The sequence below is a fragment of the Clostridium coskatii genome (assembly GCF_001675205.1).
In the GTDB taxonomy this organism is placed as follows: Bacteria; Bacillota; Clostridia; order Clostridiales; family Clostridiaceae; genus Clostridium_B; species Clostridium_B ljungdahlii.
Genome location: NZ_LROR01000020.1, coordinates 1 through 42,064, shown reverse-complemented (window position 1 = coordinate 42,064; position 42,064 = coordinate 1). Strand labels below are relative to the sequence as shown.

38 protein-coding genes, 1 tRNA gene and 1 pseudogene are annotated in these 42,064 nt (G+C 31.6%); 5 read left to right on the top strand and 35 right to left on the bottom strand.

Annotation, left to right across the window (positions count from 1 at the left end):
- Positions 1 to 228: 228 nt before the first annotated feature.
- Positions 229 to 948 carry a hypothetical protein gene (locus CLCOS_RS01130; RefSeq protein WP_063602335.1) on the bottom strand — a complete coding sequence of 240 codons (720 nt, stop codon included), beginning with the start codon at positions 946 to 948 and terminating at the stop codon, positions 229 to 231.
- Between the two features lie 375 nt (positions 949 to 1,323).
- Between CLCOS_RS01130 and CLCOS_RS23135 the strand changes: the two are divergent.
- The 3 genes and pseudogenes from CLCOS_RS23135 to istB all read left to right on the top strand — a co-directional run.
- Positions 1,324 to 1,529: pseudogene (locus CLCOS_RS23135) on the top strand (IS256 family transposase); the annotation flags it as partial.
- Between the two features lie 291 nt (positions 1,530 to 1,820).
- Complete coding sequence (istA, locus tag CLCOS_RS01120; RefSeq protein WP_082853625.1) at positions 1,821 to 3,293, top strand: IS21 family transposase; 1,473 nt, start codon at positions 1,821 to 1,823, stop codon at positions 3,291 to 3,293.
- Between the two features lie 96 nt (positions 3,294 to 3,389).
- Positions 3,390 to 4,061 (top strand): IS21-like element helper ATPase IstB, encoded by a 672-nt coding sequence (istB, locus tag CLCOS_RS01115; RefSeq protein ID WP_275507153.1) that lies wholly within the window; start codon positions 3,390 to 3,392, stop codon positions 4,059 to 4,061.
- A gap of 1,140 nt (positions 4,062 to 5,201) precedes the next feature.
- Here istB and CLCOS_RS01110 read toward each other — a convergent pair.
- The 23 genes from CLCOS_RS01110 to CLCOS_RS01005 form a co-directional block, all read right to left on the bottom strand.
- Entirely contained in the window at positions 5,202 to 6,368 is a 1,167-nt protein-coding gene (locus CLCOS_RS01110; protein WP_063602332.1) for a MalY/PatB family protein, read from the bottom strand.
- 43 nt (positions 6,369 to 6,411) lie between these two features.
- Positions 6,412 to 7,251 (bottom strand): transporter substrate-binding domain-containing protein, encoded by an 840-nt coding sequence (locus CLCOS_RS01105; RefSeq protein ID WP_063602331.1) that lies wholly within the window; start codon positions 7,249 to 7,251, stop codon positions 6,412 to 6,414.
- Positions 7,252 to 7,269: 18 nt separating this feature from the next.
- Positions 7,270 to 7,935 (bottom strand): amino acid ABC transporter permease, encoded by a 666-nt coding sequence (locus CLCOS_RS01100; protein WP_013239408.1) that lies wholly within the window; start codon positions 7,933 to 7,935, stop codon positions 7,270 to 7,272.
- Positions 7,936 to 8,691: an amino acid ABC transporter ATP-binding protein gene (locus tag CLCOS_RS01095; protein ID WP_063602330.1), complete on the bottom strand. Its 756-nt coding sequence runs from the start codon at positions 8,689 to 8,691 to the stop codon at positions 7,936 to 7,938. It lies immediately after the preceding gene.
- Positions 8,692 to 8,714: 23 nt separating this feature from the next.
- Positions 8,715 to 8,864, bottom strand: a complete 150-nt coding sequence (locus tag CLCOS_RS22215; RefSeq protein WP_192847941.1) for a hypothetical protein — start codon at positions 8,862 to 8,864, stop codon at positions 8,715 to 8,717.
- A 19-nt stretch (positions 8,865 to 8,883) separates the two neighbouring features.
- Entirely contained in the window at positions 8,884 to 9,483 is a 600-nt protein-coding gene (locus CLCOS_RS01090) for a mandelate racemase/muconate lactonizing enzyme family protein (RefSeq protein WP_343217884.1), read from the bottom strand.
- 2 nt (positions 9,484 to 9,485) lie between these two features.
- Entirely contained in the window at positions 9,486 to 9,656 is a 171-nt protein-coding gene (locus CLCOS_RS21265; protein WP_153042893.1) for an ATP-binding cassette domain-containing protein, read from the bottom strand.
- 439 nt (positions 9,657 to 10,095) lie between these two features.
- Positions 10,096 to 10,192 (bottom strand) — tRNA-Sec (locus CLCOS_RS21675).
- A 168-nt stretch (positions 10,193 to 10,360) separates the two neighbouring features.
- Positions 10,361 to 12,268: a selenocysteine-specific translation elongation factor gene (selB, locus tag CLCOS_RS01085; RefSeq protein WP_063602329.1), complete on the bottom strand. Its 1,908-nt coding sequence runs from the start codon at positions 12,266 to 12,268 to the stop codon at positions 10,361 to 10,363.
- 19 nt (positions 12,269 to 12,287) lie between these two features.
- Positions 12,288 to 13,673, bottom strand: a complete 1,386-nt coding sequence (selA, locus tag CLCOS_RS01080) for an L-seryl-tRNA(Sec) selenium transferase (protein WP_063602328.1) — start codon at positions 13,671 to 13,673, stop codon at positions 12,288 to 12,290.
- 216 nt (positions 13,674 to 13,889) lie between these two features.
- Positions 13,890 to 14,924, bottom strand: coding sequence for a selenide, water dikinase SelD (gene selD / locus CLCOS_RS01075; RefSeq protein ID WP_082853624.1), 1,035 nt, complete (start codon positions 14,922 to 14,924; stop codon positions 13,890 to 13,892).
- 165 nt (positions 14,925 to 15,089) lie between these two features.
- The gene (locus tag CLCOS_RS01070) at positions 15,090 to 16,244 is read right to left on the bottom strand and encodes an aminotransferase class V-fold PLP-dependent enzyme (protein WP_063602326.1); all 1,155 of its coding nucleotides are present in this window, start codon (positions 16,242 to 16,244) and stop codon (positions 15,090 to 15,092) included.
- Between the two features lie 96 nt (positions 16,245 to 16,340).
- The gene (locus tag CLCOS_RS01065) at positions 16,341 to 17,231 is read right to left on the bottom strand and encodes a selenium metabolism-associated LysR family transcriptional regulator (RefSeq protein WP_013239418.1); all 891 of its coding nucleotides are present in this window, start codon (positions 17,229 to 17,231) and stop codon (positions 16,341 to 16,343) included.
- Between the two features lie 125 nt (positions 17,232 to 17,356).
- Positions 17,357 to 17,947, bottom strand: a complete 591-nt coding sequence (locus tag CLCOS_RS01060) for a DUF3841 domain-containing protein (protein ID WP_013239419.1) — start codon at positions 17,945 to 17,947, stop codon at positions 17,357 to 17,359.
- Entirely contained in the window at positions 17,923 to 18,483 is a 561-nt protein-coding gene (locus CLCOS_RS01055) for a DUF3841 domain-containing protein (RefSeq protein ID WP_013239420.1), read from the bottom strand. Before CLCOS_RS01055 ends, CLCOS_RS01060 begins: the two co-directional genes overlap by 25 nt.
- 322 nt (positions 18,484 to 18,805) lie before the next feature.
- The gene (gene grdD, locus CLCOS_RS01050) at positions 18,806 to 19,960 is read right to left on the bottom strand and encodes a glycine/sarcosine/betaine reductase complex component C subunit alpha (protein WP_063602325.1); all 1,155 of its coding nucleotides are present in this window, start codon (positions 19,958 to 19,960) and stop codon (positions 18,806 to 18,808) included.
- 88 nt (positions 19,961 to 20,048) lie between these two features.
- Positions 20,049 to 21,584, bottom strand: coding sequence for a glycine/sarcosine/betaine reductase complex component C subunit beta (gene grdC, locus CLCOS_RS01045; RefSeq protein WP_013239422.1), 1,536 nt, complete (start codon positions 21,582 to 21,584; stop codon positions 20,049 to 20,051).
- A 102-nt stretch (positions 21,585 to 21,686) separates the two neighbouring features.
- Positions 21,687 to 22,163 carry a glycine/sarcosine/betaine reductase complex selenoprotein A gene (gene grdA / locus CLCOS_RS01040; RefSeq protein ID WP_082853623.1) on the bottom strand — a complete coding sequence of 159 codons (477 nt, stop codon included), beginning with the start codon at positions 22,161 to 22,163 and terminating at the stop codon, positions 21,687 to 21,689.
- A 21-nt stretch (positions 22,164 to 22,184) separates the two neighbouring features.
- Positions 22,185 to 22,508, bottom strand: coding sequence for a thioredoxin TrxA (trxA, locus tag CLCOS_RS01030; protein ID WP_013239424.1), 324 nt, complete (start codon positions 22,506 to 22,508; stop codon positions 22,185 to 22,187).
- 14 nt (positions 22,509 to 22,522) lie between these two features.
- A complete protein-coding gene (gene trxB, locus CLCOS_RS01025; protein WP_063602323.1) occupies positions 22,523 to 23,470 on the bottom strand; it encodes a thioredoxin-disulfide reductase in 948 nt (315 codons plus the stop codon).
- Between the two features lie 95 nt (positions 23,471 to 23,565).
- Positions 23,566 to 25,056 carry a glycine betaine uptake BCCT transporter gene (locus CLCOS_RS01020; protein WP_063602322.1) on the bottom strand — a complete coding sequence of 497 codons (1,491 nt, stop codon included), beginning with the start codon at positions 25,054 to 25,056 and terminating at the stop codon, positions 23,566 to 23,568.
- 109 nt (positions 25,057 to 25,165) lie between these two features.
- The gene (gene grdH, locus CLCOS_RS01010) at positions 25,166 to 26,479 is read right to left on the bottom strand and encodes a betaine reductase selenoprotein B (protein ID WP_013239427.1); all 1,314 of its coding nucleotides are present in this window, start codon (positions 26,477 to 26,479) and stop codon (positions 25,166 to 25,168) included.
- Positions 26,480 to 26,493: 14 nt separating this feature from the next.
- Positions 26,494 to 27,819 carry a glycine/sarcosine/betaine reductase component B subunit gene (locus CLCOS_RS01005; RefSeq protein WP_013239428.1) on the bottom strand — a complete coding sequence of 442 codons (1,326 nt, stop codon included), beginning with the start codon at positions 27,817 to 27,819 and terminating at the stop codon, positions 26,494 to 26,496.
- 577 nt (positions 27,820 to 28,396) lie between these two features.
- On the opposite strand from CLCOS_RS01005, the gene CLCOS_RS01000 reads away from it, so the two are divergent.
- Positions 28,397 to 29,050, top strand: coding sequence for a TetR/AcrR family transcriptional regulator (locus CLCOS_RS01000; protein WP_013239429.1), 654 nt, complete (start codon positions 28,397 to 28,399; stop codon positions 29,048 to 29,050).
- A 400-nt stretch (positions 29,051 to 29,450) separates the two neighbouring features.
- The gene (locus tag CLCOS_RS00995; RefSeq protein WP_013239430.1) at positions 29,451 to 30,497 is read left to right on the top strand and encodes a permease; all 1,047 of its coding nucleotides are present in this window, start codon (positions 29,451 to 29,453) and stop codon (positions 30,495 to 30,497) included.
- Between the two features lie 202 nt (positions 30,498 to 30,699).
- On the opposite strand, the gene CLCOS_RS22695 is transcribed toward CLCOS_RS00995, so the two are convergent.
- The 11 genes from CLCOS_RS22695 to CLCOS_RS00945 form a co-directional block, all read right to left on the bottom strand.
- Complete coding sequence (locus CLCOS_RS22695; protein WP_242867020.1) at positions 30,700 to 30,822, bottom strand: AAA family ATPase; 123 nt, start codon at positions 30,820 to 30,822, stop codon at positions 30,700 to 30,702.
- Between the two features lie 445 nt (positions 30,823 to 31,267).
- Positions 31,268 to 31,771, bottom strand: coding sequence for a hypothetical protein (locus CLCOS_RS00990; RefSeq protein ID WP_063602321.1), 504 nt, complete (start codon positions 31,769 to 31,771; stop codon positions 31,268 to 31,270).
- 118 nt (positions 31,772 to 31,889) lie between these two features.
- The gene (locus tag CLCOS_RS00985) at positions 31,890 to 32,813 is read right to left on the bottom strand and encodes a DUF1177 domain-containing protein (RefSeq protein WP_063602320.1); all 924 of its coding nucleotides are present in this window, start codon (positions 32,811 to 32,813) and stop codon (positions 31,890 to 31,892) included.
- Positions 32,814 to 32,833: 20 nt separating this feature from the next.
- Complete coding sequence (locus CLCOS_RS00980; RefSeq protein WP_063602319.1) at positions 32,834 to 34,384, bottom strand: hydantoinase/oxoprolinase N-terminal domain-containing protein; 1,551 nt, start codon at positions 34,382 to 34,384, stop codon at positions 32,834 to 32,836.
- A 1-nt stretch (position 34,385) separates the two neighbouring features.
- Positions 34,386 to 35,486, bottom strand: a complete 1,101-nt coding sequence (locus tag CLCOS_RS00975; protein ID WP_063602318.1) for a DUF917 domain-containing protein — start codon at positions 35,484 to 35,486, stop codon at positions 34,386 to 34,388.
- A 4-nt stretch (positions 35,487 to 35,490) separates the two neighbouring features.
- Entirely contained in the window at positions 35,491 to 35,775 is a 285-nt protein-coding gene (locus CLCOS_RS00970; RefSeq protein ID WP_063602317.1) for a DUF6092 family protein, read from the bottom strand.
- Positions 35,768 to 36,310 (bottom strand): nitroreductase family protein, encoded by a 543-nt coding sequence (locus CLCOS_RS00965; RefSeq protein ID WP_013239437.1) that lies wholly within the window; start codon positions 36,308 to 36,310, stop codon positions 35,768 to 35,770. Before CLCOS_RS00965 ends, CLCOS_RS00970 begins: the two co-directional genes overlap by 8 nt.
- A gap of 107 nt (positions 36,311 to 36,417) precedes the next feature.
- Positions 36,418 to 37,740, bottom strand: coding sequence for a purine-cytosine permease family protein (locus tag CLCOS_RS00960; protein ID WP_063602316.1), 1,323 nt, complete (start codon positions 37,738 to 37,740; stop codon positions 36,418 to 36,420).
- Between the two features lie 22 nt (positions 37,741 to 37,762).
- The gene (locus CLCOS_RS00955; protein ID WP_063602315.1) at positions 37,763 to 38,584 is read right to left on the bottom strand and encodes a nitrilase-related carbon-nitrogen hydrolase; all 822 of its coding nucleotides are present in this window, start codon (positions 38,582 to 38,584) and stop codon (positions 37,763 to 37,765) included.
- A gap of 212 nt (positions 38,585 to 38,796) precedes the next feature.
- The gene (locus CLCOS_RS00950; protein WP_063602314.1) at positions 38,797 to 40,440 is read right to left on the bottom strand and encodes a PucR family transcriptional regulator; all 1,644 of its coding nucleotides are present in this window, start codon (positions 40,438 to 40,440) and stop codon (positions 38,797 to 38,799) included.
- 600 nt (positions 40,441 to 41,040) lie between these two features.
- On the bottom strand, positions 41,041 to 41,646 hold the full coding sequence (locus CLCOS_RS00945) for a lactate utilization protein (RefSeq protein WP_065080040.1): 606 nt from the start codon (positions 41,644 to 41,646) through the stop codon (positions 41,041 to 41,043).
- Between the last annotated feature and the right edge of the window lie 418 nt (positions 41,647 to 42,064).

Here is a 42,064-nt window from a genome sequence, read left to right as displayed (position 1 = left end):
TGTACATCCATTTAAAATCTCCTATTAAAGTTTTTCAAGTTAACTTTAAAAACTTTAAAACTTATTTTAGAAGATTATCTCACATTTTTTAAACACTTTCTATCCAATTTCTTATTTGACGCTTACTTCGTTATTAAAGCTAAAATCCTTAACGTGGGATTTATCGGTTTTATTAGTTTAATACCACATGTCAAATTATATACATGTACTTTAAGCTTGTTAAATCATTCATTTTCTTATATTAACCTTCGAAGGTACACATATAGTCCCTTCAGGTAGATTTAAATGTCCATTATTATCTAAGCGATATTCCTTACCATCTATTGTAAATACTGAATCTTTTGTAAATCCAAACCCAAGCTTTAACCAGTTTTCTGTATTATAGCCTTTTCTAAGATTTTCAATTTCTTCATTCGTATACATCCACCCACTATTATCTAAAAACAATTTTTCTGAATATCCTTTAATTTCACAAAATTTGCCTGATTCAATTCCTAAGCTTTGTAGTCTAGCTCCAACATCTTTACTATTAGGCATAAAAATTCTTATTAAATCAACAATTTTATCTATTGGCTTTCCACTTGATAAAACATCTATTAACTCATTAGTTTTTGTTATATCATTAAACTCATCTTCACTAAACAAATGTGTAATATCTTGATTAGGATACAATTCGTATAAAAGCAATTTGGAATGATTATTTTTAACTGATATTTCAGCATTTCCATGCATTAAAGTTTTAGCAATATAATAACCATCTTTTATATCAATAATATTATCTTTAAACGATAGTTGTTTTAATGGTGTAGTAACTAATCTACTTACACTCTTTGTTACATTAGCACTTGATGATGCATTACTTATTTTAGGTATATAATTATTGAATTCATTCATTTTTAAATTAACATTTTTATATATATTTCTATCAAATCCTATTTTTGAAAACATTTAAACTCCTCCTTACTAAATACTTTATAGTAATATTCGTCATTGATTAAATTATCTTTAATTAATGACATAAAAACATTTTAATGTAAACTTAATAAATAAATGTAAATAAATCGAAAGATTCTGTTTTGTTACTTAACTACAATACAATTGATGATTCTATTAAATATACTCAAGAAATTTCAAAAAATTGTATGCTTAATGGGGATAATGATGAAAACTGGTATAAAATTTATCTTCTTATTGCTACACAAACACTATCTATTCAAACTTTTAAGGGTAAACATTTAACTGCTACAGTATTTTCTAATGATGGGACAAAAATATTTCAAGGTACATATGGGCAATCATGTAAAAGAGGACAAAAATTTAATATATCAAGGATCTATGCAAAGCTGGCTGAAAAATTAGGACACCATAGCCCCTACATTCAAATTTTTACCAGAAGTCAAAAAAGTAATGTCACATACCGCAGATGAAACAGTCAAAGAAGCGTATTTCCAAGTGATACTGCACTCCTCAAGGCACCTCTTGCAACATTTGAAGCAACTAAGAAATGGACGTCAGTCCTCAGAAACTAGAGTAAAGTTTATGGTAACCTATCCATAATGTATGATGGTAGTTTCCAAGTAACATCGTTCATATTCACTTTGCAAGTAGCTACGTCGTATAAATTCCATTTTACATATTACTTTACAGTCTTTTAACACCTTTAAATCAATTTCTAAATATCTCAGCTTAAGTGTTAGTAGTAAGATAAAATTACCCAAAAAAGTGCAAGAAAATTCCCCACTTGGATAGAAAAAAAGTTTCCTTTGTAGTTAAATTAAATAAATACTGCAAAGGAGATGAAATAAATGCTGGGGGTAGGAATGCATACAACAATAGAAACATTATTTAAAAAAGGATATAACAAAACACAGATAGCAAATATTTTAGGAATAGACAGAAAAACAGTCAGGACAGTACTTCAAAAACTTGAAAAATGCAGTGTAATAGAAAGGAAACAAAGTGTATCCATACTTGATCCGCACAAAGAATACATAAACATACAGGTATCGAAAGAACTAACAGCAAAGCGAATATTTCAGGATCTTTGTGATGGGTATAACTATACTGGAAGTTATGATACTGTAAAGAGATATGTTGCAAAAATTAGAGAAAAACCGTCAAAAGCATATATGGTTCTAACAAGTTTACCTGGTGAAGAAGCTCAGGTAGATTTCGGATATATAGGAACAATAAAAGTAAATAACAGGCATAAAAAGGCTTGGATATTTGTTATGGTTTTAAGTTATTCAAGATATATGTATGTTCAAATCGTATTTGACCAATCCGTTAAAACTTTTATTGAATGTCATAAAAATGGATTTAAGTATTTTGGGGGAGTTCCTGAAACAGTAAAAATAGATAACTTAAAAGCAGGTGTACTTGAAAATGATTTTTATGAACCTGTTATCCAGAAAAATTATGCTGCCTTTGCCGCACATTATGGGTTCTGGGCACAGCCCTGTAGGGTCAGGACTCCAACTGATAAGGGTAAAGTAGAATCAAATGTTGACTATGTCAAAAATAACTGCTTTAAAGGTAGAGAATTTAAAAACTATGGGGAAGCAAAAAAGTTTTTATCCAGATGGCTTGATACTATTGCAAATGTAAGAAAACATGGTACTACGCATAAAGTTCCCCTCGAAATTTTCCAAACTGTAGAAAAAGAAAAATTAACAAGCCTTCCAAATGAAGAGTATATCATGTCTAAATCTAAAACTTGTATAGTTAACACGAATTGTCACATAACTTATTGTGGAAATTACTATTCAGTACCTTACGCTTACATTGGTCAAGAAGTTAACGTAATTGAGATAAATAACTTAATAAAAATCTTCTATAAAGAAAAAGAAATAGCCCTCCATACCATCTGCAGTGATAAGAAGGGCACGTTCATAACTAATAATGAACATTATCCTCATAGTAAGAATATAACAAGTTCAGAAATATTGTCAAGACAGAGAAATGAAATGACTGAAATAGGCAGAAATGCATTAAAGTTCTTTGATGAATTTATTAAAGTATCTAACAATAAAAAATATGATTATAGATCTATAACTGGGATATTGTCCTTAAGAAACAAATATTCCAGTGAAGTAATAGATAAAGCTTGTGCAAGGGCATATAATTATGGAGTTTTCACCTATAGAGTTATAAAAAAAATATGTGAAAAAGGAATAATAGATTTACCTCTATATGACAACCAAACTTATATTAATCAAAATACCACAGAAGTAACTAGAAATATTTCAGAATATAACAAATTAGTTGGATTAGGAGAATTGAGAGATGAATGATATATTAGGTTCCAAATTAAAGAATCTCAAACTTTCTGGTATAGTTAGACATTAGATTTCAGGAATGAAGAAGCCTTAAAAAACAACTTGTCATACATGGAATTTTTTGAAATGCTTATAAATGATGAAGTTATAAACAGACAGAATAATGGGAATAAAAACAGAATTAGAAAAGCCAAATTCTCACAGCATAAGACACTGGAGGAATATAATTTTAGTTACCAGCCTACTGTAAACAAAAGATTTATATATAACCTGGCTGCCTGTGAATTTGTTCGTAAAAATGAAAATATAGCATTTATAGGTCCTCCGGGAACAGGTAAAACCCATTTAGCAATAGCCTTAGGTATTAAGGCTATCGCCCAGGGATATAAAGTACTATTTACAACTGTGAATGAAATGCTGGAGGATCTATATATATCAAGGGCAGATAATTCTTTTGGTCAAAGGCTGAAATACTATGTTAACTGTGATCTTCTCATACTGGATGAATTAGGACTTAAACGGCTTAATCAAAATAGTATAGATGATTTTTACGAGATAATATCCAGAAGATATGAAAAAGGCTCTATTATAGTAACTACAAATAAGGTATTTGAGGAATGGGCAAGAATATTTTACGACCCTGTTTTAGCTACAGCAATTTTAGACAGGTTTGTCCATCACTGTCACTTTGTTGTTATAAAAGGAGAAAGCTACAGAATGAAACAAAGGGAGGGTACTATAAAAAATTTAAGTAAGGAAAATAATAAAATTTCATCTAAATAATTAATATTTTTTACACTTTTTCGGTGGGGAAAAAAGTTTCCCTTTTTTGAGGAATTTTTATTGACAATAACACAACCTATATTTTCTTTGTTTATCGTAGTTCTTAAAAATCTATTAGTAAACTAGCAATCACATATACTTTCTTTTGATGTTTCATCTTCTAGATACTTTAAATTCATTCTTTCGTACCAATATAGGGCTTAATTATACATTTAAAATTACTAGTTTCACCTATACATTGCAATACAAATAGTTGCATATAATATTTCAATATAATGAACAAGAAAAATAATTAGCATAAACCATAAAAGTATCCTGTAAGATTAGACACAACCTCTTTTAATGTGTCCATCCTACAGGATACAGTTTAAATAGTTCTAAACTGTTTTTAATAATTAAACTATGGAGGAAAAACTGCTTTCACAGTTATATTCTAACCATATCACCTAGCCGGTATAACTTTTTCAATATTGAACATATTATCAAGTACCTGCCAGTTTTTTGGGAGCGGCTTTGCTAAAACCCAGTAGCTAACACCTCGAAGTCCATACTCATTTACAAGTTTATATTTGGCCTCTAACTTCTTGTATCTTCATTAATTGGAGCAACGGTCATAGGTTGGCCACCTAACCAGATTAATAAACATCATCAACAAATGGCCTGGTTACTGAGTTTATGAATATAATAACATACCACAAAATAAGCTACAAAGGAGTAAAATCTATTTTGAACTCGACACTTACATCATATCTCTGGCATGCTTCCTTCTAGGTAGACATATGATTATTTAAAAAGCCCTTTGTTTCTAAATTTTACTTTTTATAATAAACATTCTATGAAATACTTTAAAAACTAATAATATTTTAGTATTTAAAACAACTTAAAGCCTTTACTTACAAAGGTTCCAAGTTGTTTCATTAAGATTACTTTTTATTTTATGTTTACTTCTTAAGAAAGTCGCTTAGATATTTTCTAACATTTCTACATTGCTAAAAGCTTTATTTAGCTCCAGAGGAAAGTATACGGAGAACTATTCAATAATGTTTGAAGGAAGGTTGCCTTAATTAATCCTTTCAGCATAAAAGTAGGCACAAATAAATTTGTATACATTCAATCCTATATAAGATTATAGTGGCATTATCAATGGCATATGTCCTCTATTCCTTGTATAAGTTGTTCAACAGCTTTAATTATATTTTCTTTTGACGTAGCAATATTCATTCTTACATACTGATTGAAACGTTCCCCTCCAAACCATACTCCAAAATCTAAAGCAAGTTTGCATCTTTCTTTAATAAAACTTTCCAGTTCATTGCCCTCTATGTACTTACCCAGATTAATCCAGAGCAAGTAAGTTCCCTCTAAAGGAGATACTTCAGCAAGAGGAAGTTCCTCATGAAGCTTTTTCTTAATATATAAATAATTTTCTTCAATTTGATGCAATACTGCTTCTAACCATGCTCTTCCCTTTTCATAGGCACTTTGTACTGCAATATATCCAAAGGCATTTCCATCTGGAATACGGATACATTGTACAAAAGTATCAAAGGCTTTTCGAATTTGAGAATCTGGTATAATAACAAAAGAATTTTTACATGAAGCAAGATTAAAAGTTTTCGTTCCAGCTGTAAGTGTAACAAGCATAGAGTCATAATCTCCTAGTGTAGCCACCGGGATATGCTTATTTTCATCTATTACAATATCCTGATGAATTTCATCTGAAATTACCTTTACATCATGTTTTTTGCAGATATTCATGAGACTTTTAAGTTCATTCTTTTTCCAAACCCTGCCTACAGGATTGTGTGGTGAACAAAGTATAAATAGCTTTACATGGTTTTCTATGATTTTATCTTCAAAGTCTTTAAAATCAATAGTGTAATTTCCACCTTCATTAATTAAATCGCTTTCTATCAGATTTCTGCCGTTATTCTTTACAGCATCTAAAAATGGATAATATACAGGTGTTAAAACAATAATAGAATCCTTCTTCTCTGTAAGTAACTGTATGAACCAATTAATAGCAGGAACAACACCTGGAGAATAGCGAAGCCATTCCTTCTTAACTGTGTATCCGTGATAAGTTTGCTCCCAATTTATAAAAGCCTGCTTATACTTCTCAGGTTGTTTATAATACCCCAAAACACCAAAATCTAAATACTCTTTAAGTTTTTCAACAACACAGTCAGCTACTTTGAAATCCATATCTGCAACCCATAGTGGCATTAGATCTGAAGCTCCAAACATAGCCTCCAATCCATCCCACTTTTTACTATCGGTTTGTTTTCTTTCAACATACTTTAACAAGTTACAACACTTCCTCATCATTAATCTTTACTATCATGTAGAATTAATTAGCTATTTTAGCATCCTTCGGTTTCTCACTAAAGTCCTGTCCATACCACTTTTGATAAATCTTTGATAATGTACCGTCCTTCTTCATTTCTTGAATAGCCTTCGTAACAACCTTGTTTAATTTTTCTGAATTGGCATTACCTTTTACGAATGGGTATGCTTTTGCTCCAACTGTAACATTTTCTTCAACCATTCTTGCATCAAGAAGTCCATTTTTAATTTTATATGCCGCTTCACCTGCAGAGTAAATCATAGCATCAACTTTTCCTTGACGAAAAGCTTCAAATAATAAATCAGAACTATCATATGTAACTAATTTGATCTTAATTCCTTGTTCTTTAGCAATTTGTTTAAATAGGTTTCCACCATTTGAACCTGATGAAAATCCACAAGTCATACCAGATATATCCTTCAATTTTTTAATATTAGTCTTATCTGAATGTACAACTAATTTTTCTGGAATATATGCATATGGTTCTGAAAAATCATACTTAGCTTTACGTTTAGCATTAATTGTAATGGTATTTCCTACTGTATCTGCTTTACCAGAATCCAAGTATCCAAATAGAGTATCAAAATCACCAGTTACAAATTGAACTTTAATACCAGTTTTAGCAGAAATAGCATTCCAAATATCCACTTCATGTCCCTTATGTACACCATTTTCTACATATGAATTAGGTACCGAAGATGAACCAGATGCTACAATAATTTTTGTAGGTTCTTTAGCTTCTTCTTTCTTTTGTGAATCATTTTTTGTACTTCCACATGCAGTCATACCAAAAATCATGCAAGCACATACTGCAAGTGAAAATATTTTCTTAATACTTTTCATATTTTTCCCCCTCATTTTTTAACAAAATTTTTGAATTCTTTTCTCTACTAATCTTTGAATTTTTTCTACAAAAATTACAATTACTAGATAAATTAAAGTTACACATAAATATGCTTCAAAAAAGCGCAGGGTTAATGCAGCTTCCGTTTTTGCCTTTGCCATTATATCTGCAAGACCTACTGTAAATCCTAATGCAGACCCTTTAATGATGCCGATAAATTGATTTCCAAGAGAAGGTAGTGCTACAACAAATGCTTGTGGTAAAACAACCCGCATCATTGTCTGATATTTTGTCATACTCATTGAATAACAAGCTTCTAGTTGTCCTACTTCCACAGATTCTAAAGCTGCTCTTAAAGTTTCTGCCATAAAAGAAGCTGTATTTAATGTAAGAGCAATTACAGTTGCTTGGAATGCTGTCATAGATTTTAGTGCTGGAATTACACAAGGAAGACCAAAATACAACATAAATAGTTGTGCTACAAGTGGTGTTGCTCTAAAAAACGTAATATATACACCAAATAATTGGTATAATCCCCATACTTTATAATATCTTATAATTGATATTACAACAGATAACAATAATGTAAATATTAATGATACTAGAGATATTTCAATTGTTAATTTTAATGATGGTAAAACAATTGGAAACAGATTAATAAACCATTGAAAATCAAAATTCATTTATTTATCCCCCATACTATTTGCTGTCATTGTATTTACAAATTTTCTAATTCTCTCATTTGTACAATTTTCAAATATTTCTTTAGGAGTTCCCATTCCTGCAATATAACCATCCTCTAAAAAAATCATTTTATCAGCAACCTCTTTTGCAAACTTCATTTCATGAGTTACAATCAGCATTGTTTTGTTATGCTCTGCTGCCAATTGTTTAATCACAGTTAACACTTCTCCAACTAATTCAGGATCTAAAGAAGATGTAGGTTCATCAAATAAAATCACATTTGCATTCACAGCCATTGCTCTTGCAATTCCTATTCTTTGTTGTTGCCCACCAGACATTTCTTTGGGATATGCATCCCTTTTTTCTAAAAGTCCTACTTTTTTAAGTAAAGCAACAGCTGTCTCTTCAGCTTCCTTTTTGCTTTTCTTTTGTACCGTTACCATAGGTTCCATAATATTTTGGATAGCAGTTTTATTTTTCAATAAATTATAATTTTGAAAAACCATGGATGTTTTTTGCCTTAATCTATAAACATCTTTTTTAGAAGCAGTTTTAGCATCCACAGTAAAACCATCAATTGTAATTTTACCTTCTGTAGGCTTTACTAAAAAATTAAGACAACGAAGAAATGTGGACTTACCTGTACCTGATGGGCCAATCAATACTATGACCTCACCTTTTCCTATCTCAATATTAATATCTTTTAAAATAACAGATTGTCCAAATTGCATTTTTAAATGTTCAATCTTAATCATCTTGCTGTATCCCCTAACTTTCTCTATATTTCTAATTGTTCACATATTCCATTTTCTTCAAACCAGTCAAAATATTCTAAAATTAACTCTTTTGTTAGCTTCCATGCCATTATTGTCTCATTATGTATTAATTTTTGTGATTTGAAGGATTTCAAGAATTGCTTAAAAATCAATAGCTATAAAGAATATCTATTACTTTATTGTAACTAAACTACTATTTTTAAATACATAATCAGACCATTCGTTTCCAATACCCGGCAAATCAGGTACTTCAAAGTATCCATTTTTAGGTTGGTAATCATAAACGCATAATTGCTTATTGTATTGATGTAAATTATATACATGATGTTCATGAATTGTAAAATTAGGAATAACTGCTTCTAAATGCAAGGCTACTGCAGTAGATAATGGGCTTGCACAAACATGCATCTGAACGCCTACATCATAAATATGTGCTAAATCACATATTTTTTTCCCTTCTGTAATCCCCCCACAATTTCCCAAGTCTGGCTGTATTAATTGAATTGAATTATTCTCAAAATATGGAGCATATCCCCACCTTGTATATATACGTTCACCTTGTGCAATAGGAATATTCAATTTATCACATACAAACTTATTCATTTTAGGGTTTGGTGTACATGGTTCTTCAAAAAATAATATTCCATATTCTTTTGCAAGTGACCCAATTTGAACAGCTACTTGTGCATCAATATATGAATGATTTTCCATAATTATATCTACATTCGATCCTACTGCTTCTCTCACTGCTTTTAAACGATTAATTACCATATTTACATATTTCGGAGATTGAAATCTTGTTGAATACATCTTAATAATGTAGATTTTCCTGCACCGCTTCTTCCAACTAACCCAAAGATTTCTCCATCATTAATAGTTAATGAGATTTTGTCTAAAACATTCAATTTTCCATAATTTTTGCTAAGGTTCTCTATAACTATCAATTTTACTCCTCCATTCTACACAAAAAAATAATAATATAAGTATTCCATGAAATATTATTATGCTAAAATTATATTATGAAAACCATATCATTTGCATTGGCTTTTAATCTTTCAACAATAACTGACTTGATTATACAGCCTTGCTATTATTACGTCAAATTTGAAAAAATTATAAATATTAACACTTCTATACTAATATTTTATACTTGTCCAATTTTTGGAAAACAAAAAAACTAATTTCTTCTTGACATAACAGGTAATTGTAATATTTAACCATATAACACTTTATAATAGATTTTTAATTATTACTAATCAAATTCAACATAATTTTAGTAAATTGCTGTATACACGTTGAATTAAAAAAGTTTTAAATTTCTACTAAATAAAAAGACATCTAGTAAACTTTACAAATTTACTAGATGTCTTGATATTCTATTAATGGCGGGAATATGTGGGAATCGAACCCACCCGTCATGGTCTTAGCACGACAGAACGGTTTTGAAGACCGCCAGGAACACCAGAACCTATCTACTCCCATATTTAATTACATAAAATATTATAAGATGTACCATTTATTATGTCAACATTTTTCGTCTATTTTCTTATCACTTTATGTGATTAATTATATTACATTTTATGATACAGCTATAATATAATTAAACTGTTTACTAAATCAAAGTAGCTTTTTTTATAATTCTTTAGTATTAACAAAGCACCCTCTTATCTCCTAATCTTTTAGTTAACTTTATACTGTCAAAATGTCCTGCTAGTGCCTCAGCATATTTTCTGCTTGTATTTAACTCATCTCTTAGTTCTGCTAAAGTCATACTTCCATTATTAGTTATAATATTTATAACTAATTCTTTAACCTTTCTGTAATCTTCTAACAAAAAGAAACAATCCTCTGATACTTTTACTAAAATACCTTCATCAACTATAGAATCAAATACCATCCTAAAGTTTTTAGTATCCTTCTCTTTTGTCTCAAGTTCATTATATTTAGGAGGTGAAAATTTACCAGCTTTAAAAGATTTTATAATGTGTTCTCTTATTAATTTTTGCTCTTTAGTATAAGTTATACTAAAGTCTGGAAGTGAAATAAAATTGCCATGTATAAGTAATAATTTTTCACTTACTAGCAAATCCATTATCTGACCATAGGTTTTCTGATTCAGTGATTTCCCGAACACTTTATTTTTTATTTCTTCTTTAGATATCCCCCATTTAAGTGGGTTTTCCTTATGGTATTTACCAAGTATATTAATTATTTCAGCTATTTTTTTATTAATAAAACATCTATGAACGTAAATTGCTTTATCTCCTCTGTCAAATTTCACTATTTTATTTTCACTTATTAATTTTTCTAGCTTTTCCTCAATATTTTCCTCATTTTTCCCCAATGATTTTAATATGTCTGTGATCCTTGGATATTCCTTACTTAGGTTTTTAATAGTATTTTCTAATATACTTTCAGCCTTTCCACTTTCCTTTATCTTTAACTCTTCAATATATTCTTGGTCAAATCGTTTTGCTTTTTTAGCAAGCGGCTCAATTATAGATCCACCTCCTATAGTATTCATAGGTGAATAGCTTCGTATTACATATCTATCATTTCTTTGAGCAGTTAGAGGTTTTTCTAACCTTAGCTGCACATATGCTTCTTCTCCTGGCTCCACCTGATCTTTATTTAATATAACAACTCTGCATATGATCTCACTTGTCCCATGATAAAGCCTTACTCTCTGCCTATTTTCTAAGGGTTTTAATGCACTTTTTAAATAATATAATTTACAATCAACCATTAAGGATGGTTCCATTAAATTTTCAACAGATATTACATCTCCCCTTTTAACATCACTTACCTTTACATTTGATATATTTATAGCACATCTCTGTCCTGCTTCAGCAGCTTTTACAGACTGATCATGCACTTGAATTCCTCTTACTTTAGATACAAGCTTTGTTGGGTAAATTTCTATTATTTCACCTTCCTTAATGGATCCACTTATAACTGTTCCTGTCACTATTGTTCCAAATCCACTTATCGTAAATACCCTATCTACCGGAAGCCTAAAATGCCCTTGCACGTCTTTAGCTTCTGCTTCTTCTGTAAATTTGTCTATATCTCCTATCAAATCATCTAATCCAACACCAGTCTTAGAAGATACTGAATGAATTGGAGCATTTTCTAAAAAAGTCCCCTTAAATTCATTTTTTATATCTTCTTTTACCATTGATAACCATTCTTCATCTACTAAATCTGACTTTGTAATGACAACAATACCTTTTTTAACGTCCAATAATTGAAGAATTTCAAAATGTTCTCTTGTTTGAGGCATTATTCCTTCATCTGCAGCTATTACTAAAATAACTATATCTATGCTGCTTATTCCTGCTAACATATTTTTAATAAACTTTTCATGCCCTGGCACATCTATAATTCCTGCTCTTTTACCCGATGGCAGATCAAAGAAAGTAAATCCAAGATTTATAGATATTCCCCTTTCTTTTTCCTCTCTAAGAGTATCTGTTTCTCTACCGGTTAAAGCTTTTATAAGAGTGGTTTTTCCGTGGTCTATATGTCCTGCTGTTCCAATTATAATATGTTTCATATACATTACTACCTCTCTTTTAATCTAAAAAAATAAAAGCATTTACTATTATATCAAAATCTTTATCAAAAATAGTTCTTACATCTAATATAACCTCATTATTTGAAATTCTAATTATTATAGGAGTTTTATTTTCTCTTAATTTTTTTTCTAATTCTTGTGGAGAAAACTTATCACTTTCTACCTTTATAACATATGTATCTATTTTTTCTGTAGGCATTGAACCTCCACCTACTATTGAATAATCTTCTTCTAAAGCAAATTTAAAGTTTTTAATTTTGCTTTCAAGTTCCTCTTTAAGCCTTTGTGCCCTTTTTTTATGATCACTCTTTTGGCTTAGTATCATATGCAATGTAGGTATGTTTTCTATAGCCTCTTTTTCATCTAAATAATACTTAAGTGTTCCCTCTAATGCAGCAAGTGTCATTTTATCTATTCTCAATGCCCTCGTAAGTTGATTTTTTTTCATTTTATCTATATATACTTTTTTACCTATAACTATTCCTGCCTGTGGTCCCCCAAGCATCTTATCTCCACTAAAAGTAACTACATCTACACCTTTTTTAATACTTTCCTGAACTGTAGGTTCATGTGTAAATCCATATTTTGAAAAATCTATTAATGTACCGCTTCCTATATCTTCTACTACAGGTATTTTACTCTCATACCCTAGCTTAACCAATTCTTCTAAAGATACATCCTCTGTAAATCCTAGAATTTTAAAATTAGATGTATGTACTTTTAGTAAAACACCAGTATTTTCATTTATATTATTGTCATAATCATATAAATGGGTTCTATTTGTTGTTCCAACTTCTACAAGCCTTGCTCCACTAAATCTCATAACATCTGGCACTCTAAAAGAACCTCCTATTTCAACTAACTGCCCTCGAGATACAATTGCTTCTTTATCCTTACACAAAGTATTCAACACCAGCATAACTGCAGCTGCATTATTATTTACAACCATAGCAGCTTCTGCTCCCGTCACTCTCTTAATGAGTTCTTCAACGTGGCTATACCTTGAACCCCTTTGTCCTTTCTTCAAATCATATTCCAGGTTATTATAGTTATCAGCCACATTTACAACATTCTCTAAAGCCTTTTTAGCTAATAGTGATCTCCCTAGATTAGTATGTATAATAACTCCTGCAGCATTTATAACTTTTTTAAATTTTGAACCTTTCTTCTCTTCTAAAAGTTCTAAAAAGCTTTTTAATATATTCTCTTTTGAATATTCATCTATACTGCCACTTAATATAAGCTCTCTATAGTTATCTATAGCCTCTCTTAATGTCTCAACAACAATCGTTCTCATTGTAAATTTTAGTTCATTGTTTACTATATCTTCTTTTAGAAGTTCATCTATCTTTGGTAGATCTCTTAACAGTTGATTCTTTTCCATTTTATTTCCACCTTCTAAACTATTCTAAAATTTTGCATCCTCATTGCATTTATCTGCTACCTCAAGCATAATTTCATAATCGTTATATACACTTTTAGACATTAAGTTCAACAGACTATTAGAATTAATAGAAAGATTATCCACTTAAGCCATCGCCTTTGAAATTGCATCTTGAATCTTGAGTACCATTTTCTTTGATTGTTCTGCCTCTTAGACTTATTCTACTATTATATAGCCCTCTTCTTGCTTAACTATTACTTCCCCAATAATCGCTGATGGTAATTCCAATTTTGAAAGTTCCTCTATTATTTTAGGACTTTCCTTTTTTGAACAAGTTATTAAAAGCCCACCCGAGGTTTGAGGATCAAATAATATATCTTTCATCCATTCTGGAGTATCTCTAAACTCAAATTTACCTTCTATATATTTTCTGTTATTATAAGTTCCTGCTGGTACAAGTCCTATTTCTGCATACTCTTTTGACTCTTTTATATAAGGTATTTTATCCTTATATAATTTAAAAGTGACACCTGAAGCTTCGGCCATTTCATATCCATGCCCCATAAGTCCAAAACCCGTTATATCTGTGCAAGCTGAAATATTATAATTTACAATTATTTCACTCGCATATTTATTTAAAGTAGTCATAACTTTTACAGCTTCATCATAAGCTTTCTTTGATGCCATTCCTCCTTTTATAGCAGTGTTTATTATTCCAGTTCCTAAGGGCTTTGTTATAATAACATCCTCTCCTACTTTCGAACCAAAATTTTTAAGAATTTTATCTGGATGGATTATTCCCATTACAGATAATCCATATTTGGGTTCATCATCCTCTACCGTATGACCACCAATAACTACTGCTCCTGCTTCAATTACCTTATCTGCTCCCCCTCTTAATATTTCCCCTAAAATATCTATAGATAAACAATTTGGAAAACACACTATATTTAAAGCTACTGTCGGTTTTCCACCCATTGCATATACATCACTTATAGAATTTGTTGCAGCAATTTGCCCAAAAGTATAAGGATCATCAACTACTGGGGTAAAAAAATCTAATGTTTGTATAACTGCCATTTCATCATTTACCTTATAGACAGCCGCATCATCAGAGGTCTCTATTCCCACTATTAAATTTTTATCTTCCATTTTAGGTAACTTACCTAATATTTTTGACAGGGTCTCCGGCCCTATTTTTGCCGCTCATCCTGAAGTTTTACTTAACTCTGTAAGTCTTTTTTGAGCCACATTGACACCTCCTACTAAAATTTCACACTTTACTTCTCTTTTTCACTTATAAATTATTGCCAAAAATTAAAAAATATAACTTTAGAATCAGTCAACAGTAAATGTGGCCTTTTCAACAAGCTACCACTATGAAAATTTTAAGATGTGAAACCTTTGACATCTTTTTTAGACAGATCCTAATATTAAGTTTAGTGCATATAAAGTGTAGTCAATATCTTTTTTGTCGTTAAATGGCCCTAAACTAAATCTTAAAGTTCCTTCAGCAAGAGTTTTTATAGTTTTATGAGCTAAAGGTGCACAATGTAATCCTGATCTAGCCATTATTCCGTAATCTCTATCTAAAACAAATCCTAATTCGGCATTATTAATTTTAGTTGAATTTATAGAAATAGTAGGGGTTCTTAAAGATGCATCTTTAGAACCATAGACTTTAATAGAAGGTATGTTTAAAAGTCCATCAATAAAATGTTGGCAAAGCTGTTGTTCTTTTTCTTGGATTGACAAAATTCCTGCTTTAGTTATATAATTAATCCCTGCAAGTAATCCAGCTATACCAGGTGCGTTTAATGTTCCACTTTCAAATTTATCAGGAAGAAAGTCAGGTTGGGTTATACTTTTTGACAGGCTTCCTGTACCACCTTCAATAAAAGGTGAAGCTTCTTTATTTAAATCATCATCAATTAAAAAGCCACCTGTCCCTTGAGGACCTAAAAGAGACTTATGTCCTGTAAAAGCTAATGCATTGCAGCCTATTTCAGAAAAGTCTACAGGTATAGCGCCAGCACTCTGAGCAGAATCTACTATAAAATAAATACCTTTTTTCTGACAAATTTTGCCCACTTCTTTTAAAGGTTGAATGCTGCCTATTATATTAGAAGCATGAGTTAAAACTACTAGCTTAGTGTTAAGCTTAATAGCTTTTTTAAAATCCTCAATATTGAGAATTCCACTTTCTGGACATTCAATTATATCTAGATCAATGTGTTTAGTTTCTTTCAGATTAGAAAGTGGTCTTAAAATTGAATTATGCTCCATAGATGAAGTAATAATATGCCATCCTTCTTTTATGACACTTTTTAATAATATATTAAGTGATTCAGTTATATTTGACGTAAAAATTACATTTTCAAGTTTGTTAAAATTAAAAAGCTTCATTAAAGCTTCCCTACAGCTAAATATAATTCTGTCTCCTTCTAAAACATTAGCATATCCACCTCTGCCTGGATTTGCACCTATATTTTTCATATAATTAAAAACAGAATAATAAACATCTTCTGGTTTTGGATAACTAGTTGCAGAGTTATCTAAGTAAACTTTCACATTTGCACCTCCCTAATTCATTTAATGGTTTTATGTACGAACAATTACCACATATAAAAGACAATATTATATGTTAACATATAATTCCAATATTTATTAGAACTTATAACACCTCTTACATAGATTAAAAAAAGCATTTGCAGCAGGAGTAAGAGTTCTCTTAGAACTAACAATTAAATAAATATATCTTTTAAGAGAAAGGTTTTTTATACAGCTTTCTTTTATGAATCCTAATGATATATAATCTTTAAATGTGTTTTTTGAAACTATGGATATCCCAAGACCATTTTTTACAAACTTATAAAGTGCATCTAGATTGTTCACTTCAAAATACACATCTATACTTGAAACATCTATTCCTTGTTTTTTTAGAATGTCTTCAAAGGCTTTACGAGTTGCAGATCCTGGTTCTCTTAATATAAATTTATATTTAAGTAGAAAGTCTATGTCTATGATATCAGGGAAATTAAAATCTGACGGAGATATTACAACTAGATCATCTTCCATGATACTATAAGTCCTAATCTTTTCATCATTAACAAATTTACCTACAAAGCCTATTTCACAATTAAATTTTATAATATCTTTAATTATTTTATCAGAGCTTTCTTCTACAACATCAAATGAAACATCAGGGTATTGCTGATGAAAATCTTTTATTAAAGAAGGCAATATATTATTACAAGGGGCAGTACTTGCTGATACCCTAAGCTTTCCACTAACTGTTCCACTAAACTTTGCAAGATTATAGATAGCTTTATCACGGGAATTTAAAATATCTATAGCATATTTTAGAAATGACTCCCCTGCAGGTGTTAGAAATACTTCTCTAGATGTTCGGTTAAATAATTGTACCTTTAATTCTTTTTCTAAACTAGCTATATGAGCACTTATAGCAGGTTGTGATAAAAAAATTGAGTCCGCAGCCTTAGAAAAGCTTTTAAACTTTGCTACATTAATAAATGCTTCTATTTGATTAAACTCCATTAAAATGTCCTCCTGATTACATGATTATTCATCAATTTTTGTTCTTTTACACAAATAGGATTTTATGGTACGCTTCATTAATTCTTGCTGTATAATACTTTAAGCAAATGTTTTTTAGTTATTCATTAAAAGGAAGATTTAATATCAATAATCCATTCTTTTTTAAGCTCCCATAAGCCTGCTTGTAAATTTTTTTCCTTCATAGCTCCAGACTTTATTAGCTGATGATATTTAAATAAATTATCCCAGCTTTTTTTTACTTTTGATTTTAAATTTGGATAAAAAGGCTTGGTAACTATGTCTGACTCAATTGAAATATTAAACTTTGCTAACATATCCTTGTGAATTCTTTCATCCTTTTCATCAGCAGCTAAATATTTTAGATTTAAAATCTTATTCCAATCTTCAGCTCTAAAAAAAACACATTCTTCTACCGGCACTTCCAAAGAAAGCAGGTAATTGCCTGGATACGATCCAGCATAATCTATTTTATTATGTGTCCAAAATGGATACTCAGCATGTTCAGGCTTTTTTACAATATTTTGTGCTTTATTTATATACCAATTATATGCCTCTAAAAATATTCTTGAAATCTCCTGATACTTTTTTACAATGAATTCTCTTTTTACATAGCATACCTTATTTTCCATTAACGCTTTAATAACCTCTGGACTTTGGGAAGTATATAGTATTACCTTATTACTTTTTGAACCCATTCCTTTTTCACCTCCCAAATTGTACCCTGCTTTAAATTTGACAATGAATAAGAATTGTCAAATAATCTACTCCAACTTTTAATTATTTCACTTTTAAGATGAGGGTAAAAACCGCTTATATATGCATTTGAACAATTTGATATTCCATAATTATTAAGTTTTTTATCGTATTCTTCTTCATCTTCCTTACTTAATGGAACATACCATAAATTCACTACTCTACCCCATTTTTCTGTATCCGTCACAATGACCAAATCCTTATCTACTAAAAGCTCTAATATAACAGTACCAGGGGTTCGTTGAAGCATAAAATCAGGAGTTATTGAAACCCATATAGGATATTTTACGTCGTTAGGTATTGGAACTATTTCACTTGCTTTCATAGTGTACCAAGAATACACTTCAAAATAATATTTTGCACAGTTTTCCAGTTTGTTTTCTATATATTCTCTTTTTACAATATATCTTTGTTCCTTTTCCAAAACATCAAGAATATTCTTATCCTGCCTAGTCCATATTCTTATTTTTTCTTTCATAAAAATCACCTTATTCTTAATTTATATATAAAGAACTTTTCTATAAACCTGCTAGACTTTCTTACTGAAACTATGACAACATGAATTATCTCAATACATAGATAATCCCAACAGACACTTAACTTATGTAAAGAAATATATTAACATTCTAAAAGACATATTTAAATACCTTTGACATAAGCCTCAGCTCAGTATTTTATAAAGTCTTAGTATCTTTGATATGTTTCATGTATGAGTTTACCAATAATTCTTAGACTTTTAAGATACTGAGCTTTAGACTTATGAAAAGTATTTATTCTATCCACCGTGTTTGTGTATAATACTATTTAAATCCATTCTTTACAAGTACATTAATAGCGTTTTCGCTTTCATCTTCACTTACCAAAACTATTGGTCCAGTGCAGCCCATTCCACTCTCAGAATATATTCCTTCCTTCCAAAGTGACTTACAAGCATCTTCAAGCTCAAGAATATCAATTCCAGGTATCCCATAAGTTACTACTTTTTTAGGTGGAATCTTAACTTCTTCTACTGCAGCTGCAGGCTTTTCCTTTTCAAGGATTTTTCCTATTATTTCTTTTAAACCTGCTTTATTGGCATTTTTATATTCAATATCAGCAAGCTGCAATAAATTATTTTTTGCAGAAAGTGCACAATATTTTAATGCTTCACAAATTAATGGAGCTCCTGATGCTCTAGATACTATATTAATTATCTTATCATAGCCTTCTCCTACTCCTGGACCATATCCATATCCAGTAGTTTCATAATTTCCTCCTGTTGTAAATGATGCAAATATCTTTACAAGCAAGTTACCTGTTAAGGAGTCACAAATCATAACATCAGGTGTTCCTGCCAGCAGGTCATTTCCTCTCATGACTGAACCTCCATCAGCTCTTAAAGATTCACTAAAAGAAAACTTATATCCTCTGCTTTGCAGTTCTTTAAGTGCTCTCTCAACTCCTCTAGCTCCATCTACATTTAATATGCCAATCTTAGGATCTTTTATTCCGCAAGCTTTTGCAACGGCTATTCCATTTATAGTATTTTTAATCATTCCTTCAACTCTATGGGTAGCTGTTGTTCCTGTAGTTGTAGCAATTATCATTTCTTTTCCTAACCCTGGAGTAATAACTTTTCCAACTGTTGAAACTCCTATAGGAAAATCAAAATGCTGAGTGACACATCCGTCTATTACTTTATTATCTAACAACTCTACCATTTTTTTATGGCCTTCTTCAGCATCACTAACCTCAACTATTTCAAAGTCTCCTTCAACTTTAGGTCCTATTAAAACTATATCAAAATCACCATATTTGCTCTTGGCAAGTGCTGCAGCTTTAATCATCTCGTCCACACCATGTTCTGAACCAAAAGTGGTTAATCCAATTTTAACTCTTTTTCCGAAGTTTCCACTTATTATTCCATCAGCTATTTCATTAAATACTTCTGAAATTACTTTTTTAGTTTGCTCCACGCTGCTCCCTCCTTTTTGTTAGTATTCATTTTTCAATTTGCAATGTTTAACTAGAAATTTTCTTTTCTATGTCAAAACTGACTACTTGTTATTCTTCCATCATTTGAGCAGCAAATTTCTTAAATTCTTCAGCTATCATGCTCTTAATTTCTTCTTTTGAAACCGTATTAGTATCATCTACAATACCAGAATTCTTTTCTACTAATATTGATATTCCATCAAACAAGTTAGTCATTCTTCCTAAGAACAAGCTTCCTTTTCCTATTAACATAAAGTTATTTAATTTTCCTGACATTATATGTTCAATACCATGACCAACTATAGGAACTCCTGATGGTATGTGCCCTTGTGTTGGCGCATATCCTGGATATCCATGTTGTTTTACAAAGTTTGGCAGTTCTTTTCTATCTAGCTGCCCATTTTTTACTGCAAGAGCTCCTATCATCTTGTAATTTTGAGTTGGAACATCTCCTGCCCCTGCAGGTTCAGTTAAGTCTGGAGTCTGCAGTTCCGGCGCAAATTTATCAACATCAGTAATCTTTAATCCATTTTCAGTTAATGGATCTAAAACTAATGCTTCCAATACTGCCTGTGGTGCAGCACCATGAGATATACTATGCCTTCCTATAACATCTGTTCTTATTACAGGACTTACACCATCATTTTCAGATATTAGTATTGCAAATCCTCCTAAGCAATCTTCTAAAACAGGCAATCCCTTTTTAACATGATCTCTACCATTCATTCCAAGCTTAGCAGTGGAACCACCAGCAAACACAATGACATTCTTATAAACTCCTGCTTTAACTAATGCAGCTGCATTAACTATTGAATGTGAAGGGCCAGCACAAAAACCTCTCATGTCTATACCAGTAGCACCTTTGATTCCTGCAATTTCACCACAAGCTTTGGCTATATTTCCACCGCCTCTTTGATTCATGTCTCCAATAGCTTCTTCTGAACATTCAATCATATATTCTACTTCATTTACATCTATTCCTGAATTTTCAACTAAATGCATTAGAGCAAGAACTCCTGATGCTTTAACTGATAAATTTTCAACAATTATATGTGAAGTTAAATTTTTATCAAATTCATGTGCTCTTTTTACGCATCCTACAAGTTTATCATTTAAATATAAACCTTCAGCTACATGATCTTCTACCAATTTCTCTATATCAGCTAGACAAACACCTTCCTTTAATTCATCTGCTTTCTTACTTAAAATTGGACGTGCCTTAAACTTTTCTCTAACTGTTTCAGTAAAATTCTTTTCTAACAAGACAAGATCAAATACATCACTTACCTTAATTAGTCCATAGAATTCATCTTCAGGCATTATTTCTCCAAACTTACCAAACCTTGATGCACCATCAATTTTTTCATCATACCAAGGTCTTTTTCTTTCACTTAATTCTTCTGGAGTCATATTTCCTATATAAGTTTGATTTGGTGCATAACCAACTACATCCTCAAATGATCTTAAGTGATTCGGCATTTCTTTTAAATACTCTGACTCTGGATTCGTTTCTCTTTCTAATGTTTGAGTAGTACCATTATGTATTGTCATATCCGGTGCATTTACTAATACATAGGCAGCATTTTTGATTACTGGAAAACTCATTAAAAACCCTCCTTAATAATTTCAATTAATATATGCTGGAAAATAGCATACATTTCTGCATGCCATTTTCTAATTTTTTCTAATTATTAAATGTTATATGGACTATTTGTTATATTTTGAATAACTGTCTCTAACAGTTTTTACCTCACTAATAATTTCATCCACATCAAGAACCATTTCCATCATTCCACATTGTTCATCATAAACAGCTGGATCGAATTCTGCTTTAACTTCAGGTTCTACTGCATGATATACACCAAGTCCTAATGCTATTCCAGCAAGAGGTCCTGCAAATGTTGGATCTCCAGCACATACTGTTTCTGCTGAAAGTCCTGATGCTTCTGCTTCTGCTCCTCCTAAAATTACAATTACATTTTCTGGGCCATATTTTTCAGTTAAATCTTTTACTCTTTGTTGGATCTCCAGATCCATAGCTCCAGCGGCTGTTCAAACAAAGCATTCTGTTGAAACAAATATTGCTTCTCCTTTAGCACTTTTAACACATTCTTCTATAGCTGGACCTGGAATTCCATCTCTATCTCCTATTGCAATTACTTTTTTTCCTTCTAATAAACTCATATCTTTTCCTCCTTAATTATGTTAAATATTTATATGCTTTTTAATCATTGCCTCAATATTTTCTTTATTAGCATCGTCCTTTACAACTTCTTCAATCTTTTCTCCATCTTTATAAAGAACAATTGTTGGAAGGCCGAGTACTCTCTGAGAAATAGCTAATCTTCTAGCTTTTGTAGTATTTAGTTTACAAAACTTTACCTGATTACCATACTGCTTTGATAGTTCCTCCACATCAGGCATCAATGCTTGACAAGGTACACAACCGTCTCCAAAATAATCTACAAGTACATAACCCTTAGTTTCCAAGACTTCATCCTTAAATGTATTTTTATCCAAAATTACCATTTTAACTCCACCTTCTACTCTTCAAAATTATTTTCTATATATTTTCCAGCCTCCACAGCTGCTATTGCTCCATCTGCTGCAGCTGTAACTACCTGTCTCAATGGCTTTTCCCTAATATCTCCTGCTGCAAATACTCCAGAAATATTAGTTTCCATTTTATCATTTGTTATAATATAGCCTGCCTTATTCATTGTAATTTTATCTTTAAATAGACCATTTATAGGTAAATAACCTACAAAGACAAATACTCCAAATGTTCCATCCTCTTCATCAGCGAAATATTCATTTATTTCTCCAGTTTTTGTATCTTTAAATACAGCAGATTCAAGCAATCCATCACCTTTTAATTCTGTTATTACTTTATTCCACATTATTTCAACTTTAGGATTTTTAAAGGCTTTTTCCTGTATGGATTTTGCTGCTCTAAGTTCATCTCTTCTATGAACTATAGTAACCTTTTTAGCAAACTTCGTCAGATAAAGAGCTTCTTCAATAGCTGCATCACCTCCCCCTACTACAAAAACTTCTAGATCTTCAAAAAATTCTGCATCACAGGTTGCACAGTAAGACACGCCTTTACCAATTAACTGATTTTCCCCAGGACATCCAATATGCCTTGGAGTAGCTCCAGTTGCAATGATTACAGCTTTAGCCTGATATTCTTCATTAATGCCTTTGAGCCTTTTTATTTTTCCAGTAAAATCTACTTCTTTTATCTCATCTTTTTTTCTTTCTGCTCCAAAGCTCTCAACCTGCTCTTCCATCCTGGCAATTAAGCTGGGACCTGTAGCCTCTTTTATTGACCCTGGATAGTTGGCAACTTCATCTGTAATTACAATCTGTCCACCTGCCTTGCTTCTTTCTAGTAGCAAAGTTTTCATCTTAGCCCTTGCTGAATATAAGGCTGCAGAAAGTCCGGCAGGACCAGAACCTATTATAATAACATCATAAATATTATTCATATTGCACCTTCTTTCTTAATATTTCAATAATATTTACTTACTACTTATATAAATTTACTTTTAGTTCACCATTTTTATATACTACTATTTCTTCTTTAAACTTTCTCTTCCCGAAGAGCCTTGTATATGCTGTAGCACATGACAAGCATAATCAGCATAAACGGAAAGGCAGCGGCAATTGAAGCCGTTTGAAGTGTCTTTATAGCAGCTGTTCCTCCTACTAAAACAAGCATTATTGTGATAGCTCCTTGGGCAATTCCCCAAAACCCACATAGCTTTTTACTTGGATTCTGGTCTCCCCCAGATGTAAACATGCTCAGTACATAGGTAGCTGAATTAGCAGCTCCAGCAAAGGAAGCAATGATCAGTACAATCGCAAGCGGCGCAGTGATAATATAAAGTGGTAGATGCTGCAACGTTGCAAATAAAGCTGTGGAAATATCAGTTTTAACTGCTGCCTGAATTGCACCGTGTGACAATGCATCTAGATTAAATGCTGCTCCACCATAGATTGCAATCCATATAAGACAGAAACCTGCAGGCAGGAAGACTGACGCTAGTATGAATTCGCGAATAGTACGACCTCTGGAAACACGTGCTATGAACTGACCTACAAACGCTGCCCATGCAATATACCAAGCTCTGTAGAATATCGGCCAGGCTTTAGTCCATTCAATATTGCCCATCCACAAACTCTGTCCCATAAAGTTTTGAATATAATCACCAAACGTATGAGTGAAAGTATTTAGTATAAATACCATTCCACCAAACAGGAAGATAAATACCATAAATCCAATTGAAAGCCATACCTTCACATCAGCAACAGCCTGCATTGCCTTATGTAGTCCAGATACAGTAGCAAGCGTAAATATCGCTGTCATAATTGCAATAATAACAGCAGTCATACCAGGTGTCGCTGTAATTCCCCAGATATATTGTATCCCTGTGGCAATTTGAGCAGCTCCTAATCCTAAGCTGGTTGCTACTCCAAATATCGTAGCAAATACCGCTATTATATCAATTGTTTTACCAATAGGTCCATAAATACGATCACCAAGAATTGGATAAAAGGCCGAGCTGATTAAGCATGGAAGACCTTTTCGATACTGGAAATATGCCAGAGCTAAACCACAAACCGCATAAATAATCCAAACATGAAAGCCAAAATCATTAAATACAATTCGCATAGCATCATGCATAGCTTGCGGAGTCCCCGGTTGCCCCACCGGTGGTGACATATAATGAGTCATTGGTTCAGCAATCGCCCAAAAAACCATTCCAATACCCATTCCCCCTCCAAATAGCATAGTAAACCACTGGAAAGTTGTAAATTCTGGTTTTTCATCATCCGCCCCTAGCTTGATATTACCAAAACGACTGAGAGCAATAATAAATATAACTACTGTAAAGATAAATACTGACATAAGATATAGCCAACCGAAATTAGTAGTTAAAAATGCTAACACACCATTGGCTGCTTTAGCCATTTGAGAAGGCAGGATTATACTAAATGCTACAAATACCAAAGCTATACCTGCAGAAACATACAGAACCGAACGATCTTTTGACTTTTGTTCATCTGACATAATTAATTTTCCTCCTTCACAAAATCAATCTAAATAGGTCTCATTCATTTTAACAAGACCTATTTAGTTACATGAAACTCCTTCTTCTTTCGTCGAATGAGTAAATGATTTAGATTTTTACTTTAAAAACAGTTTGTTCTTGAATATCAGTTGCAAGGGCATCTAAAGCTACACCCACTCTATGATATCTTAATTTCCATTGCTGCTCTTTAGAATCTGCAGGATTTCCAAGTGGATATGGAATGGAAATGGTTGGTACTATCCTATTTGAACCTACTGTTGTTGCTACAGGAATTAAATTACACATTTGAACAACTGGGAAACCAGCTCTTTCAATTTCTTTTACCATCGTTGCACCGCAACGTGTACAAGTTCCTCAGGTGGAGGTTAATATAACTCCATCTACTTTATCTCCTTTTAAATACTCTACAATTTCTTTGGCCATTCTAGCTGCTTCACCTTGAGTTGTACCAGTTCCTACAGTTGAATAAAAATATTCATGAATTTTCCCTATTTTGCCTTCTTTTTCATATGCTCTTAAAGCATCTAAAGGAACTATGACATTAGGATCAGCATTTGCTGCAGCTGGATCAAAACCTGCATGTATTGTTTTAAATACTCCTGATTCCAATCTATCCATCTTGGAGTAATCATATCTGCCCCATCTTGTTGCAGATGCAGATTGTATTCTGTCAGGATTATCCACTGGAACTATTCCTCCTGAAGTTACTACTGCTATATTAGCTTTACTTAGGTCCTTTATAGCAGGAGCTATAGCTACTGTATCCTTTTTAGGAATAGGAAGTTCAGTTTCAAATTCCTCACCATTAAGCTTTTTAATGAGCATTTTTACAACTCTTTTAGCTGCAGGTTCTTTGGATTCAAGCCATATCTGATGTCTTTTACCTCTTCCGTAATAACCTTCTGCATCTGCCCATAAAAGCTCTTCACCATTCAATATTTTATTTCCAAAATCAGCCATGGCTTTCATGTCTTTTTTCATTCTTCCTGCATTATTTCCGCCTTTGAAAATGTATACATCTTTCTTAAACATCTCAACTCCAGGATTTTCAACATGCATAGATGATATTACTGGTACATTAAATCTTTCTTTTACTGCTTTACATATAACTCCACAGGCATTTCCATATCTACCTGCTTGAAATGCAGGTCCTGCAAAGAATATATCAAATTCTTTTCCTTCAAGGAAGCCTAATATTCTGCTTACTGCTTCCTTTTCATTAGATCCCATAAAGTTATCACCACATATTATAGTGTGGGTAACTTCAGCATCTTTAAGAAGTGCATTTAATGCCAAAGCTGGTCCAACTTGTCCTTCTCTAATTTCAGGTTCAAAATCAGCTTTTTCTTCTCCTCCTATTTGTCCAAAGAATTGATTTATATATAAAATTGCCTTTTTCATATTATTCCACCTCCCTAAAACTCTTTCATTGTCTTTGGTGACCATCCACAAATTTGATCTCCACAGAACATAGCATTATTTTCCATAATTATTGAACCATCTTTTCGTACAGAAGGTCCAAGTATTTCATCATTTGCCCAACCACCGGACAATCCATCTCTACCAAGTGATTCAAGTTCACCAATTACTGTTTCCATAGGAGGAAGCTCTATAAGTTCTGAAACGTTTCCAGTAGAAACTATAGCATCCGCTTTTTCATCAAGAGCAACCAAAGGTTGTGATTCTCCATCTCTACCTGTACATTCATTAGTAATTCCTACAGTTTTAACTCCTGCATCCTCTAGTGCAACAATACATGCAATAAAATCAGCATCAGGATTACCATAACCTTCTTCAGAAACTATAGCTCCATCTGCTCCCAAGGACTTTGCCATTTGAGCTACAAACAACGCTGCACGGTTTTTCTGATCCAAAGCAACATTTAAGTTTGACATTATAACACCTAGAAAATTTATTGTCTTTCCATGCTCTGCATATAACTCTTTAATAGTAGGATTATTTTGAAAATCATATGTTGCCCATTTTGATGATACTGGCATAAAGCTTCCAGAAATCATTGCTCCATCTAAAATTTCATTTGGATGCATAAATGTAGGAACAATATGGTTTGTATCCCAACCATAAACAAGATCATTGTAACCCATTTCTTCCATCTGTGATTGAGGCTGCATAACAAATACAACGCTTGGAAGCTTTTGAACATCTTCAGCTCTTTTGGTAACAGGAGTCAATTCAAAAGTTTCAATATCTTCGGGCTCTAAATCCTTTACACAGCTTCCTATATATTCAGCCAGTTTATGTCCTGCCCATCTCAAAGCTTTATTTTTCTTCTGTTGTTCATTTTTCTCAAAATCTTCATCTGTATCTCCAACAAGGACAATATTTTTCAGTTGTGAAAAGTAAGTATACTTTGCTCCTTCACCGCTCATATCTATTAATCCATCCTGGAATCCACCCCAATGCTTACCAACTACAAGCAAACTGCAGTCCTTAAGTGCATGTGTACGACCATTTCCAACTGGAGCTACATCCCCAGTTACTCCTGGAAATAATGTGGTTCCATCAACCTTAACTCTACATTCTATAGCTTCCTTTACAGGGACAAGACGAACCTTGTCTCCAGGCTTTACAATTAAAAGATCTGCCTCAGTAATATGTTCATCTTCCAATACATAATCTAGAGCTTCTTTTTTGTTAATTGTTAAAATGCCCTCTTTATAGTTTGTTGTTTCACCAAAAACGACATCTTTAACATGAAAGTTTCCAATTTCAAGTTTCATTAATTATACCTCCTTTTATAAATTAATCTATACCTTTACACATTATTCTCAGTTTACATAATACAATAGCGCTATTTGTTTTAATTTTAACACCGTCATGATTATGTTTCAATCGCATTTATAATATAATCGCGATTGAATTTTCTGATAGATTCTATTTGTTATTTTTATAACAGGTTTTATGTTTAACAAAAACTGTTATATATTGGTAAAAAAATTGTGAACTACACACAAAAATGTCCCACTTATTCCAATTTTCTTGTTCACAACAAGCTTCTAACCATTAAATATTCAAATGCTAATAAATGCAGTAAATAAGCCATGGGGGACATTATCATATCTAATAGTTCATCCATTATAAACAAGTTTTCTCAGAATAACCGTGGCATTTCAAAACGCGATTGTATGGAATATATTGGGTAATTAATTACATACCTTGATTAAGTTAGTCTATTGTGAACTCTAGCATTTCATGGTATAATGAATAATTGTAAAATTGCAATTAAAAATTAATTGCAATTATTTTTTAATCTAACTACTTAAATAGAAACTAATATTTTAAACATTGGAGATAAATATGGTTAAAAAAACAATTAAGAAACACAGAAATATGAGTTATTTTATTGATGCTGCTTCTAAAATTATGGATGAAGAAGGAGTACAATCTATAACAATAAGGAAAGTAGCTGATATGGCAGGATACAATAGTGCTACCTTATATAACTACTTTGAAAATTTAGATGAACTTATTCTTTATGCTTCTATAAGACATTTAAGAGAATATACTTTTAGTCTTTCTCAATATATTAACGCTCTTCATGATAATATTGATAAGTACTATGAAATTTGGAAATATTTTTGTAAATATTCTTTTTCAAATCCAGAGATATATAATAATATTTTTTTTGTGAAGCACAGCAATTCTATCTCAAATATTATTGAAGAATACTACTCAATTTTTCCTGAAGAATTGGGGGATCATTCCGAGAATTTGCTTCCTATGCTTTTAAAGAGCAATTTATATGAGAGAAACCTAGCTCTTCTAAAAATAATAGCAGATAATGGATATTTAAAACCAGAATGCCTAAATGATCTTAATCAAATGACCATACTCTTGTATCAAGGTATGCTTAATAAAATATTGAATGATGAGCAAACCTCTAGTGTTGAAGAGTGCTCAGAAACAATGTTAAGGTATATTAAACAACTAACTACTTCTTTTATAAATTAATTTAAGTCGATCTAACAATAAAAAGAACATCCCCAGGTTTGTGTAAACTAAAATAGATATGATAAAAATTACTATATGACTGAGAGCTGAATTTTAAATGCAATGAAATGTTTTATATAAAAGAGTAAGTACCATATTGTATTTGCTCTTTTATTTTGTCATGTTTTAATATAGAACATATTTTTAAAATATTGTATGTAAGTGTTTTATTAATACATTTTACTTATAGATAAATTTTATTTATTTTAAGATCTAATAATACTTCTACTATAATAAAAGCTGTGATAACATAAAAAAGAAAAATGGAATAAAACATGCATTTTGCATATTGGGAGGATTATTTTGGAGAAAAATTAAGTATTTTTAAATATAAAAATAAAACTGGGGGGTTTACACAAAAATGGAAACGAAAAAACAAAATTATAACACAGTACTAATTTTAATTTTTGCAATTGTAACAATTGTAGGGTTATTTTATGTGAAATGGAGTCCTTATTATTCTAAGGCATTTGTAGCAGCTTCAAAACATTCTATTGGAGCTTCTATACTTACAGGAAAGTCTAATGCTTCACCAGCTCCTTCATTGGCCGCATCTTTAGGATATATGTCTGCATATTTTAAAGCTGTATGGAAGGCCGTAATATTAGGTTTATTACTAGGTTCATTGGTACAGGTAGCAATACCTAGAAATTGGATAAGAAAGTTTATAGGAAGTAATTCACTTAAAAGTACAGTAGCAGCTGGAACTACTGCTCTTCCAGGAATGATGTGTACATGCTGTGCTGCACCAGTTACAGTAGGTCTTAGAAAATCTTCAGCATCAGTTAATGCTGCACTAGCTTTTTTCCTAGGAAATCCGACTCTTAATCCAGCAACTATTATATTTATGGGATTTGTTTTAGGATGGAACTTTGCAATATTTAGAATAGTTATTGGACTTATTTTAGTTTTAGGTATTTCATCCTTAGCAGTTAAATTTTCAAAAAATGAAAACACTAATAATGATATAGAATTACCTGGGCTACAAGAAGAAAAAGAAGATGGAAATTTATTTAACCGTTGGTTAAAAGCTCTTTTTCAATTAACCATAGATACTATTCCTGCTTATTTAATTGTTGTTGCAATATTAGGAGCAGTAAGAGCATGGATATTCCCAGCTGTTACTCCAGCATGGGGAAATAGTATAATTGCTATAATTGGACTTGCAATTGCTGGTACTTTATTTGTTATTCCAACAGCAGGAGAAGTACCAATAATTCAGACATTAATGGCTTTTGGACTTGGAACAGGTCCTGCCGCAGCATTACTTATAACTTTACCATCAGTTAGTATTGTATCCTTATTATTAGTAAAAAGAGCTTTTTCAACTCGTGTACTTGTGTTTGTAGGATGCTCTGTAGCAGTAATTGGTATTATAAGTGGTTTTATAGGTATGGCAGTTCTTTAGTGTGAATTTTATCTAAATATCAACTTAACTACCACCTGCTTGAAGCAGGTGGTTTTTATCTGCTGCTTAAGTTTTGAATTCTATTATTTATCCTAAGTACTGCAGTAACTTCTGTTTCAACCATCTTTTCTACATTGTTGTTTTTGCCTAACGGCTGCACATCAAACTTACTTTTGTTTTGACTGTCTTTATCAAAGAGAAACTATATAAAAGCATCAAATATAGTAGTCTTTCCCGTTGCATTATCTCCATAGATATTAGTCAGTTTTGAAAAATTCACCGTAAGTTCTTTTATACATTTAAAATTTTTAAAATAATACGGCATTTCAGTAAATATTCACTTTTCAATTGTTATCTTCAATATGAAAAATGTGAATTATATTCATTTTATTCTGTCATATAAATTGAAATTTGACTTAATATTCATTCACATAGTTTTGCAATAAATCTGCTAACTTTCCAATGTCTATTCCGTCAACAAAAAAATGATGAACCTATAAAATATTCTTTTTGATTTATAGCTGCCTTAGTAGCTGGGATTACATATTCCTCTAATGTGTCTTTCAGCTCTACATTAACGACTTTGAATAATTCAGTGTCTTTATTAAAATCAGTGAACTATATTATCTATTTATATTAGAACATGTGTTTGACAATATGATATTAAATAATATAAAACTATTCATCAAATAGGCAATTTTATGTTACATAAAGAAGATTCTAATCAATTAAATAAGCTCACCTCTATATATCTTTTTTATAAATTTTGTTTATGATAAAAATCTTTGAATTTTAGCTGTTTTCCGATCAACTTTAGAATTAAGTCCTGTTTCATCTTTAATTAAAGTAAAAACAAAGGTCCCTACCGTTCTCATCATTGGAATAAACTTTCCTTTAAATTCAGGAAGCATTCCTTTGATTGCAACATAAGCACTAGAGCATGCTAATATTGCAATTGTATCAATATCATTCAACTCTTTCCATATGCTCTCTCTTTCCGTGTCGAACATTTCACATGGAAATGCAACACTTATATTATTAACATTTATGTTCATAGTTTCTAATATTTTATTCCATTTATCTCTTATCCTATGTACTGCTATAGCACTGTGTACCATATCTTTATTTTGATCTAAGCTTCTGCAAGGCAGATCATCAGAATAAGAGAGACTTTCACAAGCACATCCAGGACAAGTAATTACTAAAACATTCTTTGACCCTTGAAACATATTTTTAATTCTTTGTTCATCTAACATTTCACTATATAAACCCATAATTACCTCTGAAAAATACAATAGCTATTTTACATAATCCTATAAAATAGCTATAATACACACTTCTATAATAGCAACCAGTTTCAATATTATTATATTTCTGATAATTATTTTTATCTTACTTTTGAAACTTGGTCATACTGCCATAAATTTCATTCAATTTTTTAAATTCATCCTCATCGTAAAAACTGCAATTATTTTTTCCAAAAGCCTTAGCTACTTCTATTGCAAAGCCTGCTGCCAGTGATATGTCTTCTATGTGACTTGCACCCGTGTCACACCCTGCAACTAGCGATTCTGTAGTTATGGCTACCCCAACAACCGGTGAGCTTGTCGCAGTAGATGGCTGTAATATACTATTGATATGAGAAATTCCATTTCCATAAGGAGTAATATCCTGCATAGCTATTGGAAATGTAACTCCCTTTTCTCCACTAGTTTTTTCTAGTATTTCGAGTAAATCATAGGATACCTTAAGTATATATCCTTCTTTAACCGTAGGAGATATTGCCACTCCTTTATGGTTAACAATCTTATTTCCTTTTGTAGTATCAATAGATAGTATAGCATCCATTTTTGATTCAACTTCATTTTCATTCATAGTATACATATTAACCGGTGAATTCATAAATGGAGCAGGATTATGCTCCAAGGTAGGAGCATTAGGGCAAATATGAGTAGATATTATTACATCACCATTTAATTTATCCCCTTTATCGCTCATAATTCCAAGCTTGTAAGCTGCAGTAAGTGCTGCTACCGCTCCATCTCCATCAGACACCATTCCAATGACATCTGGTCTTGCTCCAATACCTCCAAGCCTTCCAACAACACCCAGAGTAGGCGCATATCCACCTTGAGATTTTCCATTGATTCCAGGAATCTTTATTTTTACAAAATCAGTATAACCTTTATCACCAGATATTCTCGTGCTACTAATATCCTTTACACCATTTTTTGTGAAAAAATCCACAACTTTTTCTCCATCTATCTTCGGATCATCCAATAATTCATATATATCAATGGCTTGCTTTAATATCATATTTATTCCTCCAAGTATAGTTATTTTAAGAGATTTCCTGCAGCCTTCACTCTTATCCTTGTTGCATTTCCTGGAATATACGCAAGTGGTACATCGTCAATATCTACAATTTCTATGGATGAAGGATCAGCTCCTGCTTTAATTGCCTGTTCAATAGCCATATTTTTGGCTTCTTCGATAGCTTCGTCTCGTCCAATCTTATCCAACATAAATATTTTTTCAACCTGACCACTTATTTGGGATATTGCTGCACCAATAGCATTTGCTACATCAAAGTAATCGGGTCTTATGACTTCTGATGCCCCTGCCAATTTGTCTGGAAGAAGCACACTTCCCCCACCTACCAATACAACTTTCATATCATTTGCATTTGTCTTTATTCTATCAATTGCCCCTTCTGCCATATCTATTATTTTTTCATATACTTCTTTTGCCATTTCTGAGTCAACTTCTTTTACTTTTTCGTTATCACCTATTTTAGCTATACCAAGTGAGGTTACTATATCCGAAGTAGTAAGCGTATCTCCTCCAAAACACAGTGCCTTTTCTATAAGTTTATATCCAACACTATCCGGTCCAATTGAAACTTTATTGTCAGCTTTTCGTATAACAGTTCCTCCTCCAAGTCCTATAGATACAAGATCTGGCATACGGAAATTTGTCCTTACTCCTCCTATTTCAACTGCAGTAGAAGACTCTCTCGGGAATCCATTTATAAGTACACCAATATCCGTAGTTGTACCTCCTACATCTACAACAAGTGCATTTTTTTGTTTTGCAAGGTAAGAAGCTCCTCTAAGACTATTAGTTGGTCCGCAGGCAATAGTAAGTATAGGATATTTCATTGCATAATCCACAGACATAAGTGTGCCATCATTTTGTCCAATATAAACTTGACAATTTATATTTTCATTTTTAAGCGCTTTTATAAAACCTTTAACAGTAGTTTCTGCAACATCTACCAGAGATGCATTTAATATGTTTGCATTTTCACGTTCCAGAAAACCTATACTTCCAATTTCAGACGATAAAGATACTGGTACATTTGGCATCTCCTCTTTAAAAATTTCTGCAGCCTTGATCTCATGTTCATTTGATACAGGTGAAAATACAGATGTAACTTCTATAGAATTGACTTTTCCCTTTATTTCCTTTGCTATTTTTCTCAAATATTCTTCATCAAGTGTTGAAATTTCACTTCCATCAAATTCAAATCCACCTTTAACCATATACCTAAAATCACCTATTGCTTCTTTAAGGTCTTCAGGCCATCCTGTCATTGGCTTTATTGCTGTGGTAGCAGGAAGTCCAATCCTTATAACACCAACTTTGTTTAACCTTTTACGTTCAACAATTGCATTAGTACAGTGTGTAGTTCCAAGCATAGCGTATTTTATATCTTCCCTTGGTACATTACTTATTCTTAAAACTTCCAAAAGTGCCCTGTATATTCCCGAACTTACATCTAAAGTAGTTGGAGTTTTTATTTTTGCTACAGGGGTTAAACTTTCATCAAGAATTACTGCATCTGTGTTGGTCCCACCAACATCTATACCAATCCTATATTTCATTTTAAAATTCCCCCATTCTGCTTTTAATTCTTTGTTCAATAGGAACATAATTTACATCGTAACCAAAATATCTTGGTCCTACAGTCTTAATTCCCGCTTCAGTTCTCCATTTTTCATCACAAGGTATACAGATTACCACTCCTCTGTTTCCATATCTAAGTGTTTCCGTTGTTATGGCATGTCCCGTTTCAATATCAAGTACCACAATGAGATCTGGCACTGTAGCTAGTACTTTTCCATCATCAGTTTGTGCCATTAAATTTTCATTTTGGAATTCAATTTTAATTGATTTTCCCTTATATTCGTCAATACCCATCATTTTACTTTCTCCACGTACAAACCCACCATCTGTTTTTCTCAATATATCACATATCTTGCCTTTAAATAATTCAAATCCTCCACTTGCCTTGAGTACTGCATCAACAGGATTTGTATTATTACTTTTTGCTATTCTTATCGCACGTCCAACTTTTTCAGTTGTGCTTATAATTCCTTTAATTGAAGTTTCTTTGACTTGAGACCCTGTCATAGCATAACTTGCCAGCATCGTTGAGCCGCCCGATACTACAGTTACAGCCCTAGCTAAAGTTTCAGTCCACTTATTGTTTATAGTATTAAACATAGTAGCATTTCCCTTTTCGTCACATAATATCATTGGTGTTGATTTTACTCCACCAAGGCTGAAAGTTACCATTTGAAGTTCTGGAAAAGCTCTTCCCATTCCATCTGCATCTACAACAGGTATTCCTAGTGTTGCCGCCACTGCAAAAGGTATCATTGAATTAAGCCCCCCTGCTTCAATTGGAATTGTAGCAGAAATTTCTTTTCCAATATAATTTTTTAAAAGTGAAAAAGCACTTAAGGCTTCTTTACCGTTAGGTATTTTTTCAATTAAAATAGTCGGTGCTCCCATCATGGAACTAGGTACAACAATTGCATCCTCTGGTACTTCATCCACATCAAGTAGTGTAACTTCTCCATAAGTTTTTATGGCATCAATAGCCATAAGTTTGCCAACGTATGGATCTCCACCACCGCCTGTACCATATACTGCAGCTCCAACTGCTATATCCTCAATTTCTTTAACACCTATTTTCCTCATAGCCTTACTTCCCTTCATTTACTATTAATTGTACTAATTTATCTGATACACTATTAAGCATCTTTTCAAATGCTGCATCATCACTCATGCATAGAGATTTTTCCTCATTTATTATATTGGCTATCTTATTTAAATTTTCATCTTCAACAAGATTCAGCTCATTAAACAGTTCAATTATTTTTTGAGTTGTATCAATAAGTCTAAGCGAACCGTATATTTTAGGTTCATTTAGGCATCCAACTGCACTTGAAACAATATAAGCAAGCAACTCAATCAATTTTTCATTCATATGTTTTTTCCTCCCAGTCGTTATAGAAAAGAACATCCTCTAACTTTCTTTTAGGAGGCGATTTAGTCTCATTTTTAGGGTATCCAAGAGTTATTATTAAATCTGGCGATACATATTCAGGGAGCTTTAATATTTTTCTAACTGCCTGAGCATTAAAAGACTTTACAGGGCAAGTTCCTAAGCCTCTTTCTGCGGCCAGAAGCATAATATTTTCTGATGCCATAGAAATGTCCATTATTGCCAGTTCATCTCTTCCCAATTTACCTCCTTTATCATATGCTAATTTTCGATTAGAACAAACTACAATTATGCAGGATGGCTTCCCACCCAATCCCGGACTAAAAGGGAAAATTTTATTCAATTGTTTTTGATCATCTATAATTCCAAACAACCATGGCTGAATATTGCTGCCAGAGGGAGCTGTAACAGCTCCTTTAAGCAATTCCATAACCTCAGATTTTGTAACTGGTTCTTCAGAAAACCTTCTAATACTTCTTCTCTTTTTCATAACGTCTAATAATACACTATCTGACATATTCTTTCCTCCCTGGTATTTTCCAACGGGTCTTCTCTACCTATCAAGCCATATATTGTAATTTCAAATAATATTTTAACAATTTCATTTACTAGCAATAATTATTGTTATATATCCACAGTTCTCTTAAATTCAATTTTTTCACTTTTAGTTACAGCTTTATATAGCATAGACACTAAGTAGTAAATAATTGCACCAGCAAGCAGAGACATTATAGCAGGTATTCCTATATTTATGAATTTTCCAATAATTGATGCAATAATCCATGCTGCTATTGCAATAGGATTTATAATTTCACAGCTCTCCGGAAGATTTTCATCATGCCTTGTTGCTTCAAGTAATTTTCTATCTCTCTTTAATATATAGTAATCAACAAAAATAATACCTGCAACAGGAGGTAATGTAACTCCAAGTAAAGTTAAGAAACTCTGAAAATAATTTATAATACCTAACATAGATAAGATTGTACTAAATATTCCTATTCCCCAGGTAGCAGCAGCCCTATTCAATTTTATATTAAATATAGCATCTATCATGTTAGTTATACCAAGGCTTGCTGAATATAAATTTATATCATTTATCTTAAGTGTAGAAAATATTACAATACCTGCACCAAGCCATCCTGTTATAGATAGCATTATGCTTACAATATCACTTGTCCTAACTGCAAGAGCCATTAAAACACCAAGTAAATTTATAGTTAATTCACCAACAAATGTACTTACAACAGTAGCCGCAAAAACATCTTTAGGTCCTTTCATATAACGACTTAAATCAGGAGTTATTATTGCACCTGTTATAAATCCTCCTGCAACCATAGTTGTTGCCGCACCCATAGAAAGAATTTTTCCTGCAGGTTGTGCAGTCATTATAAGATTTCCTATATCATGTCCCGATAACAATTTAAATCCAGCATATACCATAGTGCACAAGAAAAGTGGTAAAGTAACATCCGCTGTAAGACTCAATACCTTATATCCGTAAACTACTATGATTGTAACTACAAGACCTGTAATAGCAGACCAAATTTGCATATTAAAAATTCCAGTTGCTTTATATATACCCTCTGCAAAAACGGAATTTTGTATTCCAAACCACCCCATCAGAGATATTGCTATAATTCCCCCTATTATTGATGAACCAGCTTTCCCAAATCCAGACCATCTTGAAAGAAGACTTGTAGAAAGCCCTTCTTTAGCAGCAGCTGCACCTATGGCGAAACTTACCGCCTGGAGGATAACGCTTCCAAATATTGTAGCCCAGAAAGCACCCCAAAATGTCATTCCATAACCAAGAGCAGCTCCAAGCATAACTTGTGAAACACATGCCAAACAACCAAGTCTTATTATAAGTACTTCCCACATAGGTCTTCTTACATTACTAGGCACTCTACTTAATGCATAATCGTCTCCTGCTTTTTCTTTTGACATTTAAATCACCCCTCAATTTTCATTAGTATTCTTCAACAATTTTTTTATATATAATTGGATTTCTGTCTCTCAAGTATGGTATTTCACTTCTAAACTTACTTATATCCTCAAGATTAATTTCCACAACATCAACTTCTTCCAAATCTTTTGGCAGTTCTTTTATAATTGAGCTGTTTGGTGCACATATCTTACTCTTTCCAAATAAATGTAAATTTCCTTCTATTCCAACCCTGTTTACACCTATAGTAAAAAGTACATTTTCAAGAGCTCTCTGGGCAAGATTCAAATCCCACATATATTCATCCTGTATTCTCCATGCTGCAGGAATAAATATCATATCTGCTCCTTCAAGTGCCAGTGTTCTACATGCTTCAGGAAATCCAGCATCATAACATATGATAATTCCTATTTTCCCTAATTTAGTGTTAAAAACTTTATACTCTGCTCCTTCTCTGTAGTAAAGTTTTTCTGCAGCACAAAGATGAGTCTTTGCATAACTTCCAAGAATATTACCTTCATTATCAAATAACGCAGCCGAATTATATAGCACACCTTTTATTCCTCTTTTTTCTGCAAAAGGGGCAATTACAAAAACATTATATTTTTTTGCAGCCTCAGACATATTTTTTACTATAAAATCATAATAATTTTCTCCCAAAATGTTCGTTTGATTCTTCAAAATATCAAGATTATATCCAGTAGCAAAAAGTTCAGGTAAACATACTATATGAGCCTTTTTATAACTTGCCTGTTTTATAAAACTTACAGCTCTCTTTACATTTTCCTCTACATTTCCAAGCTTTGAATTCATTTGAACCAACCCTACATTGACAGTTTTACTCATTTAATCACCTCCTAATTTTTTTGATCTATTTATTGTTTAGATGATATCAAAAACTTTCAGTAATTAATATAAGCACTTTCATAAAAAAAGCCATAGTTTTTTATGATAATTCATAAAAACTGTGGCTTTTTTTAATTTATGTTAAATAATGTGTAATGTTTTTTTATAATTTATTAATTTGATTATACCATAAAACGCAATTATTTGAATTTCTAATTTGATTTTTGAACCTCGTAAATTATTATACCCATGTATAACATAAAAATTCCTTCGGACGTGTTTAAGGAATACCCAGTAATTTCTTTAATTTTATTCAACCTATATCTTAATGTTTCAGCATGAATAAACAATTTATCCGAAGTATATTTTTTATTCATATTGCAAATTAGATACATTTTTAATGTCTCTAATAGCATAGCATTATGTTTAGAATCATAGTCCTCTAATTTTGAGATTACGCTATCATAAGAATTGTACAATTCTTTATTATCTTCAAGTAATCCAATAATTTTTGCAAACCTCAGCGAATCATTTTTAGCAATTAAATTATTAGTGGGAAATATCGCAGATATCATACTCTCATAATACATATTTTTAATATATATAAAATCAGTATATTTATCTGAAGTTCCATAGGATATAATAATTTCATCTTTCCAGCTCTTGCATAAAATTTCCACCTTTTTCTTTATGTTATGTAAAATATCGTCTCTTAGTGGGAAAAGTACAAAAACATTATTGTTCTTCTCTGTAATTAAGAAACCATTCTTGTCCAGTATACGTATTAAAATAATGTCATAAAATTGTTTTTTATACTCGTTAATCTTATTTTTTATTGAATCATTATATAAAAAGTGAAAACATATTCCAACAAATTTATCTTTATCTGTCCATTGAAAAATTTCACGTATATTTAAAAAGAAACTTTTACTCAGATTATCCTTATTCATTATGATTTCAGTAACCATTTTTTTAATTTTTAAATTGTTAAAATGATCTCCCACATTATTTGTCATTTTGGAAGATATAATCCAGCATCCATAATTAATCGTCTTCCTCAAAACTTTATCCTCCGGATTATCTCCTATCCTTATAAAATAGCCTAACGTTTTATCTCTATTTTTTATTTCATGCTTATTTATATATACATTATCTATCTGAATTTGTTTATTACTATTTACCTCATAAAATTTACTTACATTATCTATGATTTTTCCTATTATTAATTCATGCTGTGAGCTATTTACACTTTTTGATATAAGATTATACACACAATCAAATATTAAAACACTTGAATCAGTAAGCATTGCTATAAATTCTACAATTTGCTGTGTATTTTCACCATTTATAATTATATTGTTAAATTTTTCAAGAATGGACTTTTGTTCTAAAAGATATTTGTTCTTCTTATAAAAAAGTGCCTCATAAAATTGCGATACTGCATCTGTATATATTAATTCAAATGGTAAAAGAATAAGGGGCAGTGAATATTTACAAGATTGTTCAATCATTTTTTCCGGTATTATCTTTAAATATCTATTTCTCTTTATTCCAAATGCTGATACTCCTTTTTGATGAAGCCTATATATAATATCATCATATTTTTCTTTATTATCCTTAAATGCATAACCAGAGCTTACCAAAAATTCTCCCCCTCTTAGCCAATCAACACCATCAGGAGTTTCAAGTATAGTTAAATCCTTACACTGTTTACTTATTCCACTTTCACCTGAAATTAATTTACATCCTTTAAAAATAGGTATCTTAAGTACATCACTTACAGGTAAACTACTAGTCCCATATTCTATTTTTGTTTTTTGTATCTGTTCATTAAATAAATTCATGTGCTTATTCAAATTTTCATCTCCAATATGGATATTTTCTGATTTTTTAATATAATGCAATATAACTACACTTTAAAATTCAAGTCACTTTTTTATAGTATACCCAATTTACTATCAATTGTCCAAATATATTTAATGATGAATTGTGTCAATTTACTTATAGATTAAAAAATCATAGACTTTCCTATGTTTTGACTTAAGCTCCTCTAAAAATTCTAAGCATACTACTTAAATATGTTTTTTTACCAATATTCAATACCTCTATTATTAAATTTTTCTAGACAATTTGGTTATACTATAGATCCCTGATGTAATCAATCTTTTACCTTATCATTGATTTTTTTGTAGACATTGGCATCCTATCCTTTCTATAAAAAATCCCCACCTCTGCAGGTGGAGAAAATACCTTAATTTAGAGAATGTAATATCTGCTACATATGCAGCACAATTTAAAAAGCTTCTTCACTAATATCAATAGCTTACACCCATGCAATCAAAGCCATGCTTATAATCCATTAATTATTTTCAAAAGTATTGGCTACCTCTTTTAAGTAAAATGCGAGCTAACTAAACGATAAATTAAAATTTAAAAATTCATTCATATATTTTTATCTAATATCCAAGCTTTTCATGAATTAAAACAACTTCATATTTACATCCTGTAGGTTTTCGACATAATACAGAAAAATTTCTACATATTCTCTGTGGGCTTTTACAGTCGTAACATTTATCTCCCTTTACCGCACATGGGGTTTTTACTCCTAAACGTTTTGCATTAAGAGGTGCTGCTATATTTCTTGCTCTATCTAAAGCGTCCTCATAATTTGAAGCTATTTTATTTTCACCAATAATTAAATAAACTTTATCATGTCCAAAACTGATTGCAGATACACGATTTCCAGTATTATCAATATTAATGATTTCTCCTGTTTCGGCAATTCCATTTACTGATGAGATATAAATATCTGCAAAGTTTGCTTTCTTTCTTATCTCCATAGCACTCATGTTTTCAGGTAATCGCATATGCCAGTACACCTCATTATGAGATGCTAGGGCATCATATAATTTCATTTCCTCTACTGTAACTGAGCCTCCTATTCCAATAGTTCTATTGCTCATTTGATTAGACAAATACTTTGTTGCTTCATATGCATGACTAAATTCACTTACATTGTACCCTAAGCATTCGAGGCTATTTTTAAGTTTTGTAAATTCCATAACTATGTCGCTCCTATTCATACTAAAATATTCTTGTACCTCTCATAAACAAATACCTATTTATCTATTAGTTAAATAGGTATCATTACATCGCAATATTTTACGATTGTGATTTAATTGATATAAAAATTGTACCACATTTTTTCATATACTTTCACAGGTATATAAAAAGTATATGTATCTTTAACACCGTATTATTCAATAATCAAATAGCATCTATACATTCAAATTTATTGATTTATACATATAACATTTGATTCACGAGCATAAAAACACCGCAAAATCCATTTGTGATATGCTCCCTTTAAAGTAGACAGATTAAAAAATAAAAAATCTGTTACTAGAAAGGGGGCATTTTTGTGTCTAGAAGAACTAAATATACGGTAGAGGAAAAATACAAGATTCTAATGGAATATAA

Excerpts from the sequence above, each read along its gene's own strand:
- CLCOS_RS01090 (WP_343217884.1), bottom strand. The coding sequence starts at position 9,483 with ATGGTAATTAATCGTTTAAAAGCAGTGAGAGAAGCAGTAGGATCGAAT.
- CLCOS_RS00975 (WP_063602318.1), bottom strand. The coding sequence starts at position 35,486 with ATGAGGAAAATAGGTGTTAAAGAAATTGAGGATATAGCAGTTGGAGCT.
- CLCOS_RS01060 (WP_013239419.1), bottom strand. The coding sequence starts at position 17,947 with ATGGGTTCAAAAAGTAATAAGGTAATACTATATACTTCCCAAAGTCCA.
- CLCOS_RS00980 (WP_063602319.1), bottom strand. The coding sequence starts at position 34,384 with ATGAAATATAGGATTGGTATAGATGTTGGTGGGACCAACACAGATGCA.
- CLCOS_RS01020 (WP_063602322.1), bottom strand. The coding sequence starts at position 25,056 with ATGTCAGATGAACAAAAGTCAAAAGATCGTTCGGTTCTGTATGTTTCT.
- grdC (WP_013239422.1), bottom strand. The coding sequence starts at position 21,584 with ATGAGTTTTCCAGTAATCAAAAATGCTGCCTATGTATTAGTAAATGCA.
- istB (WP_275507153.1), top strand. The coding sequence starts at position 3,390 with ATGGAATTTTTTGAAATGCTTATAAATGATGAAGTTATAAACAGACAG.
- CLCOS_RS00990 (WP_063602321.1), bottom strand. The coding sequence starts at position 31,771 with ATGGGTTTATATAGTGAAATGTTAGATGAACAAAGAATTAAAAATATG.
- istA (WP_082853625.1), top strand. The coding sequence starts at position 1,821 with ATGCATACAACAATAGAAACATTATTTAAAAAAGGATATAACAAAACA.
- CLCOS_RS22695 (WP_242867020.1), bottom strand. The coding sequence starts at position 30,822 with ATGCCGTATTATTTTAAAAATTTTAAATGTATAAAAGAACTTACGGTG.
- selB (WP_063602329.1), bottom strand. The coding sequence starts at position 12,268 with ATGAAACATATTATAATTGGAACAGCAGGACATATAGACCACGGAAAA.
- CLCOS_RS01105 (WP_063602331.1), bottom strand. The coding sequence starts at position 7,251 with ATGAAAAGTATTAAGAAAATATTTTCACTTGCAGTATGTGCTTGCATG.
- selA (WP_063602328.1), bottom strand. The coding sequence starts at position 13,673 with ATGGAAAAGAATCAACTGTTAAGAGATCTACCAAAGATAGATGAACTT.
- CLCOS_RS01095 (WP_063602330.1), bottom strand. The coding sequence starts at position 8,691 with ATGATTAAGATTGAACATTTAAAAATGCAATTTGGACAATCTGTTATT.
- CLCOS_RS00955 (WP_063602315.1), bottom strand. The coding sequence starts at position 38,584 with ATGAGTAAAACTGTCAATGTAGGGTTGGTTCAAATGAATTCAAAGCTT.
- CLCOS_RS01065 (WP_013239418.1), bottom strand. The coding sequence starts at position 17,231 with ATGGAGTTTAATCAAATAGAAGCATTTATTAATGTAGCAAAGTTTAAA.
- CLCOS_RS01100 (WP_013239408.1), bottom strand. The coding sequence starts at position 7,935 with ATGAATTTTGATTTTCAATGGTTTATTAATCTGTTTCCAATTGTTTTA.
- CLCOS_RS00995 (WP_013239430.1), top strand. The coding sequence starts at position 29,451 with ATGGAAACGAAAAAACAAAATTATAACACAGTACTAATTTTAATTTTT.
- CLCOS_RS01005 (WP_013239428.1), bottom strand. The coding sequence starts at position 27,819 with ATGAAACTTGAAATTGGAAACTTTCATGTTAAAGATGTCGTTTTTGGT.
- CLCOS_RS00965 (WP_013239437.1), bottom strand. The coding sequence starts at position 36,310 with ATGTCAGATAGTGTATTATTAGACGTTATGAAAAAGAGAAGAAGTATT.
- CLCOS_RS00960 (WP_063602316.1), bottom strand. The coding sequence starts at position 37,740 with ATGTCAAAAGAAAAAGCAGGAGACGATTATGCATTAAGTAGAGTGCCT.
- CLCOS_RS01055 (WP_013239420.1), bottom strand. The coding sequence starts at position 18,483 with ATGAAAGAAAAAATAAGAATATGGACTAGGCAGGATAAGAATATTCTT.
- CLCOS_RS01000 (WP_013239429.1), top strand. The coding sequence starts at position 28,397 with ATGGTTAAAAAAACAATTAAGAAACACAGAAATATGAGTTATTTTATT.
- CLCOS_RS00985 (WP_063602320.1), bottom strand. The coding sequence starts at position 32,813 with ATGATATTAAAGCAAGCCATTGATATATATGAATTATTGGATGATCCG.
- trxB (WP_063602323.1), bottom strand. The coding sequence starts at position 23,470 with ATGAATAATATTTATGATGTTATTATAATAGGTTCTGGTCCTGCCGGA.
- CLCOS_RS00970 (WP_063602317.1), bottom strand. The coding sequence starts at position 35,775 with ATGAATGAAAAATTGATTGAGTTGCTTGCTTATATTGTTTCAAGTGCA.
- trxA (WP_013239424.1), bottom strand. The coding sequence starts at position 22,508 with ATGGTAATTTTGGATAAAAATACATTTAAGGATGAAGTCTTGGAAACT.
- CLCOS_RS00945 (WP_065080040.1), bottom strand. The coding sequence starts at position 41,646 with ATGGAATTTACAAAACTTAAAAATAGCCTCGAATGCTTAGGGTACAAT.
- CLCOS_RS01130 (WP_063602335.1), bottom strand. The coding sequence starts at position 948 with ATGTTTTCAAAAATAGGATTTGATAGAAATATATATAAAAATGTTAAT.